Genomic DNA, 57671 nt, shown 5'->3' with positions numbered 1-57671 from the left:
TAATTAAATAATAGTTAAACTTCAAGAAGTACAAAGCATTAACAGGTTAAGTTATATTTTATACTATATGTTTTGCTTTCTTTGTGTTGAATATGACTACAAAATCAGGGATTGATAATTCAGTATTTTCAGAAATTTTAGACCGGTGTAATAAAGCTAATCTTCAAACAGAGCAAATAAATCCAGCAACTATTAGTGATGGAATTATAGTCAAGCTAAAAGCCGGAAGAGACACTAAGAATCTTACTATAAAAGATGTAGATATAGCAAAATTACTGCTATCTATTCCTTTTGAAAATATTCATAGTATTAGCAAATACCAAGCTTTTTATTCACCAGAAGATAGTTATATTGAAGCATCAATTCGATTTGGTGGTGGAAATCTATTAGGTTCTTTGGCAACAAAAACATTTTATAACAGATTAAGAAGTGCATTGAAAATACCAACAGTAAGCCATGATGAAGATTCGGAGGAATTCGACCCAAAACACGAAATATCAGATGAATCAAGGATTAAAATTAAGTTTAGTGAAGATCAGACAGAAAATATAAAATTATCTATTGGGTCTAGTACAAATATATTTTCAGTTTTAGAAGCTATTCGATTACCAGAATCTTCATTATTAAAACGTATTAAATTACCTGAAGTATTAACTTTTCGGATAGATGGAGTGGATGTTTCACGTCATGACTATGCTCAGAATATTTTAGAAAAAGTTGCAAATGCTGTATTTTTTCAATTAGATATGTTAACTGGTATTTCGATGTACTTATCTATTGAAAAAGATACTCAAAATAAATATAGCCGATATAGAAAAAACTATCTTGTTTTTCATACATATGAATATGATACAGATGCTATGTCTTTGTATTGGTACGCAAGTACAGCAAAAGAAATGCCACTTTTACAATACTTAGGCTATTATCAAGTAATTGAGTTCTATTTTCCTAAATTTTCTGCACAAAAAGCATCAGAATTAATAAAGAGAACATTTAAAGATCCATCATTTCATCAAAATACTGATGGTAAAGTACATGGACTAATTGAAGAACTTAAGCCTCTACTCAAAGATAAAGATTATGAGATAAATGAGCAAGAAGCTTTAAAAGCGGCAATTGAACACAGTTTAAGTAATCAAGAATTAATAAATTTTTTTAAGGAATATCCAGAAAGGACAGACTTTTTTAAGACTAAATACAAAGAAATTACATCAGAAAAAATTTCGGTAGAGAGTCAAAATGCAGATATAATCAATGAAACTGCTAATAGGATTTATAAAATACGATGTAAAATCGTTCATACAAAATCATCGCAAAAAAGCAGTAAACCAGATATAATTTTACCATTTTCAAAAGAAGCTCAAAAGCTAGGATATGATATTGAATTGGTTCAATTTATAGCTAGAAAAGTTTTAATAGCTTGTAGCAAACCTTTGACACTTTAGAATAAATTTTAATTATCCCAACACATACTAACCTAACCCCCCAACCCCCTTCCCTACAAGGGAAGGGGGAGAAATCTTACTCCCCTCTCCGCGTCGGAGAGGGGTTGGGGGAGAGGTCAATATTGCTTGCTAGGTTATAAGAGAGTTAGCGGATATCACCGCATAAACTAGCTTAACTCCATTACTTTTACACCTTTACATGATATAAAAAAATATAACCCACAAAACTACTAAAAATGATTGCTCTCAACACCCAAACTATATTAATCACCGGTGCAAGTAGCGGAATTGGTGCAGCTTGCGCTAAAGCCTTTGCGCGTGAAAATGCCAAACTGATTTTAGCAGCACGACGCTTGGAAAAGTTGGAAGAAAAAGCATGGGAACTAAATAAATTATATGGTGTAGAAACTCATTTACTCCAGTTAGATGTGTGCGATCGCTCATCCGTCGAATCTGCTATAAATAATTTACCCCCCGAATGGTCAGAAATTGATATTTTAATCAACAACGCTGGTTTAAGTCGCGGTTTAGATAAACTGCATGAAGGTGACTTTCAAGACTGGGAAGAAATGATTGATACTAATATCAAAGGTTTACTCTACCTTACCCGCTACGTCGTCCCCGGTATGGTTGCGCGTGGTCATGGTCATGTAATTAACATCGGTTCCATTGCGGGACATCAAACTTACCCCGGTGGTAATGTTTATTGTGGCACAAAAGCCGCAGTCAAAGCCATTACTGAAGGCTTAAAACAAGATTTGTTAGGTACTCCTGTGCGTGTGACTTCCGTTGACCCCGGTATGGTGGAAACAGAATTTAGTGAAGTGCGCTTTCATGGGGATACAGAACGAGCTAAAAAAGTTTATGAAGGTGTTACTCCCCTTACTGCTGATGATGTGGCTGATGTAATATTTTTCTGTGCCACCAGACCTAATCACGTTAATATTAACGAAATCATACTTATGCCAGTTGACCAAGCTAGTGCAACTTTAGTAAATAGAAAGTTGTAAATCACCTCACTATTCAGGAAAAAATTAGCATGAACAGTACCAAAAAATTAGCTGTTGTCACTGGTGCAAATCGCGGTTTAGGATTTGAAGCATCTCGGCAATTAGCTAAAATAGGATATCATGTAATTCTCACCAGTCGAGATGAAGCAAAAGGTCAAAAGGCAACGCAAATCTTACAAAATGAAGGATTAAATATCACATTTTATCCGTTAGATGTCACCAGTGATGAAAGTTGCCAACAATTAGCAGATTTCATTCAAGAAGAATTTGGACAACTGGATGTTTTAATCAATAATGCAGGTATCGCGATAGATTCAAGAGATGAAGGAAATAGCATTTTTGATACTCCGATAGAAACATTACAAAAAACAATGGAAACTAATGTTTATGGTGTGTTTCGAGTCAGTAAGGCTTTAGTTACATTGATGAAAAAACAAAAATATGGACGAATTGTTAATGTTTCTTCTGGGATGGGACAATTAACACACATGGACGGTGGTTATCCTGGATATCGTCTTTCCAAAACTGCGTTAAATGCTCTCACGCGGATGTTGGCAAATGAATTGCAAATCAATAATATTTTAGTTAATTCCGTTTGTCCTGGATGGGTAAAAACTGATATGGGAGGTTCAGAAGCTCCCCGTACCCTAGAAGAAGGAGTTGATACTATTATTTGGTTAGCGACTCTTCCCGATGGAAGTGCTACGGGTAACTTTTTTAGAGATCGTCAACCAATAGCTTGGTAATTTAGTAATGGGTAATTGGTAAAGAAATTAATCTAAAATATAGAGTGGAAAATTACCTGATATCAATTTACATTGAGGTTGTATAGAGTCAAATATCAATAATAATTGAACGCAGATAAACGCAGATTAACACAGATAAAGACGGATAAATCAATTGATTTGATAATTTTGTACAGCCTCAGATAAAATTGGTATAATAGGTACTAATTTCTTACCAATTACCAATTACCAATTACCAATTACTAATTGTGCTAAGTTCACCTTTACCGACTATCAACGCTCTCAAACAACCTACCAGTGATGCTTGGATAGAACAAGCAATCGCAAATTTAGATATTATTTTACTTGACCATTCCCACTGTGAACGCAAAGCCGCAGGTGTAGCCTTAAATTTTATGTTTCGTTACCCTTCTAATACTAAAATGGTAAGGGAGTTAACAGCGATCGCTCGTGAGGAACTAGAACATTTTGAACTCGTTAACCAATGGTTAGAACGTCGTAATATTCCCCTCGCAGCACTATCAGCACCTCCTTACGGTTCAAGTTTAAAAGCACAAGTCAGAAAAAAAGAACCAGAGCAATTTCTAGATAATTTACTCGTAACTGGTTTAATTGAAGCCCGTAGTCACGAACGTTTAGGACTATTAGCAGCAAACTGTCCAGAACCAGAATTAGCTAAATTTTATCGTGGTTTAATGTCATCAGAAGCGCGACATTTTGGCACATATTGGGTTTTAGCAGATACCTATTTTGACCGAGCAAAGGTTATGCAGCGACTCGATGAATTAGCAATTGTGGAAAGTGAAATATTAGCAACTTTACACCCAGAACCGAGAATTCATAGTTAGTTCCATTTACTAATGCTGAGTGTGCTAAATTGTAAACAAATATTCTAACTCCTGATTCCTGAATCCTTACCTTAATATAGATGAAATTTTTCATCAGATAGTTGATCATGATAAAAAAACAGAGGCATTATTATGATAGGACTTATTCTTACCTGGCTAGTTACTGCTGTTAGCTTTTTGATTATTTCTAAACTGCCCTTTTTAGGCATCGAAATAGATGATTTTGGTAAAGCGGCAATTTCTGCCATAGTTTTTGGAATTTTGAATGCTATTTTGCTGCCAATTCTTACTTTCTTTACCTTACCATTCATTATTCTCACTATCGGCTTATTCTTTTTCATTCTGAATGCCATCATCTTTGCTATAGCAGCTGCAATAGTACCAGGGTTTAGGTTACGTTATGGCTTTTGGAGTGCTGTGCTAGGTTCAATTACTCTATCAATTATCAACTCAATTCTTTTAAGAATTGTAGCTACAATTGCATGAATAAAAAATAGTAACTTTCGTGAGTTTAATGTAGTTCATTCACCTGAAATTAGCCCAACTTGATATTATTTTTCGGCGTTGCTGAATTAGGGTATGAAATTTAAAAATCAATCAGTGATTTCAAACTCTTACTTCTTACTCTCTGTGACTGGAGCGCCTCTGCGTGAAACAAAATCATACTCTTAATCAGCAACGCCTATTTTTCAAGCTGACCATGCTTCCCGAAAATCTGCGTACAGCGTCAAACCACCATCTACAAACAGAGTTTGTCCAGTAATATATGCAGCTTCATCAGAAGCTAAAAAAGCTATTGCTGCCCCTATTTCCTCAGAAGTACCAGCACGACCCATAGGAATATGACTTTCAACAACAGCCTTCTTTTCTAAGTCCTCAGTCCAAGCTTCATTAATAGGTGTAATCGTCGCTCCCGGTGCTACAGCATTAACACGAATACCTCTATGGGCATATTCCAAAGCTAGAGTTTTAGTCATGTTTTCCATGCCACCTTTGCTGATGGAATAGCTGACATACATTGGTCGCGGAATAATTTCGTGAACACTAGAAATATTGATAATCACCCCGGAACGATTCTGATTTAGCAGATGTTTGATTGTTTCCCGCGCACATAAATAAGCACCCCGCAAATTTACCCCAATCACACGGTCAAAGTCTTCCGTTTTGACTTCGTGGGATGGAGATTCAATTTGAATACCGGCATTATTAATCAAAATATCAAGACTGCCAAATTTTTCAATCACAGTATTAACCATCTGGGTAATATCTTCTTCCTGAGAAACATCACCCTGGACTAGCAGCGATTTAACACCGCAATTTTCGATATCTGCACAAGCTTTTTGCAAAGCCATTTCTTCTGTATCTTCCGCACCGGCAGGACTTTTGCGGTAATTAATGGCAATGTTACAACCTTCTTGTGCTAGACGAACAGCAATCGCTTGTCCGATACCTGAACTTGCGCCGGTGATGAGGGTATTTTTGCCTTTTAATCCATTCATGATTGATGACTGTGATAATCTATATTTTTATTTTTTCAACCTTAAAAATCCAAAGAATTAAATTCTAAAAATTTAGTTTTTATTCCAATTTTATGTGAGGTTGTGCCAAATAAATTATGTAGAGAAGTTAGATAAATTCTCTACATCCAGGAATAAAGCGCATCTTCATTTCATAAATAAATAGTATAAGTTTTAGAAATCAAACCGATTTCCTTCATCTAGGTTACATATTTTTAGGATTAATATCTTCCATCCAAAGGCATATTAAATATATATGTCTATAGACTTATTCCAATTTTATGTGAGGCTGCACAGAATCCTGAAATTCATTAGACATCTGGTGGTAATTAAATGTGCGTGGTTTGAAACCCTTGTAGAGACGTTCCGGCGGAACGTCTCTACCATATTTCCGGAGAGGTCTATTGATTGATCCATTTTTATCTGTGTTTATCTGCGGTCAATTATTATTGAATTTTTTCTATGCAGCTTCATATTAATTTGGTATTAGAAAATTAATTGCAAACAGTAACTATACAACTATCAGATCCCCGCTTTATTAAATAAAGCGGGGATCTTTTTTTATTGTTAAATAACCCAATCTTATGCAGGGACTACAAATTTTTCACTCCCAGCTAAACCAAAAGCCGCATGAATAACTTGCAAAGCTTTTACACCTTCATCTTGTGCAACAACACAGCTAATTTTAATTTCTGAAGTTGCAATCATTTGGATGTTAATTTTATTTGCGGCTAAAGCTGTAAACATTTTCGCTGCAATACCTGGTTGTCCCACCATGCCAGAACCAACTATACTCACTTTAGCGATCGCACTATCCAAAACTACCTCACCCCATCCTAACTCATCCGCCACTTGGGTTAATTTTTGTTGGGCGTTTTCTGCATCCATTCTCGCTACAGTAAAAGCAATATCTCGACGCGCTACACCATCAACCACCCGACAGCGTTGAGATTGAATAATCATGTCTACGCTGATGTTATATTCTGCCAACAATCCAAACAATTTTGCTGCCATCCCTGGTTTATCTGGAACTTGACGAATTGCCAAACGAGCTTGATTCATGTCTAAAGCGACACCACGCACTGCGGGAGATTCGGGAGCAGGAGATGGCAGCGCAGCAGGGGAAGCAGTAATTTCAAAAGCATTACATAGGGCAACTATAGCGCGATCGCAATCAGCAGCATCTACCAAACAACTCACCTTGACTTCACTAGTAGAAATCATTTGAATATTGACTTTAGCCTCTGCTAAAGTGCTAAACATTTTAGCAGCCACACCAGGACGGCCAATCATTCCCGCACCCGCAATACTCACTTTTGCTGTATTAGTTTCTACTAACACCTCAGCTTCATCTGAGTTGGGTTGATTTCTCAAAGCTGGAGCTATAGCGGACGCAACAGCTTCGGCTCGTTTTAATATTAGTGTATTTACCGTAAAAGCAATATCATTAGTATTACCTTCATGAATTGACTGAATAATCAAATCCACATCGACATTTTGCCGGGAAATCTCCCCAAACAACCGCGCTGCTACCCCTGGTTTATCTGGTACACGCAATAAAGATATCTTGGTCTGGTCTATGTCAAATTCTACCGCATCAACAGGACGAGCTAATTCTAAATTAACGAGCGATCTTTCTTGAGTTCTAGAAGTTGTTACCCAAGTACCAGGCTGATCCGTCCAACTTGAGCGTACCACCAAAGGAACACCATAATTTCTGGCAATTTCCACCGCACGGGGATGTAATACTTTCGCACCTAAACTGGCTAATTCCAGCATTTCATCACAGGTGATTTCTGTCATTAACTGGGCTTCAGGTACAAGGCGCGGATCTGTAGTTAAAATCCCTGGCACATCTGTATAAATTTCACAGAAATTTGCCCCCAAAGCTGCGGCTAAAGCCACTGCGGAAGTGTCAGAACCACCGCGTCCCAAAGTGGTAATTTCCATGCCTCTGGTGCTAGAAATACCTTGAAAACCAGCGACCACAACCACTTTACCTGCGTTAATCTGCCCCATCAAACGCTCAGTTTCAATATGCAAAATCCGAGCGCGGGTGTGTTCAGCTTCGGTAACAATTCCTACTTGAGCGCCAGTCATAGAAATGGCGGCTTGTCCGATTTCCTGCAATGCCATACTCAGTAAAGCAATGGTGACTTGCTCCCCTGTGGAAAGCAGCATATCCATTTCCCGACGGTTAGGACTTTTAGAGATTTCATTAGCTAGTTTAACCAGTCCATCGGTGGTTTTCCCCATCGCGGAAACTACTACTACAACGGAATTTCCGGCTTGTACAGTTTTGTAAACTCGCTGTGCAACCGATTGAATCCGTTCCACTGAACCAACAGATGTACCACCGTATTTCTGAACTATGAGCGCCATACCTTTAAATGTTTGAATATCCAGATTGTTTTGGCCGTAATCAATGCCTCCGTCGGGAAGCCTTGAAACTTTACCATTAATTTAGATTACTAAAATATAAGAATCAACGAACCACAAACCGGGATTTATATTTTCAACCTGGTAATTTTGCAAGTTTGGGGAAAGGATCGGGAAAAGAGCTTTAACAGCATTTTAACCTATTATATGATTGTTCTTAACCAATTTTTATCCTATAAATAGTTATTGTAAGTAGGGATAGGCATTATTTAAAATAAACGCTAATCCGCTCAAACATGGCGATATTATACACTACATTCCTAGCAGGCAGTCTGCTAATATGACCCTGCTGGGATTATTTATACCTCACTTTCTCCCCATAACTAGTCTATTTGCGTTATATTTGTATATAAGCTCATATTAAATTACTATTTAGACATTCAAATTTTGGCGATCGCCTTGTTCAAGTAAGTGCATTTTACGCGATCGCTAATCATGAAATTCCTTAACTCTGCGCTATTAACATCAACCAATAAATAAAATCACTATTCCTTAAGGCATAAATTTAAACATAGTTTAACTTATTCTTTAACTTGTATTAATTTTCAGTTAATCACTAAGTATCAACCTTATTTAAGGCAGTAATTCCGTCAGGAAAATATTCCTTAAACACGAGGTAGTATGACTTTTTCAACAACCATTTTGAAGCGTGTAGTTACTACTTCGGTCGTAACTGCGGCTGTAGCATTTAGCCCTGTTTTGACAGCAACCACAAAAGCTGAAACTATCAACGGTGCAGGAGCAACTTTTCCGGCTCCCCTTTATGAACGTTATGCGCGTGAAGTTAAGAAAAAATATCCCGACTTAAAAGTTAACTACCAAGCGATCGGTAGTGGTGGTGGTATTCGTCAAACTATCGCTGGAACTGTGGATTTTGGTGGTAGTGATGCAGCCATGAAAGATGATGAAATAGCTAAAGTTAAAAATGGAGTCATATTAGTACCTACCGCTGGTGGTGCTGTTTCTGTAGTTTACAATTTACCAGGCGTTAGCAAACTTAGATTGTCTCGCAAAACTCTACCAGCAATTTTTTCTGGACAAATCACAAACTGGAATGATGCACAAATTAAAGCGGATAATCCAGGTGTAAACTTACCAAATCAACCAATTAAATTTGTAGTTCGTGCTGATGGTAGTGGTACAACTTTCATTTTTACCAATCACTTGAGTGCTATCAGTGGTTATTTCAAAGGTAGAATTGGCGCTAATACTGCTCCTAATTGGAGTTTAAAAAACGTCCTCAAAGGTAAAGGTAATCCTGGTGTAGCTGCTTTAGTCGCTCGCACTCCTGGTTCTATCGGTTATGTTGAATATGACTACGCTACTAAAAACAAACTAAAATCAGCAGAATTACAAAATAAAAAGGGAGAATTTGTCGCTCCTTCTTTAGCATCTGCAAACGCAGCTTTATCAACTGTAACTTTTCCAGATAACTATCGTGTATTTGTCGGAGATCCAGGACAGGGTTATCCTATTGTTGGACTGACTTGGATGATGGTTTATAAACAGTATGCTAATCCATCCAAAGCTAACGCGGTGAAACAATGGATTAATTGGGTACTCAAAGATGGTCAACAATATAATGATGACCTCAATTACACCAAAATTCCTAGTGATGTTGTCAATCGTGTTTTACAGACAGTGAACAGCACTGTCAAATAATTTTTCACATTTTCTGAAATTTATTTGAGTAGGGTGGGGATGACCCACTCTATTTTAAAAAAATAGTCTGCTTGTTTTCATTAAATAAATATGAATAAATCATTTGAACCTAATGATAATAATCCATCACCTCACTTCAATGTCAGTGATGAAAATATCAATTTGACCGTTACTGGTGGACTCAACTTCCGATTTGACCAGGGATTTACAATTCTAGTTTATATGTTTGCTGCCATGACTGTGGCGATATTATTTCTCATGACTTGGGTAATTTTTAAGGAAGCTCAACCAGCAGTTTTCAAATTTGGATTAAAGTTTCTCTGGAGTCAAGATTGGGATACAGGTAATCAACTATTTGGGGCATTACCTTATATTTATGGTACTTTAGTAAGTAGTGCGATCGCTATTCTCTTAACTGTGCCGATAGGTATATCAGTAGCCTTGGTAACGAGTGAAGACTTTTTACCATTAGTAGTCAGAAATGCTATTGCTTTTGTAGTTGAATTAATTGCTGCTATCCCCAGTGTGATTATCGGTTTATGGGGAATCTTTGTGTTTATTCCCATTATAGAACCATTAGAGAAATGGTTAGGCAGCACTTTTAAATTTATCCCGTTATTTAATACCCAAGACCCAGCAGGAAATAATATTTTCACTGCGGGAATTATTCTCTCGATCATGATTTTGCCAACAATGGCTGCAATTTCTCGTGATGTATTGATGGTTGTTCCTAAAGAATTACGTAGCGCATCTATGGCTTTAGGTGGAACTCGTTGGGAAACAATTTTTCGCGTCTTATTACCAGCAGGATTTTCAGGAATGGTGAGTGCGGCCATGTTAGCGTTAGGCCGCGCCTTTGGTGAAACAATGGCAGTGACAATGGTGATTGGTAACTCTGCTCAAATTAGCCTATCTTTACTTGATCCAGCTTATACAATTCCTGCTGTTTTAGCCAATGAATTTGCTGAAGCTGAACCAGGATTGCATATTGGCTCATTAAGTTATTTAGGTTTAATTTTGTTCGTTTTAACTCTAGCTGTTAATATTGGCGCTGTGCTATTAGTTCAATGGGTTGGCAAGAAAAATTCATAACCGAAAATTTTGTTTTTTACTGATAATTAGCAATCTTAAATTCTCAATCCGAAATTGAAATGAGTAACTATATAAATCCAGAAATAGATGAATCTTTTTCAGAACAATTACTTGATCCTCTACCAACTCAGAGGCGTTTGTTTACCTATGCAATGAATGGTTTATCATTCATCTTGAGTTTGTTAGCATTCTTGCCATTAGGATCAATTTTGTGGGAAATACTATCACGAGGACTTTCTGGCTTTAAACCAGAAATGTTATACCGTCCGTTGATTGAAAATGGCTTTGCTAATGCCATCCTTGGTACTATTCTCATGGTAGGTATTGGTGCATTTCTGAGTATTCCTGTAGGGATAATGACGGGAATATTTTTGGCAGAATTTGGCAAAACTAACAAAATTACTAATTTTGTGCGTTTCCTCAACTCTATCCTCACAGGTGTGCCTTCAATTGTCGTTGGTATGTTTGCTTATGGAGTAGTTGTTTTAATTACTAAACAATTTAGCGCCTTTGCTGGTGGTTTTGCTTTATCTGTGATTATGTTGCCAGTAATTGTACTAACTACAGAGGAAGCATTAAAACTTATTCCTACTCACCAGCGTCTTGCTTCAGCCGCTTTGGGTGGAACTCGCTTCCAAACTACGTTTCGGATTGTTGTTACAGCCGCAACTCCAGGTATTACTACTGGTGTTTCTCTAGCGATCGCCCGCGCCGCAGGTGAAACAGCACCACTACTTTTTACGGCTTTATTTAGTCAAAACTGGTCAGATGGTTTAATGAGTCCCACAGCATCTTTGCCTGTATTAATTTTTAACCTATACAACAGTCCTGATCCAGAAATTAACAAATTAGTTTGGACTACTTCTATCATTCTGCTGAGTTTAGTATTGTTTTTTAGTCTGCTCTCTCGCTTACTAAGTCGCAAAACTAAGTTTCAGTAAAGTTTGATTCGACATCCAAGTATTGTAAAACTTCGCCCAATCCATAGACAAATATTGCCATTTATTGTCACCTCTTTCTTCCCTATTCCTTGCCTCAACGAATAAATATGGCTAACGCCACGCTACGCAAACACAAATCAAATCGGATTGCTATATGAGTAACCTAGTTCCAGCCATCAAAGTCAAAAACCTCAGTTTCTACTATGGAAATTTTAAAGCTATCGAAGGCATATCATTAGATATTTATAAGAATCAAGTCACTGCACTAATTGGTCCTAGTGGTTGCGGAAAATCCACCTTCATTAAAACCTTAAATCGCATTAGTGAATTAGAAGGGAAAGTAAAAGTTGATGGGATTATAGAATTTTTTGGGCAAAATATTTATGCCCCCCGCGTTAATATCAATCGTCTGCGTCGAGAAATTGGCATGGTATTTCAAAAGCCAAATCCTTTCCCCATGAGTATCTACGAAAATGTTGCTTATGGTGTGAGAATTTCTGGTAGATGTCCAAAATTTCAATTAGATGAAATTGTTGAATCTGCTCTCAAAGGTGCAGCACTTTGGGATGAAGTCAAAGATAAACTCAACACATCCGCTTTAGGGCTTTCGGGTGGACAGCAGCAGCGTCTGTGTATTGCTCGTGCTTTGGCAGTAAAACCAAAAGTTTTATTGATGGATGAACCTTGTTCAGCCTTAGATCCTATTGCTACTCTGAAAGTTGAAGAACTCATCCACCGCTTGCGCTCGGAGTTAACTATTGCTATTGTTACTCACAATATGCAGCAAGCAACCCGTGTTTCTGATTTTACAGCTTTCTTTAGCACTGATGAAAGTCGCATCGGGCAGATGGTAGAATTTGGGGCTACAGGTCAAATCTTTCGTAACCCATTAGATGAGCGCACCCGTGATTATGTTGCTGGACGCTTTGGTTAATAGCATTAATCCAAAATTGTCATGACTCATTCTACTGATATTGCCACCTTAGCCCGTTGGATGGCCGCTGATTTTAGCAATCAAGCCCAAGTGTTTGAGAATCCAGCTTTTTACGCCCATATTCGTGTATGTATGCGTCCTCTGCCTTACTCCTTTTTATCCGGAGTGAGTTTGTTTGTAGAACAAGCTTATGACTATATGCTCAATGACCCTTATCGGCTGAGAGTATTAAATTTGGTAATAGAGGGTGAGAATATCCTGATTGAAAACTATACTGTCAAAGACGAAAAAGACTTTTTTGGTGCATCTCGTGATTTAGTTCGTTTGCAGAAGTTAACGAGCGATCGCCTGGAAAAACTTTGCGGTTGTAACATGATTGTCGAGTGGACAGGTAACTGCTTTAGAGGCCACGTTGAACCAGGTAAAGGCTGTATCGTCGTTCGCAAAGGACAAAGAACCTACTTAGATAGTAAATTTGAAATTGATGGCGAGAAATTTATCAGCTGGGACAAAGGACGAGATCCAGACACGGATGAGCATCTTTGGGGTTCTGTTGCAGGTCCATTTCACTTTGTCCGCTGGGGTAACTTTGCCGATGAAGTGAAGTTATCTTAGAGAGGGAACAGGGAATAGGGAATAGGGGAGGTATCAAGTCAAAAGTCAAAAGTCAAAAGTCAAAATTAATAACTTCCGTTCCCAGTCCCCAGTCCCCAATCACCAATCACCAAAAAATTTTTTCCAGAGGGATGCAATTCAAGAAAAAAGGTGATAATATGAGTAATTGTGAGTGCGGCGACATAGCCAAGTGGTAAGGCAGAGGTCTGCAAAACCTCCATCCGGCGGTTCAAATCCGCCTGTCGCCTTAAGGTAAAACTCTTACCCTATAAGGTTCTCCAGGTTCAATTGGTATAAAGCAACAAACTCTCTTGACTAACTTTGTACCAATTTTGTACCAAATGTAAATGTTACTTGATGAAATAATCTGTAACTGGTGCGTTTGTATTGGTTAGAAAATATAGTCTACCAGTTTTCTACCAATGGTGAACTTGTACTAGTTAACAAATTTACATAGGGTTTGCTGAATAAAGGCAAAACCTAGATAAATCAAGAGTTTGAGGGTCAGAAAAGAGAAACAAAGTGCAAGAAAAAAGGGTAAAATAGGTAAAAACCCTTGCATCAAGGTGCATCAAAATGTATCGCAAACAAAAACAACAAGACACGCCACCGAAAGAGTTTGATAGCGAAGCGTGGCGTTAGCCAACAGTGATTCTAGGGGATTCAACCATAGCATCAGCTTCTTTGTATTTGGGTACATACTTATCAACAGTAGTGGATAGTTGCTGTTTTAAGATACTGGCTTCCTTACCTTTGAACAGCCGTGTTTTCCATTGATAATTGATTGCTAAAACCATAAGTTTTAATCGACTGTCAATGTAGTTTAATTGTGTTACTTTTTGAAGTGCGGAATGTGGGTTACATCCTGTTAATCCTTTAATCCTGTAAATCCTGATTCTGACAATTAAAGCTGACATCCCCAACTTCTCCAAGAAGTCGAGGATATTTTATTCCCTATTTTTTAATCCTGTGATATCTTCCCAGCGCCATTAAAGGAAAATACTGTTGATAGAGGTGATACTTGAGATAAAAATGACAAGGAAAACCTGTTCCTGTAAAATATGACTCATCCCAAGTACCATCTGCTTGTTGAGTTTCTAACAAGTAATTAACCCCTTTTTCAATACTATCAAAAGGCATTTTTCCTGTTGCTTCACCTGCTGCTATTAACCCAATTAAAGCCCAAGCTGTTTGAGATGCAGTGCTGTCTCCCTTACCTTTCAAACTAGGATCATTGTAACTAAAACAAGTTTCTCCCCAACCACCATCAGAGTTTTGAACTTTGACTAACCAAGCTGCACCTTGTTCTATATTAGGGCGATATTTTTGAGGATTTATTAATGCTAAAGCTGATAAAACGCCACTTGTACCATAAATGTAATTTACCCCCCAACGTCCAAACCAACAACCTTCATTTTCTTGTTCATTGATAAGATAATCAAGGGATTTTTCTAACTTATCTGGTTGAATTGATAAGTTACAAGCCCCCAACATTTCTATTACTCTAGCGGTGACATCGGCTGTATTTGGATCAATCATGGCTTTTAAATCGCCATAGGGTACAGAATTCAGCCACTCTTGATCATTATCAATATCAAAAGCTGCCCAACCTCCGGGTTTACACTGCATTGATGCTATCCAATTTAAAGCCCGATTCATAGCTTGTTTTTTCAGGGCTTCATTGGGTAATTTTGTTTGATGTAAAGCCATGACAACTACAGCAGAATCATCCACATCTGGATAAAAGCGGTTGTCAAATTCAAACGCCCAAGCTCCGGGTTTTCCTTGTTTATTTTTTACGTTCCAATCACCATAATTAAGTATTTGTTTATCTATTAACCATTCTCCAGCTTTGACAATTGCTGGATGATATGCTGGAAAACCTGAATCAATTAAGGCACGAATTGCCCATGCTGTATCCCACACAGGAGATACACAAGGTTGAACACAGTAATTATTTTCTGTTTCAATGGCGAAATTATCAACTGCTTTTAAACCTCTATATATAATTGGGTCGTTAGCGTCGTAATCTAGGCATTTTAAAGCTAACAGAGAATTTAACATGGCGGGAATAATTCCCCCCCAATCTCCAGTTGCTTCTTGACGTTCTAAAATCCATTTTTCTGCGGCTTTGATTCCTTCATTTCTAAAAGGTACAAAGTTGAAACTTTCTGCTAATTTAAATCCATCATCTAAGATGTTGAATATATCTGACCAATCACCATTTTTCGGTAATTCCCATTTGACATTATTCACACCTTCTGCATATAATTCATCTAAATTAATGGGGTTATCAATTTCAAAAACTGGTTTGCGATCAAAGACTATTAATAATGGCACTGTGCTAGAACGCGCCCAGCTAGAAAGTTCATAAATGTTGAAGGGGAAATTATCGGGTAGCAGCATTACCCAAGGTGGAAGAGATGGAAGTCCGCGCCAATTGTAGCAACCTATTAAGGCTAAATGTAATTTAGTGAAAATGCGGGTTTTGCTAATTCCACCTTTTTGAAGAATTAAAGATTTAGCTTTTATTAGTGCTGGATCTGTTGCGGGTACACCTAACAACCTCAAGGCCATGTAAGCTTCTACTGTTGTGCTGAGTTCTCCACCATCACCATAAAATAGTTCCCATCCTCCATGTTCTCGTTGTTGCGATCGCAGATATGTTTCAACTTTATGTAAAGGTCGAGTTTTATCTGTTCCCCAAATTTTATGTAGCAGTACAGCTTCAGCAGTAATGGTAACATTTGATTCTAATTCTGCCCACCAGTAACCATCTGGTTGTTGAATTGATAGCAGATGTTTTTGACTAGCTGCGATTGCTTCTGTAACTTGCTTGACTTTCACCCTGTCTTGTGTTTGCATTAAATCCTTACCTCAGCACCAAATAGTAGGTCAACATAGTTAAACATAAAACATTCAGGATATAGATCCCCGACTTCTTGAAGAAGTCGGGGATCTGGGTAGAGTTACTTAACATTCTTTCCCAAAATCAACAAACAATGTATTCTGTCTGAATTACTGAGAATTTGCAAGAGTTATGGTAGAAATTTTATCGGGTTTGATGCTTTTATCTTTAGCAATTTGGTTATTTTTACTCTTGTTTTGGGGACAGTTTTGGCGTGTAGATCAGCAGTTAGAAACCAGTAAAGACGTTGTATACAAAATCTCTAAAAAATTACCTACGGTGTGTGTGGTAGTTCCAGCGCGGAATGAAGCTGATGTCATCCCTATTAGTTTGCGATCGCTTCTTCTCCAAGACTATCCTGGTAATTTCAATGTGTTTTTAGTGGATGATCAAAGTACAGATGGTACAGCAAATTTTGCCCAAGGAGTAGCTTACGCAGTTGATAAACTCGAACAACTACATATTGTCTCTAGTGCAGATTTACCAGTTGGTTGGACTGGTAAACTTTGGGCAATGGAACAAGGTGTAAAAGCTGCTGTAGAGAAGTTTGATGAAACGTCTCTAAAATTACCAGATTATTTTTTACTAACTGATGCAGATATAGAACATGATATCAGCAATTTGCGCCGATTAGTTACCAAAGCAGAAACAGAGAATTTAGATTTAGTATCTATCATGGTCAAGCTGCGGTGTCAAAGTTTTTGGGAACAATTATTAATACCTGCTTTTGTCTTTTTCTTTCAAAAAATCTACCCGTTTCGCTGGGCAAATAACCCGAAAAAATCTACTGCTGCTGCTGCTGGTGGTTGTATTTTAATTCGCACAGAAACCCTACATAAAATTGGTGGGCTACAAGTTATCCGTCAAGCTTTAATTGATGATTGTTCTTTAGCCAAAGCCGTGAAATCCAATCAAGGAAAAATTTGGTTAGGATTGAGTGCTTTAACTTATAGTTTACGTCCTTATGATTCCCTAGAAACTATCTGGAATATGGTAGCCCGTAGCGCCTACACACAACTGAATTATTCTCCTTTGTTGTTAGCAGGAAGTGTGTTAGGAATGATTTTAGTTTATATGCTGCCACCATTAGGAATTATCTTAGGTTTAGTGATGGGAAATTTGCCAATTACTCTCATCGGTTTATTCACGTGGCTATTAATGACATTAGCATATTTCCCCATCATTCGCTTTTATAAATCGCCCTTTTGGATAGCATTTTGTTTACCCATAATTGCCGTTTTCTATACTTTGATGACTTTAGATTCTGCTAAGCGTCATTGGCAAGGAAGGGGAGGTGCTTGGAAAGGCAGAGTTTATCAAAATTAAAATTATTACAAGCTAGTTCTTCCTTATTAATTTCAGTATAACAAATCTCAAATCAAAAGTCAACACTAGAATTACTAGATACCCGACTTCTTTAATAATCATTCAAGATATGATGAATTAATGTTAGAAGTCGGGGATCTGCATCCCCTAAAGAATCAAATAACTATGCCAAATTGATGGAGTATTGTTACTAATTTTTTCGGGTAGTAGCAAACGCCAACTTTTACCTTCTCGTTGAATTTGCAAATAAATTTCAAAGGGTTTTTGTGGTTGAGTGATTTGTTTTTTTGGTAATTTAACAGTTAAATCATAAGTTCCCTGTACACGATAAGCGGGTAGATTTTCAATGGTTAAAGGTTGTTGTTGAGTAATTGATACTCGCGTAATGTCGAAGTTCTGAAAGTCTAAATCTAGCTTTTGCTTAAGTTCCTGTTGGGTTTGTTCTAGCTGAATAGCGATCGCTTGTTCTACTAATTCATAAGTCGGTAGCAATGCAATACTACTACAGGCTGTTAATAATACCAAAATCCCAGTGAAAATAAACCGCACCATCTCTTTAATTAACCTCCGTATGAAACACTAATAAATACAGAATTGTCCAATATTTTTGATCTAATTGAGTCCCTACGCACGTTTCACATCAAACATCTTTACGTAATTAGGTAATTTTTACCAAATAACTTGAATACAAGCATCTTGTACGCGGAATTCATAAAACTAAAATTAGAAGCTCATTTCATGTTGAACATCCAGAAGAAATAATTTTTATGTTATTGCTTTTGTGTGAGGTGTAAACAGATTGTAAAAATATTTTATGGTTTTGATGTTCCTGTTTCTGACTGAATTAAAATCGGTGTTCCCCCTTTTTCAGAACCGATAACTACAACTTTAGAATTATTAGATTGAGCAAGTTTTTCTGTAGCTTCAATGGCACGTAATTGCAGAATTTGGTTAGTGAGTCCACCAGAGATAATTTTTTGAGAGTCAGCTATACCTTTAGCTTCAATTTTCTTTCTTTCAGCTTCTTGACGCTCTTTTTCTAACACAAATTTCATTTGCTCATTTTCTTGTTCAGCTTTGAGCTTTTGCTGAATTGCTGTCTGTAGACTATCCGGCATTTTCACATTTCTCAAAAGTGCTTGGTCAACAATAAAGCCTAATTTTGGTATATCCTGGGTGAGTTGTTGGTCAATTTTTTGGACTATTTCTTGACGTTTTGTGGAGTAAACTGCACTAGCTGGATAGTTGGCTGTAATAGCGCGGACTGTAGAACGAAATCTGGAAATAATCAATTCTTTTTCATCAGTTCCAATTGTTTTATATACTATCGCTGCTTTCTGGGGGTCAAGTCTATATTGAAGACTGACATCAAGATTTAAACTCAAACCTTCTTGAGATGTTGTGTCTATGTTTTCCTTAATATCTTTCAGACGAGTAGAAAAATTCAACACTTTGGCAAAGGGGTTAACTAAGTGAACACCTGAATCTAGGGTATTGTCGGAAACGTTACCAAATAGGTTGATAACACCCACATTTCCTGGTGGGACTATCACCAACAATCTGGAAATAGAAGCTAATAAGGCAATACTACCAATTAATATGGTAATTCCGCGTACTGCAATTTGAGTCTTGGTGCTGGTGATTTTGCTGCTTTGGAGATATATGAGACTAGCTATGAGACTTGTGAGGAGGGAGAATATAAAGCCCATTATGATTTTCCTGTGTTGTTAAGATGTTGTATATACTTAACATACAAGTATAATCATGAATTTAAGGTTTGGTCATCATTAGGTAATTAATTTAAATTGGGGTTATTTTTGTATTGGTGAATGGAATTATTCTATAATTATCTCAAAGACGCTACCGAAAAATATCATAATTTATTTGAGGAGGTTGAAATAAAATGACAGCAACTCAACCAACAGCCGTTACTAACTCAAATCTTTATAATGAAGACTTTTATCTGTGGATAGAAACTACAGCAAAACTATTAAAAAATGGTAACTTTGCAGAAATTGACTTAACTAATTTGATTGAAGAAATCGAAAGCATGGGTAGAAGTGAAAAAAGAGCATTAAAAAGTAATTTATTAGTGTTATTAATGCACCTTCTCAAATATAAATATCAACTATATCAACCAGATAAATGCAGTAATAGTTGGTTATCTACTATATTTGAACATAGACGCAGATTGAAAGAAGAATTAACCGAAAGTCCAAGTTTAAAAAAATACTTCTGTGACGTATTTAAAGAATCTTATCAAGATGCGAGAAAACAAGCATCATTAGAAACAGGTTTATCACTTGATACTTTTCCTGTAGATTCTCCGTTTACGACAGAAGAAAGTTTAAATCAAGATTATTTACCAGAACAATCTTAATTTTTTGCCTTCCCCCTCTCTGCGCCTCTGCGTCTCTGCGTGAGACAAAAGAAAGGAAGGTAGAACCTTCCAGATAGCATTCCCAGTCAGAGACTGGGAACGAGATTTCACTACTTACCGTTACCACCATTACCATTAGTAACTAGAATGCGTTCAGCCAGCTTTTCTGGTACTTCTTGCAGATGGTCTTGTTCCCAATGGAAAGAACCAACACCAAGAGTAAGCGATCGCAATTCTACAATAAAATCCTGCATTTCTGCTTGAGGTAAATATGCAGAAACCTTATCCCAACCTTGCCAATCTTGTCTACCTTCATAACCTAAAATCTGCCCCCGTCTACCACTCAAAAGCTGCAAAACTTTAGAAGTAAACTCACTGGGAGTATTCACATCTACCTTTAAAATCGGTTCTAACAGGGTAGGTTGCGCTTGGGGTACACCCGTTTGCATTGCTAGACGTGCAGCTTGTTTAAAAGCTTGTTCCGAACTATCAACGGAATGATAAGAACCATTGGTTAATGTCACCGCAACATCAACCATGGGGAAACCTAACGGACCATGTGTGAGAAATTCCCGCACACCCATTTCTACCCCAGGAATGTATTGTCTGGGAACAACACCACCAACAATCTTTTCATTGAAATTAAAACCTTCCCCTCTTGGTAAAGGTTGAATATCCAAGAACACATCCCCAAATTGTCCATGTCCACCGCTTTGGTGTTTATAACGTCCATGAACTGAGTTGACAGGTTTGCGAATGGTTTCTTTATAAGGAACTTGAGGAAGATGAGTAGACATTGGTAAATTATATTTGCGTCGCAGTCTATCTAACGCAACTTGCAAATGTATTTCCCCTTGTCCCCACAAAATCACTTCATGAGTATCACCGTGTTGTTCCCAAGCTAAAGAAGAATCTTCTTCTAATAACTTAGTAATAGCAGCACTAAGTTTTACTTCATCATTGCGTTTTTCTGGTGTAATTGCTAAAGCAAAAACTGGTTCTAAGTTTTCCGCTTTTGGTAATTCTTGCAAATGGGAATTTGTAGAGATTGTATCCCCAGTTTTAATTCCTTCCAAGCGACTTAAAGCCACAATTTCTCCAGCTACAGCTTGATTAATTTGCTGTTGTTGTTGTCCCATCAAACGGTAAATACCCCCAGCACGAACGCCATTTAAAACAATACCATCTGTTAATGTTCCTTGCCATACTCTCACTAAAGAAAGTTTGCCACCTTGGGGAGTATAGAAGGTTTTAAGAACTTGCGCTAAAGGAGTATCACTGATTTTTCCTAAACGTCGTTCCATTGTTGTTTCTGGTGCTGGTGCTTCCCTTAACATTGCTTCTAATAAAGGTCTAACACCATAATCTTGTTCCGCAACACCAAAGAAAACAGGTACAACTAAATCTGCACCTAATTCTAATTTTAAATCTTTGAGAATTTCGTCTTGAGGCGGTTCGATATCTTCTAAAAGTTCTTCGAGTAAATGGTCGTCAAAATTTGCCAAAGCTTCTAACATTTCTGCTCTGGCTTGATGTTCTTCTGCTTTTAATTCTTCAGGAAATGGTATAGAATCAGCAGCAGCACCAGCATGATATTGATAAGCTTCCTCACTCACCATATCAATAAATCCTGTTAGTTCTTCCCCTTGCATGATGGGGTATTGGTGAAGCACTAAAGGACGACTGGAAACAGCTTTCAGGGCTTTTAATGTTTCTAAAACATGAATATTTGCCCTGTCCATTTTATTCACAAAAATGATGTGGGGAATTTCCCAATCATCGAGAAATTTAAATAATGGCGCTAGGGTGAGAACTCTATCACGGATCGGTTCGCAAACGACAATTGCTGCATCGATTCCCATTAAAGCATTGTATGTTTCTTGAGCAAATTCTACCGAACCGGGACAATCTATAAAGGTGAAGCGTGTATTTTCATATTCGGTACAAGCTGCGGATATTTCTACACTCATACGGCGATCGCGTGCTTCATTGGCGCTATCTCCGACTGTGTTACCATCTTTAACGTTACCTTTGCGAGAAATTGCCCCGCTGACAAATAACAAACTTTCTAGTAATGTGGTTTTTCCACTTAAATATGGTCCAACAATTGCCACATTCCGCGAACCGGATTTTACTTTTTCGTTCATAAACCCTCCTTTACGGTGATTCCCTCAACCGCATTCTGTATTTTTCAGGAGTAATTCATTATCTTGGTCAGGAGAATTATTCCTGCTGGCTTTAATTTTTTATTATCCATCCTTTAATCTCGGTTTAAAAAAAACGTAGTTTATCGTAAGATTTACTTTAAGTAATATTAAGCAACACGAACTTATATTCCAAATCTAAAATTTTTGTAAAGAAATAAGATTGTGACAACATTTTTCAACTAGAAAAAGTCACTCAAGATGTTATTATCTAGCAAATTTATGACATTATCCTTAAAAAAATATCCTCTAATTGGAATTGTGACTTTACTGCTACTAGGTGTAAATATTAGTCCAGTAATTTCCTCTTCTCCCCATCTTCCCATCTCCCCATATCCTCACCTTCCTTTACTGGCTCAAACTCCCCGTCAAATTGCTTTAGACTGGTTAAATAAAGGCTTACAGGCGATTCAAGGGGGAAAAATCCCAGATGCGATCGCTGCTTTTCGTCAAGCAACGCAATTAGATCCCGCATTAGCAGCAGCCCATTATAATTTAGGTTTAGCACTGCGACAAGCGGGGCAATTACAACCAGCAGCAGACGCATTTTATCAAGCGGCGCAAGCAGATCCACAATTTGCACCAGCTTTTGCAAATTTAGGTGCTGCGTTATTAGAAGGGAATAATTTACAGTTAGCAGTTGATTATTTGCAACGGGCGCTACAACTAGATCCAAAGCTGGGTTTTGCTCATTATAACATGGGATTAGTGCGAGAAATCCAAAAAGATTGGACTGGTGCGATCGCATCTTTTCAACAAGCTATAACATATAGTCAGAATTCCCCAGAACCAGCCTATCATTTAGGCATTTCTTATTTGCAACAAGGCAAAATTGAATTAGCACAACAAGCATTTAGCAAGGCAATAGCCATAAATCCCAGATATGCAGAAGCTCATTATAATTTGGGTTCAATTTGGTTTAATCAGGGCAAATTTAACGAAGCATTAGCAGCATTTAGAAAATCAGCCGATGCTAACTCTAACTATGCAGATGCTTATTATGGGGCAGGATTAGTTTTTATACAATTAAAGCAATATGCAGAAGCCGTGAAAGTATTTGAATATGCCAGAAATTTGTATCAAAAACAGGGTAATTCACAATGGGCGCTAAATGCTGAAAAATTGTTAATACAAGCACAAAAGTTAAATAACAATCTAAATAACAAACCACGCTGAGGCATAAGCATTAATATTACGTAACAATAAGAAAAAGGGGTTAAACGGCTAGTGTGGTCTAAATTGCCATTGGAATGTGGATAGTCATGCAAAAACGCTTCAAGAGTAGGTTTTTATTTTGCGATCGCTGGTTAGATCGCCATACAATAGTTCGTAACATGGAGGCATTCCAAGACCTAATTGTGATTGTCCTATGTTTAGCCTTATTTGCAGTTATGTTGATACAGTTGTGGGGTATATTTATTGCCATCACACAGTCACTAGGCTACAAAGAATTGACATCCAAAATGCTATTTGTGTTGATTCTAGTAGAGTTATTTCGACTACTAATGGTCTACTTACAAGAGCATAGTATTTCTGTTGGTGTAGCAGTCGAAGTTGCAATTGTTTCCGTACTGCGGGAAGTAGTGGTTCATGGTGCATTAGAAATTTCAGGAGTACAAACAGCCGCAATTTGTGGTTTATTGCTCATTTTGGGTGGACTATTATTAGTGTGTGCGAAAACACCCCACATGGACTGCATGAGTGCGAACACGAAATTTTGCCCAATTGTTGATAAAGGACGGAGAGAACGACAAAACGAGTCGGAATTTCAGTATTCAGATCAATGTAAGCAAAACCAGCCTATGTCATAGTAAATAAGCCAATGGGTAGAAATAAATATCATACCCAGATCCCCGACTTCTTTAAGAAGTTGGGGATCTATCTTCTGGACTTATGTCTGAGGGTAATATTTTTGTCAACTTGCAGGTAGATGAATCAAACTTCGAGAGTAGGTATAAATTAAATAAACAATAAACACTTAAAGGGTCAAAAAATAATGACTACTACCAAGACAAAAACTCAAGAGCCAATTAGTAATTTAGAATACGATTTTATTACCGTACTGCATAATAAAGCCGCAGCAGTGCAAGCTTATGAACGTTACATTCAAGATGCCCAAGAAGCAAATTCTCAACCTTGTGTAGAACTGTTTGAAAAGTTGCGTCAATCAGAAATTGATGAAGCACACGAAATTCGCCATCATCTGCAACAAGTCATGGCAAAAGGAAAGATGTAAAGTTTAAATTTGTGGGGTGCGTTATGCTGTGGGTAACGCACCATTGATATTTTTAAGCCTTATATCCTGTAACTTGATGTAACATTTTCTAAAAAAATACAATATAATTTTATGTAAACATCAAAATCCACAGATTATAATTATGACAACTAACATCATCATTGATGAACAACTGATAGATGATGCTATTAAAGCAACTGGACTGAAAACTAAACAAGAAGTTATAGAACTTGGACTTAAAACACTGATTAAACTAAAGCAACAAGAAAAAATAAAGGCTTATCGCGGTAATCTAAAATGGGAAGGCAACCTTGAAGATATGAGAACAAATTCATGATTCTTGTAGATTCAAGTGTATGGATAGACTATTTCAATGGTAGGGAAACCCCAGAAACTAATAAACTGGATACTCTTTTGGGAGTAGAACCTCTTGCCATTGGTGATCTCATTTTGACGGAGGTATTGCAAGGATTTCGCTCAGATAGAGACTATCAAACAGCAAAAGAATTATTGACTTCTCTAACAATTTTTGAGATGTTAGGCGTTGATCTTGCTCTCAAAAGTGTGGATAACTATAGATTTCTCCGAAAGCGTGGTATCACGATTCGTAAAACGGCTGATGTGAATATCGCCACTTTTTGTATTGAAAGCCAAAACCCACTTCTATTCAGCGATAAAGATTTTTTGCCATTTGTTCAACATCTTGGTTTGCTTACTGTTTCAACAGCCATATAAGGGTTAGCTTGAAAAAGTAGAGGTCTCGTTACAATTAATTAAGACACCCTGCAATACAGGTAATCACATCTTGGTTTCATGAAATAATTTAACATTGGGTATTACTATAAATTTAACCCCAGTGGGAAAGTCGGTACAGTTTAAATGTACCGATTTCCTACAGCACCTCGCACCCTCATGAGGTATAAGTAAATAGTGAGGGTCTGGGGAGTTGCTTTTGTATGATTTCTTATATTCATACATTATATCATAATTGAAATTTTAATATAATGGCAAATATACAGAAAAATTTCACAATTCAATTCAGTGGGTTGTCATACCGTCACTAGCTAATAGTAGATTAGTACCGTTTTAATTGATTAGGCTGTTTTTGAGCTTTTTCAAACTTTTTCATAGTATTTCCATCACATAGTTCAAACAAATCGTTTCTCCACTCTATATTATTAAAATTAATTAAGTCATCAATTTGAGAGCCAAATAAATATCTTTTCTTATCTTTAATAATGCCGAATTTTTTGGCAGTGGATTCAGGCTTAGAGTAAATACCAACTAATTGAGGCGCACCTCCACAATTTATATCCTTTGAATTAAAAAGAGTGTCACAGAAGCAGTGAAAAACATTACGGCTCGTTGATTTGTTTGGTCCTTGTATATACCGCTCATAGTTTTTATTAAACTCGACTGCACCAGAACCAAGTATAGCCAGTGTATCTGATTTTTCTGGAAAAATTAGTTTTTTACCTGACCATCCTTTATCTCTTTTCCATTCTATTAAGTGACAAAAAAAGTTAGTGCAATTATCAGATTCTCTGGATGCGTGTATAATTTGTAAGCTATCTTGAGTGATTCCGTTGATATGATGGGGATATTTATGAAATATTTGGATTAATTTCTCTTTAATTGCCTCGAACTTCTGTTTACATTTATAATTTTCTTTGAAAAGTAATCCATTGTCTGCCATCTCTACAATTTGCCCCAGAACAATTGAAGGGAACATAACATCACCGCAATATCCCAAAATGTCTGGATATTTATTGAAAGCAAAAACCTTTCTCCCATGATCAAAATTCGCTAAATTTGCCCAACTTATTCTGCTATCGGCTGCAATATAAATTGATGCAACTTTACGACTATCTATACCAATCCAGGATACGAGTAGAGTCATTATAAACACGTATTTTTTTACTTTAGTAAGCCTAAATGAAATGTAAAGCTTAATACTTCAGAGGCTTTTTTGTTCATGATCACTTATTCATGCACTAAAATTCTAGTTAGAATACAGCGCATACTTACAAGTTGGTGAAAGAATTGACAATTCCTCACCCGTCAATACTTAAGTAACCAAAATCTTTCTCAGTTTATTCAAAAATGCCTTGAGATGTAATACCAAAAACAATACCCCTCTCCGCCATCGGAAAGGGGTAAATCACAGATTAAAACTCAGCACTACCTAATAAGCATCTTGCAACTCATAGAAATCAGGCGAGATGTAATCCTTACGCAAAGGCCAACCTACCCAATCTTCCGGCATCAAAATCCGCTTCAGATTAGGATGACCCTCATAGATAATACCGAGCATATCGTAAGACTCACGCTCTTGCCAGTCCGCAGTCTTCCAAATCCAGTAAACTGAAGGCACAGTGGGATTTTCTCTAGGTAAGAACACCTTCACCCGCACTTCTTCCGGCTTATCAGCATTATCACTCACCTTTACCAAGTGATAAACACTTACCAATTCCTGTCCTGGACCCAAGTCGATACCTCCCTGAAACTGGAGATAATTAAACCCGTAGGCGTATAAAGCTGTAGCAGTAGGAAGCAAGAAATCTGCGTCTACCTTAATAATCTCTACCCCGTTAACGTCTGGCGCTAAAGATTCATGATCAAAGCCATTTTCAGTTAACCACTGGGAAACCTGACCCGCTGGAACTATGGACTCTTCCGCAGCAGGAACTAATTTAGATTCTTCATCAGCCACGCTTTTCTTCCTCCTTTGTTTTGGATGTCAGCAATGCCGGCGGTACAGGCATACCAATTGCTTCTGTTAATTCCTTCGGAGGATTGAAGCGAGTCTCTGATTGTAAATACTTACCAGTTAAAATTTCCGGAACTGGCTTCATATTGTGAGTTGTACTGTAGTAGCGATGGGTTTGCTTGATTTGACCCCGTTCTTGCATCGAATCATTAGCAATTTTCTTCCGCAACTTAATAATTGCATCAATAATCGCTTCTGGACGGGGAGGACAACCAGGTAAATAAACATCCACCGGAATCAGCTTATCAACTCCGCGCACAGCACTAGGAGAGTCAACGCTGAACATCCCGCCTGTAATTGTACAAGCACCCATAGCAATTACATACTTGGGTTCGGGCATTTGTTCATAAAGGCGCACCAATTGAGGAGCCATCTTCATGGTAATTGTCCCAGCAGTGATAATTAGATCAGCTTGACGGGGACTAGAACGAGGAATTAGTCCAAAACGGTCAAAGTCAAAACGAGAACCAATTAAAGCCGCAAATTCAATAAAGCAGCAAGCTGTACCAAACAGCAAAGGCCACAAACTAGAAAGCCGCGCCCAGTTGTAAAGGTCGTCAACGGTAGTCAAGATGACATTTTCTGACAGTTCTTGAGTAACTGTAGGACGTTCAATGGGGTTAATAATTCGCTCTTTGTCCTGGGTGGTTATATTAGAATTCAAGACCATTCCAATGCTCCTTTACGCCATGCGTAAACTAAAGCGATTACAAGAATCGCAATAAAAATCAAGGCTTCAATAAACGCCAACAATCCCAAACGGTGGAAAGCTACCGCCCAAGGGTACAGAAAAACAGTCTCTACGTCAAAAACGACAAAGACTAAAGCGAACATATAGTAGCGAATGTTGAATTGAATCCAGGCTCCGCCAATGGGTTCCATGCCGGATTCATAAGTTGTGCGCCGTTCGGGGCTGTAGCTACTAGGTCTAAGAAGCTTGGACGCTGAGAGCGCCAGGGCTGGTACTAGGCTACAGAGGAGGAAGAAGCCTAGAAGGTATTCGTAACCGTTGAGGACAAACACAATGGATATCTACCGCTGATAGTGGAAATAAAGCTGTGAGTTTCTTTTACATTATATCTTTTAGAGTTTTCTGAAATCTGGGAAACAGACGCGCTGAGTGTATTTGATTAGTTTTTGGGAGTGATAGAAAAGTCTAACAATTATGTCATAATTTTTAACGTATCTTTAAGATTTCCTCTTGAGGAGGACTTGCGCCATGAGCGAACAAGCTGAAGAAGCTCTTGACACTCAGGAGTTAGACCGCTATGAGTGTCGCTCCTGCGGTTATGTTTATGAACCTGAGAAGGGAGACGGCAAGTATGATATCCCTGCTGGAACGGCTTTTGCAGAACTACCTGTAAATTGGCGTTGTCCAGTTTGTACCGCTAAGAAGGTAGCTTTTGCTAACATCGGTCCTGCGGGTACGGCATCTGGTTTCAAAGAAAACTTAGCTTACGGGTTGGGTGTAAATAAACTCACACCAACCCAAAAAAACATTTTGATTTTCGGTGCTTTGGCACTTGGCTTTTTGTTTTTTATCAGTCTCTACGGCTTACAATAACATCCCCTTTGGGAGTTGGGGTGATGGAGAGGAAAGATTTCTACCTGTTCCCTGTTAAGAGTTCCCTGTTCCCTTAATTCAAATTTAGAAATAACTAAGAAATACTGATGCGTTCAATTGTAAAAAGGTGGCAAGGAATATTTGCCGCGTTCATAGTAGTCCTAGCCTGTATAGGTTGTAGCAAGGTTCCTTCCGTTAGCTATAATCCCTGGCAAGTTATTAATGTGCCAACAGACGCGAAACTGTTCGATATTGCTTTTACTGATAACCCCAAGCATGGTTATTTAGTTGGTAGTAATGCTACCCTGCTAGAAACCAATGATGGTGGAAATACTTGGCAACCCCTACAATTGGCAGTTGAAGATCCAAAATCTCGATTTGACTCAGTAAGCTTTGCAGGTAAAGAAGGTTGGATAGTCGGAGAACCTTCTTTGTTGCTACATACTACTGATGAAGGTAAATCTTGGTCTAGCTTGCCTTTGAATCAAAAATTGCCTGGTAGCCCCATTGTGATCACAGCATTGGGTGAAAATACAGCAGAAATGGCTACTGATGTGGGAGCTATCTATAAAACCACAGATGGTGGTAAAAACTGGAAAGCACAAGTAGAAAACGCTGTGGGTGTAGTGCGTAACTTAGAGCGATCGCCCGATGGCAAGTATATTGCTGTTTCCGCTAAAGGTAGCTTTTACTCAGTTTGGGAACCAGGACAAACTGCTTGGGAACCCCATAACCGTAATAGTTCCCGACGTTTAGAAAATATGGGTTTTGCTGATAATGGCCAGTTGTGGTTGTTAGCAAGAGGTGGTCAAGTTCAATTTAATGATCCGGCTAAACCAGATGAGTGGTTAGAGGTAGAATATCCAGAGTTGTCTACTAGTTGGGGTTTACTAGATTTGGCCTATCGTACACCAGATGAAATCTGGATTGGTGGTGGTAGCGGTAACTTGCTACGCAGTACCGACGGTGGTCAAACTTGGGAAAAAGACCGTGAAGTGGAAGAAGTGGCCGCTAATTTGTACAAGATAGTATTTTTCAATCCTGAACAGGGTTTTATCATTGGCGATCGCGGCGTTTTGCTCAAATATAACCCCGAAGCAGAAACAGCTTCTTCATCTGAAGCCACTTAGTTAAGTAAGTGCGTTAAGAGATGATAACCTTTTGTGAGAAGAACGTTGCAACTTGTAACTCTTTCTAAACTTTGTAGGATAATAAACTCAATAGTAGTTTTTGCGAAGGTAGTTATCTAAATGTCAGGTACCACTGGAGAGCGTCCATTTTCGGACATTGTTACCAGTATTCGTTACTGGGTCATTCACAGCATCACCATCCCAGCTTTATTTGTGGCTGGTTGGCTATTTGTCAGCACTGGACTAGCTTATGATGCGTTTGGCACACCCCGTCCTAATGAATATTTCACTCAGGTACGGCAAGAAGTGCCAATCGTCAGCAACCGTTATGAAGCTAAAAAGCAAGTAGAAACATTTATCCAAAAGTAGTTTGAAATCATGGCCAGCGGCAATAACATCAATCAACCAGTTACCTATCCAATTTTTACCGTCAGATGGCTTGCAGTTCACACTTTAGGTGTGCCAACCGTCTTCTTTTTAGGCGCGATCGCCGCAATGCAGTTTATTCAACGCTAGGAGTAAGTAATGGAAAAATCACCGAATCCTAATCAACAACCGGTTGAATTAAACCGTACTTCTCTTTACCTGGGACTGCTATTAATTTTCGTTCTAGGGATTCTATTCTCCAGTTACTTCTTTAACTAACTGGAACTTCATCGCTAAATTCTGTTGATTTATTTGTAAGGGAGGAGAAAACTGTGTCTGGAAGTGGGAGAATTCCCCTGTGGGTTGTCGCTACAATCGCAGGTTTAGGTGTAATTACTGTTGTAGGTATTTTCTTTTATGGAGCCTACGCCGGAGTTGGTTCTTCATTGTAATGATAACCTGATCCGAATTTTTGTTTAACAAGCAACATTAAAAAACCGCCTGTCTCTTTGGGATAGGCGGTTAATGTTAATTTGGGGAAAAAGTCTAGAATTTATCTCCAGCACCCAGCACTCCTGCTGTCTCAATTTCTAGGGTGCAACTATAACTTGATTACGTCCAGCAGCTTTAGCACGATATAGGGCAGCATCAGCAGTTTGAATTAATGCCGTACTACTAGCACCATGTTGGGGAAAACCAGCAACTCCTAAAGATACCGTGATGCTACCTAATGTTTGTCTATTATGAGAAAGGGACAGTTGGGCGATCGCCTGTCTCATTTCTTCTGCTCTCATCGCAGTTTCTTCAATAGAAGATTCGGGCAGAATGACGTTCATTTCTTCTCCACCGTAACGACAAGCAATATCTGAACCCCGAATATGTTCTTTCAAAACACCACCTACAGCTTTTAATACATAATCTCCTGCGTCATGACCATAGGTATCATTAAAACGTTTGAAATGATCCACATCTAACATGATCACACCTATAGGCTGTTGTTTACGTTGAGCGCGGGCGATTTCTTGAGTTAAAAATTCTTCTAAATAACGACGATTAAATAAACCCGTTAAAGGATCTCTAATGCTTTGATGGTGTAGGGTTTCTCGTAGATTAAGATTAGCTAAAGCCAATCCTACCTGTTCAGCTAAAGCACGGGCAATTTGTTCTTTTGTTTCTGATAAGGCTTTGGGGTTATTAGTCATAATATGGAACATCCCTAAAGTCTCACCTTGGGCAATCATAGGAATACAAATAGTGTTAGTAAGTTTTACATCTTTGGGAATATGTTGACAACGTAAACCAAATTTTTTAGCATTACAAATATGAATTTTTCCCCGTCTTAAAGACCAGCATTCATTGGGGTAAAAATCCACAATAGATGATAGAGACCCACCCCAAGAAGATAACATTTCCACCCGGTTACGAGAGGAATTAGTAATAAATAAACCCCCACTACAATCAGGAAATAGAGGTTGGACTAAATTACTCAGAATTTCACAGGCTTCTTGAACAGTTAAACAAGCTTGCAGAAAGTCGCTAATTTCACTTAAAATTAGCATTTCTTCATGACGTTGAGCTAAATCTGTAATCCGTTCTTCTAATTGTTTATTAAGAATTTGTAAAGCCTGTTCTGATTTTTTATTATTTGTCACATTACGGAAAGTAACAGCAAAACCATCTCCTAATTTGACAGCGATGTTTTCAAACCAGCAGTCAATTCCATCATGATTATAATAAAACTCTCTTTGGATAGGTTCACCAGTTTCTACAACTTTAATATAGAGATCAAATAGTCCTTCTTCCTTATTTCCTGGCAGTTCTGTTAATAGTCGTTTCCCAATTAAATCTTCCCTACCTATAACTTGATAAGCAGTAGGATTACATAATAACCATTCAAAATCAATAATCTTACCTTGTTCATTTCGCACCGACTGAAAAGCCATAATGCCATCTAAGGAACTATTTAAAACCCCACTTAACTGCAATTCCGAATTTTTTAAGGCATTTTGAACATTTACCAATTGAGTAATATTAGTAATTAAACCTGTAGCACCCAAAAAATTATGATTATGATCTAAAATGGGTGTAGTAGAAACTAGAGTCCATAAAGAAGTTCCATCTTGATGCTGAAATTTGAAAGGATGCTGTTCACCAATTCCCTGTAGTCGTCTGTGCATATAAATTTGTGCTTGGGGACGATCTTCAGAATTAATAAAATCCATTAAATGAGTGCCAATCATTTCACTACAACTATAACCCAGCATATCCGCCATTCGCTGATTGACAAAGGTAGTTTTACCTTCTGCATCTAAGATCCAAACCCCTTCCAAAGTTGTTTCAATAATATTACGATAACGGTGTTCACTATCTAATAGAGCTATTTCAAATTCTTTGCGATCGCTAATATCTTTCATGAAACAGTAATGACCAATAAATTGCCCTTGGTCATCGTAATCACTGATCATAATTAATTGTTTATAAAAAATATTCCCATCTTTACGAACTCCTCTAGCTTCTTGATTAACCTTGCCAGTTTTCAACATAGTTTGATATGCAGATTCCAACGCAGGTAAATCTTCTGCATGAACTGTGATTTGCCATTCTTTACCAATTAATTCATTAGGTTCATAACCACAAGTTTCTGCATAAGCACGGTTAATAGTTACATATCTACCTGTAACATCTAAACGAGCAATTCCTTCTACAGCATTTTCCAAAACTAGATTAATGTGCCGCAAATTATTTTCAGCTTGCTTGCGATCTGTAATATTAATATGACAACCAATCATCCTGACCGCATTACCATCTTCATCCCATTCAATCACTTGATCCGAACAAATTACCCACACAATTGAGCCATCTTTATGAAGATATCTAACTTCGTTATAGAAGGGAATTTCTCCATGACTTTGAATATGCTGATCAAACCTATACAATACATTGGGTAGATCCTGGTGAAAAATTAGTTTTTGCCAAGTTTCTGAAGAATTAGATAGTTCATGATCTGCATAACCAAACATTTTTTTTAACCCAGGACTGAGATATTCAGTATTATTCTTGATATCCCAATCCCAATAACCTGCTAAAACGATATCTAAAATATTTTCTAAGAGTTTAATTTCTTGTTTAACTTGTTGATTTCTTTGCTCAACCAGTTCTATTTTTTGATGTTCAATTTCTAACTGTTTAATGGCACTAATATCCCGCACCATAAAGGAAAATTGAGGTCGTCCACTGTCAGCAATGCCAATATATTTAACTATAGTAGATAAGTAATAGATTTGTTGATCTGTATGATGTTCATATTCAAATTGCACAGGTGTTTGTGTTTCCTGACTTTGACAATAGTGATCTAACCACATTTGAATTGTTTCTGGTTTAACACCAATTTCCCTTGCCCATTTATTATCTAGCTGTTCTCTAGAAATTCCAAAAAATTCCAAGGTTGTGGAATTATGTAAAGTATGGAGAATATCATTTTCTGAAGTTTCCACTACTCCTAACAGCAAAGGAGAATAGTCATAAAATATTTGGAGAATTTTAGCTTGTTCTTGCAGAGTAACTTCTATTTGACGTTGGACTGTTACATCTCGTAAAATTGCGCGGGTAGCAACTGGTTTACCCTCTGCAAATCTGACATTAATACTACCTTCTAGAAGTATTTTTTGGTGGTTTTTATTAATAAAAGAAATCGCTAATCGCTCTAAATTATTTGTTTTACCTAATTGTAATTCTTGAAATATTCGTTGACAATTGGGTAAACAATCAGGATGAATTAAATCAAAAATTGTGAGGTTATTCAGTTCATCACGACTATAACCTAATGTCTCTAACCAAGCACGATTAACATAAATAAATTTCCCATCTTCTAAGGAAACACTTTGAATTAAATCACTAGCATTATCAAAGAAGTCTTCTAGTTGTTCATTACTTTGACGTAGTTCTAATTCTACTTGATTTCTTTCTGATTCCAGGAGTTTGCGATCACGAATATCCCTAGCAATTTTTGATGCGCCAATAATTACACCATTTTCATCACAAATAGGCGAAATAGTTAAGGCTACATCAATTAAACTACCGTCTTTATGTTGTCTTTGGGTTTCATAGGTATTTACTTTTTCCCCTTGTTGAATACGCTGTAAAATGGATGCAGCTTCTGTTTGACGTTCTAAGGGAATTAGGGTTTTGATATGTTTACCAATGATCTCGGAGGTATTATAACCAAATAACCTTTCTGCTGCTTGATTCCAAGTAGTAATAATACCATCGAGGGTTTTACTAATAATTGCTGCTTCAGAAGATTCTACAATTGCTGCTAATCTAAATCTTTCATCCCGACTTTTTTGTAAGGCAATTTCCGCCTGTTTGCGTTCTGTAATATCAGTACCAGAAGGAATTAAATGGGTGATTTCTCCTTGTTCATTTCGTAGAGGATGAAGGGAAAAATCAATGATAATTTGTTTTCCTTCTTTTGCTTGTACGGGAATATCAAATCTAACTGTAATTCCTTGTTGAGCTTGTTCGATTGCTGCTCGAATTTTTGCTTTAGCTTCTGGGGAATATTCCCACCAATAGGTATCTGCAAAGTGTTTACCTAATACATCTTCACGGGTAATTCCAGCAATATCTAAAGGTGCTTGGTTTGTTTCTATTAAAATTCCCGAAAAGGTTAATACTCCCACAAAGGTAAAAATACTGTCTAAAACTTGCCGTAAAAATTTTTCACTTTCACTAACTATTGTTTCCAGTTTTGATCGTTCTCTGACTTCTGTGAGAAAATCTAAATTAGTTTGTTCTAATTGCTCTGTGCGTGTTGCCATTACGACTTCTAATTTGGCTTTTTCCTGTTGTAATTCTGCTAATAAACAGGCTTGGTGAATAGCAATACCAACATGAACGGCTATTTGTTGTAAACCTTCTATTTCTTGGGTTTGCCACTCACGGGGAGCGATACAACTATGGCAAATTAATAAACCCCAAAGTTGGGAAGTACAAAGTATGGGTACAACTAAGTTTGCTTTAACCTGAAAACCTGCTAAAAATTCTGCATGACAGGGTGTAAGGTTAGCTGTATTAACATCAGCAATAGTTTTGACTTGATTTTCTTGATAGGGTTGTAACCAACAGGTTTCAAAACAAGTATCATGAACTAATTTACCTAAAATAGACCATTGAGGATCTAAAACGGTTTCTACTACTACTTCACCACTCCAATCTGAATCAAATTTGTACAAAAGCACGCGATCGCACTGGAGTAGTTTTTGTACTTCATCGGTAGTTGTTTGTAAAATTGTTTGTAATTCTAATGACTGCCGGATCTGGAGAGAAATTTCTGCCACTAAATAATTCCAATTCCAATGAATTGAGCTAACATCAATATTTAGGTTATGATCATTGAGGTTCATAATAGTTTCTAGCTCCTTTTGCGACTACTCCCTTCCCAATGCAAGATTACCTATCTTCCTTCTTGCTTCTTGTTCTTCGTGCCTTCGTGGTTTATTCAATCGGTATTCTCAAGGTGGGAAGCGAGTAAAGCCTAATTGAGTCTAGAAATAGAAAAACTTAGCACTACCAGTAAAAATTATCAAAAATTACAACCACCTGATTTTGGCGTGAAGTGATTCTTCCCAGCCTTTAAATGTATAGGCTTCTTCATTATATTCTGTAATTAGTTGAGTAGATTACCTAAATTACTGATAGTAAAGTGTGGCGAATGACTCCTACATCACACGCAAGCTCAAGCCATACTCTTACTCTCTTAATTCTCCAACGGTAAAACATCGTGAAAATGGTTGTAATCAAAATAGCGATGTCCATCAGGGGTGTGGTGGATAATATCAACAAATCTACTATTCCACAAAATATCTTTAGCAATATAACTATGACGGGCATGGACTACCTGTGACACTGTTTCATCAATGCCACTTAGAGATACAATCAGTGAAGAATGTGTCTTGATTAGTAATTCTGGTGTCATCCCGTACAAAGGGCTGGATTCATCAATAGTGTGCATAACTGACCAAGATAAAGAGAAGTTAGGTGTCTGATAACGTATAAGTGGTAAATCATAGATCCGACGCATAGACTCACCTTCTGCCGTTACTTCGTCACGCATTAAATACACCCGCATTTGTGCTTCTAAAATCATGTTCCGACGTTGGTTAGCGGTGCGAAACATCAGTGTTGGCATTCCCTCATGTTCTGTGATAACGGCTACATTGCTAAACATTACACGGGCAGTTGGTCGGGCAAAACGAGCAAAGCCTAATCCCGTCATTAATGCAATTCCCATTAAACCAATTATTGCTTCAATGGTGACTATGACGTTAGCATAAGTTGTTTTCGGATACATCGCACCATACCCAATAGATGCCAAAGTTTGCACGCTGAAAAAAAAGGCATCTAAAAAAGAGCCTGGTTGAGCATTAGCGATACAATCTCCACCGAGCAAGTAAGCTAAGGCAAATATAGTATTAATAGCTACATAAAAAATACAAATAAGGATCAAGAATCCTATCCAGGGAATTGTGAGCAATAAATGGTAAGGATCACGCCAGTATGAATGCCATGCACCCATGCCCATAACTTCAAATTGCCCATTATTGATCTTGATATGAACTCGTGGAATGATCCGCTTTCTTTGCTTGTTTAAAAGTCTCTTTAATCTAAATTTCATAGGTAGTAAATAAAAGCATGGCAAATGTTACTATTACTAAAGTTGAATGCAGCCATAAAGCCAAAACCTATTAGCTAATTATTAAACATGAATCGTAATTTTTGGATTACTGCTTTAATTGCCTTTGTTAACTCCCTCAGTTTTACAATTTTAATTCCCATTATCTATCTTTATGGTAAACAATTTGGTCTGACCGATTTTCAAACCAGTTTATTATTTTCTATTTACTCTATAGCTCAGTTTTTCGCAACCCCCGTCATAGGTAAATTATCTGATAGATTTGGGCGTAAGCCTTTACTAATTATCAGTTTAGCTGGTACTGTGATTGCTAACTTCATAGCGGGAACGGCAACAACAGCTTGGGTGCTATTTTTTGCCAGATTCTTAGATGGGATCACGGGTGGTAACGCCTCTGTTGCTCAAGCAGTTATTTCTGATATCACCATTTCCCAAAAACGCGCCCAAGCTTTTGGCATTTATGGTGCAGCAATGGGGTTAGGCTTTGTTTTAGGACCAGCTACAAGTTTGTTAGCACAGCAGATTTCTTTGGGGGCTGCTTTTTTAGCTTCTGGTGGAGTAGCGTTTGTGGCTTTGTTAATGACAATATTATTTTTACCAGAAACTCTCCAACAGCAGGCACAAAAACCTAAAAATATCTTTGATTTAGGTTTAGGAAATTTAATTAAAGGTTTAGCAATGCCAGGAATTGGCATTTTACTATTAATTAATTTTTTTACTGGGACAACATTTACAATGTTTACCTATGCTTTTCAACCTTACTTTATCAAGGTTCTGGGGCAAAATAGTCAATCTTTAACTCTTCTCTTTTTAACTTTTGGTACGCTGGCAGTAATTATGCAAACTTGGGGAATTTCTATCCTCAAAGGAAAATTTGATATAGTCAAGATATTATTTTTAGGTTTGTTTTTTCGGAGTTTGTCATTTTTTTTAATGCCGATTTGGGCTAACATTAATTATTTTGTCATAGTTAGTATATTATTTTCCTTATTCAATTCTCTTGTGCAACCGATGATTAGCACGTTAATTTCTCTCAATGCTAAAGCTGAAGATCAGGGAACTGTTTTAGGATTAAATGCTTCTTATCTAAGTATTTCTAATGGTATTGGTCCTGTAATTGCCGGAATGATTGTACAGCAATCTCAGCCGATAACTTATGGCTATCCTTTATATTTAGCAGGAGTTTTAACATTTTTAGTTTTAGGTTTTGCCATATATAATCGTCAAAGATATACACCACGTAATTCATAATTACAGGTAACAGGGAAAAAAGAATGTTTATCTTTACTCCTGCCTTTTGCCCATTTTTGATTCTGATGTAGCTAGGAACGTCTTTGGCGGTTTTGTTCCCATCTCCACAGAAATACCATCAGAGCAACTATTCCTAATTGCAGTGCAAAGTTAGGTAAGGTGCTGTCAATGTTCCTACCAGCCAGTAGTTGAAAGAAAAATACAAATGCGCCGATAAAACCAGAAGCACCAACACCAATATAGATAAATTGTCTTAAACCCCGATAGGGGGCGGCTATTTCAGCTTTCAAACGATTTTTTAAATTTGGATCTACCATTTTTGTAAATATATGCTATACTTTTAAATCGTGTATGCCGATGTGGCTCAGTGGTAGAGCAACTGATTCGTAATCAGTAGGTCGTGGGTTCAAATCCCATCATCGGCTTTTGTTGTACATTCGCACATTATATGTCGCTGTCGTTTGCCAGATTATTTGACCGCGTTGACAAATTATTGTCCGCCTTGCCAAATTAATTGTCCTTTACGCCTGAATGGTAATTTGGCTCATACCTTTTAAACATATTTGTCTAATAATACCATATTTGTATTATAGCCGCTTTCTGTAAAATAGTATTTTATGCAAGAAAATTTTTTCACAAGTAAGGAAGCGGCTCAATTGACAGGTTGTACCCTTCGCCAGATTCAGTATTGGCGAGAGAAGGGGATTGTTGTACCTGTAATTGGTGATACGGGTACGGGACGCAGTATTTATTATTCCAGGTCTAATTTGGTGGAGTTGGCAGCGATGGTATATTGGCTGTCTACGGGTATCAGTTTTGATATTGCCTGTGAAACACTGAAAAGGCTGAAGGAACAAGAGCCGGAGTTGTTTGTTTCAGGTAAAGGTAAGCGGTTTATGTTGTTGTTGTCGGCACAGGAGGATTCGCTTTCGTTGGTAGAGTTTGATAAGAAAATTGCGATCGCATCTCTGGATGAAGGTAAAGCTGTGATTCCTGTGTGGTTAGATATTATTTATCAACAATTAGTTAACAAATTGCGTTAACCTAATAGTTCCCTCCAAGAATAAATCCATTGATAGGAGACAGCAGTTGGGAAACTAGGGATAAATTGAGTAAGGTTGTCAAAATTGAAAAGTTAAGAGAGGCTGATTATAATCTTAGTCCTTCTCAGTTTGTGGATATTAGCGAGAAGTTTGTACATCGGGAAATTGGTGATATTTTAGCAGATTTAGCAGCAGCAAGACAAGCAAGAGAATGGGCTGATAAGGATTTAGATGAGGTTTTGATTAGGTTGAATTTAGGTAAATAGAAATCTGGTGAAAAAAATGTAGAGACGTTAATTGTAAATAGACCAGTATTGTAGGGGTAAAGCAAAAGCTCATAAGTGTCAACTTAACGTAAAAATCATAGCCCGCCTGGAACTTAAGTTCCAGGCGGGCGTGTCAGCCAAACAAATAAGGTATTTATAGCTTAAATTGACACCAATGAGCATTGCTAAACCCCTACGGAAGATATGGTTTTTAAACAATATATATTTAACCTTGATTCTCAATGCGTAACTCCTAGTTTAGTGATTGAATCATGTAAATAAGATTTTGGGAAGTTTGTCCAGTGGTGTAAAATAATTTTAGGAGTTATGAGGTTTTTTAGTTATGACTCAAGCTGTGGAAAAACAAAAATCTATTTTAGATAGAGTCCAGAATTTAACACCGGAACAACAGGAGGAAGTATTAAATTTTATTGATTTTTTGCAATTTAAAGGACAAAAACAGGATGTAGAGCCAAAACAACGCCGTAAATGGGGAGATATTAAAGGTAAAGCACTCTATCCTTTAGTTGGTGAAGATGCTCAAATTTGGGTGTCAAGAAATAGAAGAGAGGAGACGGAAAATAGAGAATTACATTTAAGAAGTAACTATGAAGATTGAAGATTATTTAATTCAGGATAAAAAGTTATTTCTGGATACTGCACCAGTAATTTATTATGTTGAGAATAATCCTCAATATCAATCGTTAGTGGATTATGTATTTGAGAATCTTGATTCAGGTTTGCTGAGTGCTGTTACTTCTCCTATCACTTTATCTGAGTGTTTAGTTTATCCTTATCGTTTAGGATTAACTGAACTACAAGAGGATTTTATTGATTTGATTGTTTCTGGTGTAAATGTTGAGTTTATTCAAATTGATGAATTAATTGCTAAACAAGCCTCTCAATTACGGGCTAAATATAATTTGGCTTTATTAGACTCTTTACAAATTTCTGTGGCTATTGTTGCTAAGTGTGATGTATTTTTAACGAATGATATTCAATTGAAACGAGTAACAGAATTACCAATTTTAGTTTTGAGTGATTTTTTAGCAGGTGGTAAAAATGGATAAAATAGAATTACCTCCTGGTTGGAAGGTGGTAAAATTGGGGGAACTTTGCTATAAAAAACCTCAATGAGGTAAAGGTACAGGGGAAACGCATCTTATCAATAAGGACAATTTAATCTCAATAATGAGCAAAATATTCGCATTAATGCCTACTTATTGACAATGCTCTAGTCCATCACTATGACTCTAAAAAAATCAATCAAACGATAAATTGGGATTTCTTCGTTTGTGCATCAAAACGGTATTTTGTCAATAAAATTTAGATGCGTTTCCCCTGATGAGATACCTTACCAATAGACGTTCTAATTCTCGTAAAGTTAGACAGGCTTCTTTCTCAGCTTCCTCTGGACGTTCCTGAACATTTGAACCTGTGTATCCTGTTACCTTCCATACTCGATAAAGCATTTAAAGGGGAATTGTGAACCAAATCAGTAGTACCGTCAGGTCGGTGTAGGTAGTTTACATGGAATCCAAATAACGGCGTAATTTACTACTAAAAATATCAATTACCGTCACCACTACCAACAGCACTAACATCATGGTTGTGGCTTTGGTATACTCAAAACCATCTATATAACTTTTCAACTGAAAACCAATCCCACCTGCACCAACTACACCAAGCACAGAAGCAGCACGGATATTGTACTCAAACATCCACAAAGTATAACCTAATCCCAAGGGCAATACTTGCGGTAAAATTCCATATTGGGCTATTTGCATTCTCGATGCACCAATCACCTGTAAAGACTCTAAAGAACGTGAATCTACGGCTTCAATGGCTTGTTGATAAAATTTCGCAAGGTAGCCAATGGTATAGATTGATAAAGCCAATGTTCCAGCGGGTGCGCCTAAACCTGTAGCAGCTACGAAAATTAAGCCCAGAATGATAGAGGGAACAGAACGCACGGCGTTTTGAAGTAAATTCGCTAACCAGCGTAACCAGAGGGGAGCAACATTATTAGCACTAGCGATCGCAATTGGTAGAGAAAGTATAGCACCAATAGAAGTTCCCCAAAGGGACATTTGTACAGTTTCAATTAATGCCTTAATTGCTATATCGACAACTTTCCAATCTGGAGGAAATAACCTCACAATAAAATCTGTGATGTAAGGCCAGCTATTTTTTAACAGTTCAAAATCAACGCTTAAGCCTTGCAAAGCCCAAGTATAAATCCCTACCATAACCAATAGAATGACGATATTAATTAGCCAGGGGTAACGATGTAGGAATTGGGAATTAAAAGATTTTTTCATCACGGATTTTGTATATTTTTTTGTATATTATTACAAAGTTAAAGATGGTTTTATCAGCTTTTTAATTAATTCTAATAACTTACTTTTAGTCTTTAAATATTCATGTGCTGACGGCTGATAGCGCAGCGTGCCGTTAGGCATAAGCTGATGACTGAATGCTTACCTACAAACTCAAAACTTGGGAAAATTGTTCTTGCAGATTATCACATTTTCCGTCATAAACGACACGTCCGGCATCTAAAACTATAGCTCTTTGGGCGTATTCTGCGGCTATGCCTAAATCGTGTAAAACTGTGATAATAGTTAAGCCTTGCTGGGTGTTGAGTTCAGATAAAATTTGCATTACTTGTTGGGATGCAACTACATCTAAACCAGTGATTGGTTCATCGGCTAAAAGTATTTGTGGTGATTGAATTAAAGCACGAGCGATCGCAACTCGTTGTTGTTGTCCACCGCTCAGTTGACTGGTTTTTTGATATATTTTGTCTCTTAAACCCAGTTGTCCTAATAATTCTTGGGCCAGAATGCAATCGCGTTTAGGAAATCCCAACCAAGTTTGTGCAGTTGTTCTCATACCCAAACGACCACACAAAACATTTTCAATAGCTGATAATTGACGAATTAATCCACCACCTTGAAATAACATTCCAATTTCACGGCGAATTTTCGGCAATGTTTGGGGAGTCATTTCCAGACCATGAATGTGAATTTCTCCCTTTACCAATGGCACTAATCCTACCAGCGATCGCAACAATGTAGACTTACCCGCACCATTGAGTCCCAACAAAACCACAAACTCACCTTGATCAATATCAAGATTAATATCGTTGAGGATGGGACGATTCAGAGATGTAGCATAAGCTGTCTCTAGGTTATGACATTCAATCAGTTTCACGCTGGTATTAGGTAATTGGTATTGCTAATTGGTAATTGGACGTAGGGAGTAATTACAGTAGGGGTTGAGCATTCTCCTTTACCCCTTCTTGATTATGGTTCCATGCCGACGTTTTTCAATGCTTCCCGGACAGGTTTGAGGTGACGAGCGTGATCAACTCTGACCAATTCTGTAGAGTTATATAAACTTTTGAAAAGAGCGTTATTTTCAGGCTTGTTTAACTTCAGTAGAGCGTTAATAATTTTTTCCCGCATTACTACTGGAACATCATCATCAATGGCGATACCATGAGCAGGAACACCAGAGATTTTATACAGCACCCGCAACTTGCTTTTGTCTTCAGCGGAGATATATGGAGGGAAAAGAGCATATTCTGATACTACAGCCACATCTGCTTGACCGCGCACTACTGCTTCTAAAGCTTTACCGTAACTACCACCATAGGCAATTTGACCAAAGAAACCATCCATGCGGTCTTTATTAGGTACAAAACCCTGCTTCACCAACTCACCCACGGGGAAAATAAATCCAGAACCCGATGTAGGGGAAGTAAAGGCCATTTTTTTACCCCGCAGTTGTTCTAAAGTTGCTTTTGGGGTATTTTTGCTTTTCAGTTGGCTATTTGCGGGGACAACAAATATGGAGTTATAAGTAAATCTCCCCGAATAATTGGCGCGAACTTCAGCTAAGTACAAACGAGCATTTGCTAATTGTTCAGCCTTCAAAGCGGGACGACTACTCAAAAAAGCCACATCAGCGCGATTTGCTCTCAATGCTTCCACTGCTGCTGTATCATCGCCGATTTGCGCTTTCACAGGGATTCCCAATTCTTTGGACAAAAAGCTACCTACAGCGTTGGCTTTAGTTTGCAAATCTGTAGAATCAGAACGACTAGGAAAAACTATTGTTAAAGTTTTTAGATTTTGGGCAAGTAAGCGTGGTGCTGGTTGATTCAGATTGGGGTTAGCCACTGTTGCTTGCATTCCCCCCAAGGTGCTGACAACTAACCCACTTAGGGCTGCGAATGCCCCACCAGCAACCAATAACCCCTTTTTGCTCACACCCACTTTATTGCTATTCATTAGTAACAATTCTCAGTATTTTTGCTAATATGTTTCAACTAGTTCCATAAATGAATTTAGAGCTTTTGGCAATAAAAGTCAATAAGCAACTCTAAAAACTCGTGGATAAACAGCAACTTAAGTAAGTTCATAAAACTTGTCATGTTAAAATGCTGATAGTTAGCAATCGCTTTGCCGATTCAGTATTTAGTTTAAATAACAAAAATATAGTCATATATAGTCAAATCTACTCATTTGTGTTACAACGGAGAAATGAAACTATGATGTGCTTACTTTCTATAATTAAGATTTAGGTAATTGAATTATCCGTCTTTATCTGCGGTCAATTATTCTTGATATCTTATTCTATGTAACTTCATTTAAAATTAATCCCCCTCCATCTGACAATGGAGGGGGTGAAAAGGTTAAGCAGTGAAATACTTAGCTACAGGGTGATAAGTAATAATCGCCGTTGTAGACTGTTCAGGATATAATTGCTCACTTTCATCCATATACATCTTCATCCTATCAGTTCCCAACAACTCCAACTGCTTAAACTGATCTTGAATATTCGGACAAGCAGGATAGCCGAAACTATACCGAGAACCTTGATAACGCTGTGCCAACATATCCCGAATATTATCCGGTTCAGCATCACCAAAACCTAGCTCCCGGCGGATTCTAGCGTGAGTCCATTCTGCTAAAGCCTCCGCAACCTGTACCGCCATACCATGAAAATACAGATAATCAGTGTATTGGTTATTAGCAAATAACTTTTGCGCGAACTCCGTTGCAACTTCCCCGACAGTCACCGCTTGCATGGGGAAAACATCAATTATTCCCGAATCCTTCGGTGCAAAGAAATCTGCAATACACAATCTTCTTCCAGAACGTTGACGGGGAAACTCAAAACTAGCAATCTGTTGTGATTGATTTTCCACATCATATATATGTAGAGAATTTCCCTCAGACTGACAAGGGAAATACCCATAAATCACTTGAGGATGCAATAAATTCTCCTCAATAATTCGCTGCTTCCAATCTTCCAAAACTGGGTAAACCTTCTCAGCTAAAAACGCTTGATATTCCTCTTTAGATTGTTCCTTTGGTTTGCGGAATTGCCATTGTCCAACAATCAAAGCTTGCAAATCCAAATACCAGAATAATTCCTCCAAAGAAATCTCATCAGGTTGTAAAAACTGTGTTCCCCAGAAAGGTGGTTGGGGACGTTCAATATTTACCTCTACCGCTTCTGAACGACGGGTATCTATTTCTTTTGGTTCAGCAGCAACTTTCTCTTTAACAGTATTATCTACTGTTTTGTGATGACCATTTGTTGATTCTTCAGATTCTCCTAATTCATCCAAAAATCCCTGCAAATCATCCCAATTACCCGCAGATTTTGCAGGCATTAACTTATCCATGAAATGCAAATCAGAAAAAGCATCCTTGCCATAAACAACCTTACCTTTGTAAGTTCCTTGGCAATCTTGATTTACAAACTTAGGAGTTAAAGCCGCACCACCTAAAATTACAGGAACAGTAATTCCCTTTTCGTTAAAAGTCTGCAAATTCTCCTTCATAAAAGCAGTAGATTTTACTAACAATCCACTCATAGCAATACAATCAGGTTTATACTGTTCGTAAGCTTGAATGATGTTTTCTACTGATTGCTTAATTCCCAGGTTAATCACCTTGTAACCATTATTTGACAAGATGATATCTACCAGGTTTTTACCAATGTCATGCACATCCCCTTTTACTGTGGCAATGACAAAAGTTCCCTTAGCATTATTACCAGATTCCGATTTTTCCATGAACGGTTCTAGATAAGCAACCGCAGCTTTCATAGTTTCCGCAGATTGTAAAACGAAAGGAAGTTGCATTTGTCCAGAACCGAACAATTCACCCACAACTTTCATCCCATCTAACAGAAAAGTATTGATGATTTCTAAAGGTGGGTATTGTTCTAAAGCCTTCGTCAATTGTGTTTCTAAACCAATACGTTCACCGTCAATAATATGGCGCTTCAAACGTTCCTCAATTGGTAAACTTTCATCAACGCCTGTGTTACGCTTGGTTTTGACTCCTGCAAAAATTGTTGTTAGTTCTCCCAAAGGATCATAAACGCAAACATTACCATCAAATTTGCGTTCATCGTAAATTAATTGCCGACAAACTTCTTGATGTTGAGGTTCAATTTTCGCAAGTGGTAAAATTTTACTCGCGCTGACAATAGCCGCATCCATTCCTGCATTCATCGCTTCATGCAAAAACATCGAGTTTAGAACCATCCGTGATGCTGGGTTTAAACCAAAGGATATATTAGATACACCCAAAATTACATGACATCCCGGCAATTCTTGACGAATGCGGCGAATTGATTCAATAGTGGCTTTGCCATTTTCCCTATCTTCTTCAATCCCTGTAGAAATAGGTAGAGCTAGAGTATCAAAAAATATCTCTGTGGGAGCAATACCATACTCTACCGCTTGACGGTAAGCACGTTGGGCAATTTGAAACTTTTTCTCTGCTGTCCGCGCCATGCCATCTTCGTCAATTGTACCAATAACGACACCAGCACCGTACTTTTTCGCTAACTCCAACACCTTCAAAAATCGCGGTTCGCCGTCTTCGTAGTTGGTGGAATTGAGTAAACACTTACCTCCAGCAACTTTTAACCCCGCTTCCATTTTTTCCCATTCGGTGGAATCGAGCATTAATGGTAAGGTTACATTATTAACAATGCGAGAAACTAACTCGTGCATATCACGCACGCCATCACGTCCCACATAGTCAACGTTAACGTCTAGGATGTGTGCGCCTTCTTTAACTTGGCTACGCGCCATTGACACCAAACCATCCCAGTCTTCGGCGTTCAGTAAGTCACGGCATTTTTTAGAACCACTGGCGTTAAGACGTTCACCAACTATCAAGAAAGAATTATCTTGATCATAAGGCTGAGTAGTATAAATTGATGCGGCTGCTGGTTCTAAACTGGGTTGTCTAACTTTCGGTTTTAACTCCTTGGCAATTTCCGCTAATTGTTGAATGTGTTCTGGCCGTGTCCCACAGCAACCCCCAATCACTTGGACACCCAAATCTTCGATAAAGTGCATTAAAGACATCCGTAATTCAACAGGTGTCAATCTGTAATGTGCTTGACCGCCAACGTTTTCCGGTAAACCCGCATTGGGAATACAAGAAACTACGAAAGGAGAATGTTCGGATAAATACTTGATGTGTGGTTTCATCAAGTCTGGGCCAGTAGCGCAGTTCAAACCGAGAATATCAATGGGATATGGTTCTAAAATGGTAACGACGGCTGCAATTTCCGTACCTACTAACATTGTCCCCATGCTTTCCATGGTGACGGAAACCATTAACGGTCTTCTTTCGCCTTTTTTGGCAAAAACTTCCTCAATGCCGTTTAATGCGGCTTTAATTTGCAGCACATCTTGGCAAGTTTCCACGAGAAATAAATCGACACCACCATCAAACAAGGCTTCTGCTTGTTCGGCGAAAGAGGCTTTCATGGTGTCAAAGTCAATATGTCCCAAGGTGGGAAGTTTGGTTGTCGGACCAATAGAACCAGCAACAAACCGAGGTTTTTCTGGTGTAGAAAATTCCGCAGCGACACTTTTAGCAAGTTCGGCGGCTTTCTTGGTGAGGTAGTAAGCTTGGTCTGCTAAGTCGTATTCTGCTAGAACTATCGACATAGCGCCAAAAGTATCTGTTTCAATGACATCAGCACCAGCTGCGAGAAAGTCACGATGAACTTTAGCGACAGCTTCCGGTTTACTATGGACTAAGTATTCGTTACAACCTTCATACTGTACGCCGCCAAAGTCCTCAGCAGTCAGGTTTTGGGTTTGGAGGTTAGTTCCCATCGCACCGTCAAAGACGATAACAGGACGTTTTGGACTATGCAAGTGTTCTAGAAAGGAATGTGCCATATTTGTTCAAGAAAATTGCGTGTAGTCTGATGATATGCGACTTAATTTATTATTCTCCAAGATTTTGATAGTTTAGACAGGTTTTCCAGAAAACAATATGTTAAGCAGTAAAGCAGAAGGTTTTATCCGCATCCAAACAGAGGTAGTCAAGAGTAAATTATTGCTCATCATCAGTGATGTGCTGTTGGAGAAACAGCGCATCGTCTTGGAAAAAGGGGAGCAAGAAGTGGCTGCTATTATCCCTGCTGATGAATTTGAACGCCTAGAGTGGTTGAGGTATGATATCAAATATGGGCAATTTCAGCTAGATGAAGAATATGATGATGAGAATGAGTGTGGTATCCCATGTATTAATATCCAGGAATTAGAATGGAATTTTGAGCAAATACTTGCTCAGGTAATGTGCAGTGATGAAATTTTTGGTTTAACTTTCCCGACAGCTTCCTTTGAAGATGACAATGAGAATTTTATACCAGGGGCAATTTTGATGAATATCAATAATTTTTGGATACCAGATTATTGGCTGAATAAGTAAAAGTTAAATTTAGTTTATTAAACATCTATCTATATTTAAAGATATGAGATTTAGAGAATGGGCGACTAGAGTAATGTTAATTTTTCTCATGATTGCGGCTCTGATTGTAGCCCTTTTTATTAGTAGTGCAAGAAAATCACCAGGTAATATCAACACATCAAACCCAGATGGTACAGTTTGGAGTCAATATCCACAGCCTTTATTGCAGTCAGAGCCGAATGCAGAGGAACAGCCGCCAAATTCACCTAAATTATCTAAATTCCTGACAATACCTAAGTTCCCTAAGTCTACTATACGAACAAATCAAATTATTACTAGATACTCTACTACTGCTGCTTTTGCTCAGTATAAACCTAGTTTAGCATCGGCAACTATCAACCCTACTAACTATGGTGAAAGATATAGCAAAGATGTTAATGGGATAGTTTTAAATAATAAACCGATTATAGTCCTTCATGAAACTACTAATTCTGCTTCTAGTGCAGTTAATTTTTTCAAAACTAATAATGCTGATGAGAATGTACAAGCAAGCTATCATACTTTAATTACACTCGATGGCACGGTGATTTATTTAGTACCACCAGATAAAAGGGCTTTTGGTGCTGCTAACTCGGTGTTTAATGGTGCTAATGGTGTGGAAACTGTGCAGACTAATCCTAATTTACCGCCATCTGTTAATAATTTTGCCTATCATGTTTCTTTAGAAACTCCTCCCGATGCTTGGGGTAAAAGTGATATCAAGGAACATAGTGGTTACACAGAAGATCAATATAATTCTTTAGCTTGGTTAATTGCTCAAAGTCAAGTTCCTGATGAGAGAATCACTACTCATCGTGCTGTAGATGTGGCTGCTGGAAAAGTTGATCCGTTAAGTTTTGAGTTTGATAGGTTTTTTAATAAATTGCATAGTTTTCGGAAGTTGAAAACTTTTAGAAATGCGAAAAATTAAAGAATAAACAATTCATTTAAATTGTTTTAGGCAAAACTTCCGATGAAGTGCAGATAATGTGATTCAATCTATAGCGATCCTATTTGAGTTGAGAACTTATCGGTGAGGGAAGGGAACAGGGAACAGGGAACAGGGAACGGGGAACAGGGTAAATAGGCAATATTTTGTAATAATGTTCAAAATTATAGCTTATTTCTTATGTATATTCAGCTTTACGAGTTTTTTTTGACTTGATTTTGCATATTAGGTACTGAAGAACCAAAACTTTTTGGGTTTTTAGGTAAGAATTCCAGGGTTTTCAGCCTAATTTCTTATAAACAAATAGCTCTAGCTGTAAAACTAGAGCTTTATCAATGTGTAGAAATTCAGGAAATCCTACTTACTAAAACTATAAATCTGTTGTGTCTCCAAGCGATCGCTCAAGGATGAAGGTAGTACATCAGCATTAAAAACTTGTCTATCCAACTGCACTTGTAAATTACTCAACGGATCACTACCAGCAGAAACTAGAAATTCCAACTTATGTACATAAGGCAAATCTAGTAAATTATCCAAAATTTGGCAAATTGCTTGTAGGTAAGGATGACCTTTCTGTTGATACCAATCAGCATCAGCAATATTTGGCTGATCAAATCCCAAATGAACAGTTAATGATGGCTGATCAAATAAAGCAATTCCTAAAGGTCGTGCTTCTTCCTGTAACAGTAAATGATTATTTTTTGCTAAATGGCGCAATTTTTCTAAACGTTCATAACGCGTTGTCACCAATTCCGGTTCATCTTCCCAGTGCAATGCTACTGTCACCAGATAAGTTTGTAACAGCATATGTCCCAACTTCTTAGCTTTCGTAGCGAGATAATAAGAGTTGTAATCATTAGCCTCGATCAACAAAGGTAGACGATCTACAACTTCCAAACCATAGCCTTTGACACCAGCAATTTTGCGGGGATTATTGGTAATCAGGCGAATTTTTTTAACACCCAAATCCATGAGAATTTGCGCCCCCATCCCATAGTCTCGCAAATCAGCAGGAAAGCCCAAACGTTCATTAGCTTCTACTGTATCAAGTCCCATATCCTGCAACGAGTAGGCTTTGAGCTTGTTAATCAAACCTATGCCCCGTCCTTCTTGGCGCAGGTAAACAACGACACCTTGACCAGCATTTTCAATCATTTTCAATGCAGCTTTCAACTGCATCCGACAATCACAGCGCAAAGACCCCAAAGCATCACCCGTTAAACATTCCGAGTGCATCCGCACCATCACAGGTTCATCTTGGAAATTTGCGGGATCGCCCTTAACAATAGCTACGTGTTCAGTATTATCTAAAGTGTGGCGGTAACCGTAAATATCAAATTGGCCAAATTGACTGGGTAGCTTGGTAACGATTTCTCGATACACTAAGCGATCATTTTGGAGACGATAACTGATCAGATCGGCAATGCTAATAATTTTTAGTTTATGGGTTTCGGCATATTTGACCAGCTGCTGCAATCGTGCCATTGAACCATCAGGATTTTGAATTTCACAAATTACCCCAGCGGGGTATAATCCTGCTAGTCGCGCTAAATCAACTGCCGCTTCTGTGTGTCCTGCCCGCTTGAGTACACCTCCAGCTTTAGCTCGAATCGGGAAAATATGACCAGGACGGCGTAAATCTTCAGGTTTTGTGGCTGGGTTGAGTGTCACCTGAATAGTACGAGCGCGGTCTTCTGCGGAGATACCTGTGCTTACACCCAAGTGCGGTCCAGCGTCAATACTGACAGTAAAAGCGGTTTGGTTAGTATCTGTAATGTTACTCACCATTAATGGTAAGTCCAGTTCATCCAGGCGATCGCCCGTCATAGCTAGACAAATCAGCCCTCTGGCTTCCACCGCCATAAAATTGATCATATCAGGGGTGGCAAATTGGGCTGCACAAATTAAATCCCCTTCATTTTCTCGATTTTCGTCGTCTACCACCACGATGACACGACCCGCTTTGAGGTCTGCCAAAGCGGCATCAATAGAGTCAAATTCAAAGGCTTGGCTATTATTAGGCTGTGACACAGAAAATTTCCAGCTACCAACGTAAATTTTTTTAACAATTTCTTATTGTAAATTGTAGCCCGTTCAGCAGTCAGCTTTTTAAAACTCTTGTCTGACAAAGATTCCAAAATTTCACATTGTGCTAATTACCCTGGCAAAATTGACGGCAGATAAACACACATAAATACTGATAAGGTTATAGATTTCATTATTTTGTGCTGTGCAGCCTTACATATAACAATCCTATTCGATTTGCAAACACCTAAAGGCTCAGATCCCCAACTTCTGAAAGAAGTCCGGGATATTTTGGTTCGTAACCCACTGATGATCGCTATAGAATTGGTAGGATATCATTGCTTTTATGAGTAAGCGAACATTTTTACCAAATTTTTGGAGTTGATAATTTTCTGTCACATAAAAAACATAATCTTTACTGAGGTTGGTTTTCCACACACTATGAGTGTGATTTTCTGGTAAAGATATTTCCCCGATATAAATTGATATGTACGCTAAAAGAGAATCTTTGCTATACAATGCAGCGAAAGTTCAATAATAATTAAGTTGTCATCAGTTGGCTAATAGCTTGATTGATGATAGCTAAGAACAAATTAACAAAAGCGGATAAGGATTTCATGTCATGGGTAATTTAAGACGCGTACCAGTTGGCATTGTTGGCGCGTCAGGTTATGGCGGAGTACAACTAGTCAGACTCCTGATGGATCATCCAGAAGTTGAACTGGTTTATTTAGGTGGTGAAAGCAGCGCCGGAAAAACATTTGCTGATCTCTATCCCCATCTGGGTAATATAGTTAACCTCAAAATTGAAGCGGTAGATCCAGAAATCATTGCTAATCGATGTGAAGTAGTATTTCTTTCTCTTCCCAACGGTTTAGCTTGTGACATTGCGCCTCAACTGATAAAAAAAGGCTGTAAGATACTGGATTTGAGCGCAGATTATAGATTCAGTGACTTGAAAACTTATACAACTTGGTATGGGACGAAAAGAAGCGATGACACCATTGCGGAAACAGCGGTTTATGGCTTACCAGAATTGTACCGCGATCGCATTGCCGAATCAAATTTGATTGGTTGTCCTGGTTGTTATCCCACAGCCAGCTTACTTGCACTTTCCCCACTTCTCAAACAAGGCTTAATTGTCCCAGAAACCGCCATCATTGACGCTAAATCTGGCACATCTGGCGGTGGTAGACAAGGAAAAATCAACCTGTTGTTAGCCGAAGCAGATAACTCTCTGGGTGCTTATAACGTCGCCCGTCACCGCCACACCCCAGAAATCGAGCAAATTTGCAGCGATTTGGCAGGACACGAAGTTACGGTTCAATTTACGCCCCATCTGATCCCAATGGTACGGGGGATTTTAGCAACCGTTTACGCCAACCTCAGAGATCCTGGTTTAGTGCGTGATGATTTAATTACAATTTACACAGCATTTTACCGTAATTCCCCTTGGGTAAAAATCTGTAATAGTGGCACTTACCCCCAAACCAAATGGGCGTGCGGTAGTAATGTTTGCTATATCGGGATAGAAGTTGACCCTCGCACACGCCGCGTCATCGTCATGTCAGCCATTGACAACCTGATTAAAGGTCAAGCAGGACAAGCGATTCAATGTATGAACATCATGATGGACTGGGATGAAACCTTGGGATTGCCCAAAGTCGGATTTTATCCATAAGAAGGGAACAGGGAACAGGGAACAGGGAACAGAAGGCAAAAGGCAAGAGGCAAAAGTTAATATTCTTCCCCTGCTTTCTTCCCAGTCCCCAGTCCCCAATCACCTACTTTGGTCCTAAACCGACAGTACCAGCATAAACAGCGCGATCGCCCAATTCATGCTCAATGCGGAGTAAGCGATTGTATTTTGCTACCCGTTCACTACGACACAGAGAACCGGTTTTAATTTGACCTGCGCGAGTAGCCACAGCCAAATCAGCAATGGTTGTATCTTCAGTTTCACCAGAACGATGGCTAATTACTGAACGGAAACCGTTGCGAGTTGCTAAATCAATGGTTTCCAAAGTTTCAGTTAGTGAACCGATTTGATTCAACTTAATCAAAATCGAGTTAGCGGCTTTTTGTTCAATGCCTTTTTGTAAGCGGGTGGCGTTAGTTACAAATAAATCATCGCCTACCAACTGCACCTTAGAACCGACTTTCTGAGTTAGTAATTGCCAACTTTGCCAATCTTCCTCATGTAAACCATCTTCAATGGAAACAATGGGATATTGGTCAACCAATTGACCTAAATAATCAATAAATTCAACTGGGCTATGGGGTTTACCATCATAGACATATTGCCCATTTTTGTAAAATTCACTGGCTGCTACATCTAAAGCCAAAGCCACCTGTTCACCAGGCTTGTAACCAGCTTGTTTAATAGCAGCTACCAGCAATTCTAACGCCACTTGGTTAGATTCTAGGTTAGGTGCAAAACCACCTTCATCACCCACACCTGTTAGCAAACCTTTATCATCTAACACTTTGCTGAGAGTCGCAAATACTTCTGCACCCCAGCGCAAAGCTTCTTTGAAAGAAGGCGCACCGATGGGTACAATCATAAACTCTTGAAAATCAACGTTATTAGCTGCGTGCGCTCCACCGTTGATCACATTCATCAAGGGTACAGGGAGTAAATTCGCCAAAGGTCCGCCCAAGTAGCGATACAAAGGAATATCCAAAGCTGATGCACCTGCTTTAGCCGCTGCTAAGGAAATACCTAAAATTGCATTTGCGCCTAAATTAGATTTGTTAGGTGAACCATCTGTAGCAATCATTGTCCGGTCTAACAATTCTTGGTTGAGGACATCCAACCCTAACAATTTGGGTGCTAATATCTCATTAGCATTTTTTACCGCCGTGAGTACCCCTTTACCACCATAACGGCTTTTATCGCCATCCCGCAGTTCGTGGGCTTCAAATGTACCTGTAGAAGCACCGCTGGGAACTTGCGCTAGTCCAACCGCACCACCAGCTAAATGTACTTCGGCTTCTAGTGTGGGTCTTCCCCGTGAGTCTAGGATTTCGCGGGCTACAATTGCTTCAATGGCGGTATCTAGATATTTCGTCATTCCGGCTTTCTCCTTTGTTTCTATCGTGTTTTAGGGATAAGACTTTACAGTTTAGTCCTAACCCAATCGTTAGCATAGGCGTTTCCGAGGCAAAATCGCCTGACATTAAAGAAGATTTCCAATCGCGAAGGGTGGGACTAGGGGTTAGTGGGTAAGAAACAAAACACAGATCAAGGAGAGATGCCTATCCGCATGATAATTAATTTGTGAATCAGGATTTACAGGATTTAAGGATTTATAGGATTGTTTTTAACGATTTTATTGATTTTATCGGAATCAGGATTTGCAAGATTCAAGGATTTACAGGATTGTTTATTGGTAATTTGTAAAGACGGTTTTACCGCGCAATTTAACAACCTAAATGCACAGTTGAAAATCCTGAAAAAATTTAAATCCTGAAAATCCTTAAATCCTGGATATCCTGATTCAGGTAAAAAATGAAGAGCCTAAGAATATCTTATATCTGCCTCAATCTAAATTAACGCATCTTACTAAGGAAATGAACACCTAACACTCTCCATCAGTAAATAAATAAGTTTTAATTATTAAAAAATTTATAATTAATTACAAATTTATAAGTTACAGATTTCTTCCTTTATATTTTCTTAATAATTAATTGAGAATTATTTTTATTTATTAACGATATTGCAATACTTTCAGCGTTCTGCTATGATTTAGGAGAATTTGTAAATTCCCTTATTGTGTCTATTTTTAAGAAGTAGTTTAAAACAGCAGCTTGAAAGCCTTTATTTATAAGTATTTCATAAATCGCAGAACTGAGAATATTGCAAAAAGCAATCAAATTATCAAGAATTCCTGAGACAACTTTGACAAAATTTGATGCTGTTATTTGAAGGTTAGAAGTTAGTGACTTGACAAATAAGATAAATTATAGTAATAAAGCTGCATTAGCAGCATGAACAGATAGGAAGTAAGGATATTTGTTATTTGGTATTTTCAGTGCATGAGAAATGCGTTAGCTTACCGTATCCCTTACAGGAGCCAAAGGATATGTATTGCGCTTGTGAAGTTAACTTGTCTAAAGAGCGATCGCTACAGGTAAATATTCAATTAGTTATGATTAGCTAGAAACACAGTAAATTCAATTTCTATTTGGCTAAAGAGAAAAATCTTGTTCGTATAGATTTTTAATTGATGTTTTACTCATAGTTGCTCCTCGGTGTTTATATTCATTTTATCGAATATTTAGGCTAAAATCATACCTACCAAATTTTCCCCATATTCAAAACAAACCCCGGTAAAACAGGTTCACAATTCACAGTATCCGGATTTTCTAAACATTCCTCTATTTGTCCAGGACGATAAATATAAACTTGCCGATTTTTACGATAAATTAATAAACCTAACTGTATTCCTGGTTATTGCATATATTCATTCATCTTATCTTTTAAAGGTTGCAATTTATCAGAAGCTGACCTTAATTCAATGACAAAATCAGGACAAATAGGAGCGAACTTTTTTTGTTTTTCCGGTGTGAGTTGATTCCATCTTTCTAACTTCATCCAAGCAGCATCAGGAGAACGTACTGCACCAGTAGAAAGTTGAAAACCTGCACTGGAAGAAAAACCAATTCCCGTATCATCTTTTTCTGCCCAAACTCCTAGCTGTCCAATAATGTGAAATTCTCGATTTCCTGTTTCCGAATCGACAGGAGGCATAATTGATATTTCTCCAAATTGATTTCTCTCAATGCGTAAATCACGATTTAATTGACAAAACTCAAAAAAATGTTCATCTGTCATTGATGATGGCATTTGCAACATTAAGGGAGATGAAAGCATAATTATTGACTCTATCTAAATTGAAATCAATTATATCAGAAACGGTTGTTAAGCTAACTGAAGAAGTATCAATAAGATTCACGACTTATTAGCTAAGTTGAGTATCTGATGATGATGAGATATAAAATAGAATAATTAAACAAAAGGTGAATATGCGATTACTACACACCATGTTGCGGGTAGGGAACCTAGAAAAATCCTTGCAATTTTACTGCGATGTCCTGGGAATGAAATTACTCCGACGTAAAGATTACCCAGGGGGAGAATTTACCCTCGCTTTTGTTGGTTATGGAGAGGAAAGCGACCACACGGTGCTAGAATTAACCCATAACTGGGGCGTAGAAAAGTATGATTTGGGTACAGCCTATGGTCATATCGCACTAGGAGTAGATGACATTTACTCCACCTGTGAGGAAATTAGAAACCGTGGTGGTAAAGTAGTCAGGGAACCAGGTCCGATGAAACACGGTTCAACAGTAATCGCTTTTGTCGAAGATCCCGATGGCTATAAAGTTGAATTGATTCAATTAGCTACTCACGGTACAACAGAAGCACAACAATCCCCAGCACAACTGGTAAGTCAGTAATTCTAGTCTGAAGTATCTTATCTTGGAGTAGGGTGGGCTTTGCCCCACCAAAACTATAATCCCATTGGGCGATATTGGTGGGTGCTGCTAAATCTACCAAATTCCAGAAAATTAGGTGTTATTCTTTCCCAATCACCAATTTATAACCTAAAATCGTCAATCTTATAAAATCTAAAATCTAAAATCTTAAAGATGCAGCCTACAGATCCGAATAAATTTACTGATACAGCCTGGGAAGCAGTTATTAAATCTCAGGATATAGTCCGTGCTTATCAACAACAACAATTAGAAGTTGAACATTTAATTTTGGCGCTTTTAGAAGAATCAAGTAGCGTAGCTACAGGGGTTCTCGTTCGCGCTGAAATTGACCCTATCCGTTTGCAAGAACAGCTACAAGCTTATACCCAACGCCAGCCCAAGGTAACTAAAAGTGATCAGTTGTATCTAGGACGTAATTTAGATTTGCTGCTGGATAGAGCCGAGGAAATTCGCGGTAGAATCAAAGATGGGGAAATTTCCGAAGGGCATATTCTTTTAGCTTTTGCGGAAGATGAACGCATTGGTAGACGGATATTTAAAGGTTTAAATGTTGATATTGCTAAGTTAGAAACCGCTGTCAAAACTGTTCGCGTTACCCAAAAAGTGACTCAAAAAGTCGGAGAAGCAGAGTCTTCAGATGCACCTTATGAAGCTTTAAAACGTTTTGGGATAGATTTGACAGAACGGGCAAAAGCGGGAAAATTAGATCCTGTAATTGGCCGAGATGATGAAATTCGCCGAGTAATTCAAGTTCTATCTCGTCGTAGCAAAAATAACCCTGTTTTGATTGGTGAGCCGGGAGTGGGTAAAACTGCGATCGCAGAAGCTTTAGCTCAAAGAATGGTTAACGGTGACGTTCCCGAATCTTTGAAGAATCGTCAGTTGATATCTTTAGACATCGGTAGTTTAATTGCTGGTGCAAAATACCGTGGTGAATTTGAAGACCGTTTAAAAAATGTCCTCCGCGAAGTTACGGAATCAAACGGGCAAATAGTTCTATTCATTGATGAACTGCATACCGT

The 57671-nt window shown here is 38.0% G+C and carries 53 protein-coding genes, 2 tRNA genes and 1 pseudogene (1 of these 56 only partly in view); 35 read left to right on the top strand and 21 right to left on the bottom strand.

Annotation, left to right across the window (positions count from 1 at the left end; all coding sequences use genetic code 11):
- The first annotated feature begins 92 nt into the window (after positions 1–92).
- From H6G06_RS15480 to H6G06_RS15460, 5 genes are all read left to right on the top strand, one after another.
- Positions 93–1445 carry a hypothetical protein gene (locus tag H6G06_RS15480; protein ID WP_190561629.1) on the top strand — a complete coding sequence of 451 codons (1353 nt, stop codon included), beginning with the start codon at positions 93–95 and terminating at the stop codon, positions 1443–1445.
- A gap of 236 nt (positions 1446–1681) precedes the next feature.
- Positions 1682–2455, top strand: coding sequence for an SDR family oxidoreductase (locus H6G06_RS15475; RefSeq protein ID WP_190561627.1), 774 nt, complete (start codon positions 1682–1684; stop codon positions 2453–2455).
- Positions 2456–2484: 29 nt separating this feature from the next.
- Positions 2485–3201: an SDR family oxidoreductase gene (locus H6G06_RS15470; protein ID WP_190561625.1), complete on the top strand. Its 717-nt coding sequence runs from the start codon at positions 2485–2487 to the stop codon at positions 3199–3201.
- A 248-nt stretch (positions 3202–3449) separates the two neighbouring features.
- A complete protein-coding gene (locus tag H6G06_RS15465; RefSeq protein WP_190561623.1) occupies positions 3450–4049 on the top strand; it encodes a tRNA isopentenyl-2-thiomethyl-A-37 hydroxylase MiaE in 600 nt (199 codons plus the stop codon).
- A 132-nt stretch (positions 4050–4181) separates the two neighbouring features.
- Entirely contained in the window at positions 4182–4535 is a 354-nt protein-coding gene (locus H6G06_RS15460; RefSeq protein ID WP_190561621.1) for a phage holin family protein, read from the top strand.
- 203 nt (positions 4536–4738) lie between these two features.
- Here the strand turns inward: H6G06_RS15460 and H6G06_RS15455 are convergent, their stop codons facing one another.
- Positions 4739–5548 (bottom strand): SDR family oxidoreductase, encoded by an 810-nt coding sequence (locus tag H6G06_RS15455; protein WP_190561619.1) that lies wholly within the window; start codon positions 5546–5548, stop codon positions 4739–4741.
- Positions 5549–6148: 600 nt separating this feature from the next.
- On the bottom strand, positions 6149–7948 hold the full coding sequence (locus H6G06_RS15450) for an aspartate kinase (protein WP_190561617.1): 1800 nt from the start codon (positions 7946–7948) through the stop codon (positions 6149–6151).
- Between the two features lie 678 nt (positions 7949–8626).
- Between H6G06_RS15450 and pstS the strand changes: the two genes are divergently transcribed.
- The 6 genes from pstS to H6G06_RS15420 all read left to right on the top strand — a co-directional run bounded on the left by pstS (position 8627) and on the right by H6G06_RS15420 (position 13497).
- Complete coding sequence (gene pstS / locus H6G06_RS15445; RefSeq protein WP_190561615.1) at positions 8627–9667, top strand: phosphate ABC transporter substrate-binding protein PstS; 1041 nt, start codon at positions 8627–8629, stop codon at positions 9665–9667.
- Positions 9668–9757: 90 nt separating this feature from the next.
- Positions 9758–10759, top strand: coding sequence for a phosphate ABC transporter permease subunit PstC (gene pstC / locus H6G06_RS15440; RefSeq protein ID WP_190561613.1), 1002 nt, complete (start codon positions 9758–9760; stop codon positions 10757–10759).
- A gap of 59 nt (positions 10760–10818) precedes the next feature.
- Positions 10819–11700, top strand: coding sequence for a phosphate ABC transporter permease PstA (gene pstA, locus H6G06_RS15435; RefSeq protein WP_190561611.1), 882 nt, complete (start codon positions 10819–10821; stop codon positions 11698–11700).
- Between the two features lie 154 nt (positions 11701–11854).
- On the top strand, positions 11855–12634 hold the full coding sequence (pstB, locus tag H6G06_RS15430) for a phosphate ABC transporter ATP-binding protein PstB (protein ID WP_190561609.1): 780 nt from the start codon (positions 11855–11857) through the stop codon (positions 12632–12634).
- A gap of 21 nt (positions 12635–12655) precedes the next feature.
- Complete coding sequence (locus H6G06_RS15425; RefSeq protein WP_190561607.1) at positions 12656–13249, top strand: chromophore lyase CpcT/CpeT; 594 nt, start codon at positions 12656–12658, stop codon at positions 13247–13249.
- 176 nt (positions 13250–13425) lie between these two features.
- Positions 13426–13497, top strand: a tRNA-Cys gene (locus H6G06_RS15420).
- A 390-nt stretch (positions 13498–13887) separates the two neighbouring features.
- Here the strand turns inward: H6G06_RS15420 and H6G06_RS15415 are convergent.
- Together H6G06_RS15415 and shc are read right to left on the bottom strand one after the other, a co-directional pair.
- Positions 13888–14046, bottom strand: coding sequence for a hypothetical protein (locus H6G06_RS15415; protein ID WP_190561605.1), 159 nt, complete (start codon positions 14044–14046; stop codon positions 13888–13890).
- A gap of 157 nt (positions 14047–14203) precedes the next feature.
- Complete coding sequence (gene shc / locus H6G06_RS15410) at positions 14204–16114, bottom strand: squalene--hopene cyclase (protein WP_190561603.1); 1911 nt, start codon at positions 16112–16114, stop codon at positions 14204–14206.
- Positions 16115–16289: 175 nt separating this feature from the next.
- Between shc and H6G06_RS15405 the strand changes: the two genes are divergently transcribed.
- On the top strand, positions 16290–17483 hold the full coding sequence (locus H6G06_RS15405) for a glycosyltransferase (RefSeq protein ID WP_190561601.1): 1194 nt from the start codon (positions 16290–16292) through the stop codon (positions 17481–17483).
- 147 nt (positions 17484–17630) lie between these two features.
- Here H6G06_RS15405 and H6G06_RS15400 read toward each other — a convergent pair whose 3' ends face one another.
- Both H6G06_RS15400 and H6G06_RS15395 read right to left on the bottom strand, forming a co-directional pair.
- Positions 17631–18035, bottom strand: a complete 405-nt coding sequence (locus H6G06_RS15400; protein WP_190561599.1) for a hypothetical protein — start codon at positions 18033–18035, stop codon at positions 17631–17633.
- Between the two features lie 260 nt (positions 18036–18295).
- Positions 18296–19192 carry a prohibitin family protein gene (locus H6G06_RS15395; RefSeq protein WP_190561597.1) on the bottom strand — a complete coding sequence of 299 codons (897 nt, stop codon included), beginning with the start codon at positions 19190–19192 and terminating at the stop codon, positions 18296–18298.
- Between the two features lie 194 nt (positions 19193–19386).
- Between H6G06_RS15395 and H6G06_RS15390 the strand changes: the two genes are divergently transcribed.
- On the top strand, positions 19387–19863 hold the full coding sequence (locus tag H6G06_RS15390) for a DUF29 domain-containing protein (protein WP_190561595.1): 477 nt from the start codon (positions 19387–19389) through the stop codon (positions 19861–19863).
- 110 nt (positions 19864–19973) lie between these two features.
- On the opposite strand, the gene H6G06_RS15385 is transcribed toward H6G06_RS15390, so the two are convergent.
- Positions 19974–22010, bottom strand: coding sequence for an elongation factor G (locus tag H6G06_RS15385; RefSeq protein WP_190561593.1), 2037 nt, complete (start codon positions 22008–22010; stop codon positions 19974–19976).
- A 279-nt stretch (positions 22011–22289) separates the two neighbouring features.
- Here H6G06_RS15385 and H6G06_RS15380 point away from each other — a divergent pair, with 279 nt between their 5' ends.
- The 5 genes from H6G06_RS15380 (at position 22290) to vapC (ending at position 25038) form a co-directional block, all read left to right on the top strand.
- Entirely contained in the window at positions 22290–23243 is a 954-nt protein-coding gene (locus tag H6G06_RS15380) for a tetratricopeptide repeat protein (RefSeq protein ID WP_190561591.1), read from the top strand.
- A gap of 86 nt (positions 23244–23329) precedes the next feature.
- The gene (locus tag H6G06_RS15375) at positions 23330–23878 is read left to right on the top strand and encodes a phosphate-starvation-inducible PsiE family protein (RefSeq protein WP_190561589.1); all 549 of its coding nucleotides are present in this window, start codon (positions 23330–23332) and stop codon (positions 23876–23878) included.
- A 185-nt stretch (positions 23879–24063) separates the two neighbouring features.
- On the top strand, positions 24064–24303 hold the full coding sequence (locus H6G06_RS15370) for a hypothetical protein (protein WP_190561587.1): 240 nt from the start codon (positions 24064–24066) through the stop codon (positions 24301–24303).
- A gap of 142 nt (positions 24304–24445) precedes the next feature.
- Positions 24446–24640, top strand: coding sequence for a type II toxin-antitoxin system VapB family antitoxin (locus H6G06_RS15365; protein WP_190561585.1), 195 nt, complete (start codon positions 24446–24448; stop codon positions 24638–24640).
- On the top strand, positions 24637–25038 hold the full coding sequence (gene vapC, locus H6G06_RS15360; RefSeq protein WP_190561583.1) for a type II toxin-antitoxin system VapC family toxin: 402 nt from the start codon (positions 24637–24639) through the stop codon (positions 25036–25038). The genes H6G06_RS15365 and vapC overlap by 4 nt, the downstream gene beginning before the upstream one ends.
- Positions 25039–25378: 340 nt before the next feature.
- On the opposite strand, the gene H6G06_RS15355 is transcribed toward vapC, so the two are convergent.
- From H6G06_RS15355 to ndhC, 4 genes are all read right to left on the bottom strand, one after another.
- A complete protein-coding gene (locus H6G06_RS15355) occupies positions 25379–26203 on the bottom strand; it encodes a hypothetical protein (RefSeq protein ID WP_190561581.1) in 825 nt (274 codons plus the stop codon).
- 285 nt (positions 26204–26488) lie between these two features.
- The gene (locus H6G06_RS15350) at positions 26489–27016 is read right to left on the bottom strand and encodes an NAD(P)H-quinone oxidoreductase subunit J (RefSeq protein ID WP_190561579.1); all 528 of its coding nucleotides are present in this window, start codon (positions 27014–27016) and stop codon (positions 26489–26491) included.
- Entirely contained in the window at positions 27009–27743 is a 735-nt protein-coding gene (ndhK, locus tag H6G06_RS15345) for a photosynthetic/respiratory NAD(P)H-quinone oxidoreductase subunit K (protein WP_190561578.1), read from the bottom strand. Before ndhK ends, H6G06_RS15350 begins: the two co-directional genes overlap by 8 nt.
- Positions 27734–28096, bottom strand: coding sequence for a photosynthetic/respiratory NAD(P)H-quinone oxidoreductase subunit C (gene ndhC, locus H6G06_RS15340; RefSeq protein WP_190561577.1), 363 nt, complete (start codon positions 28094–28096; stop codon positions 27734–27736). Before ndhC ends, ndhK begins: the two co-directional genes overlap by 10 nt.
- 196 nt (positions 28097–28292) lie before the next feature.
- Here ndhC and H6G06_RS15335 point away from each other — a divergent pair, with 196 nt between their 5' ends.
- The 6 genes from H6G06_RS15335 to H6G06_RS15310 all read left to right on the top strand — a co-directional run bounded on the left by H6G06_RS15335 (position 28293) and on the right by H6G06_RS15310 (position 30585).
- On the top strand, positions 28293–28637 hold the full coding sequence (locus H6G06_RS15335) for a rubredoxin (RefSeq protein ID WP_190561576.1): 345 nt from the start codon (positions 28293–28295) through the stop codon (positions 28635–28637).
- A gap of 107 nt (positions 28638–28744) precedes the next feature.
- Complete coding sequence (locus H6G06_RS15330; RefSeq protein ID WP_190561575.1) at positions 28745–29767, top strand: photosynthesis system II assembly factor Ycf48; 1023 nt, start codon at positions 28745–28747, stop codon at positions 29765–29767.
- Positions 29768–29887: 120 nt separating this feature from the next.
- On the top strand, positions 29888–30136 hold the full coding sequence (psbE, locus tag H6G06_RS15325) for a cytochrome b559 subunit alpha (protein WP_190561574.1): 249 nt from the start codon (positions 29888–29890) through the stop codon (positions 30134–30136).
- A 9-nt stretch (positions 30137–30145) separates the two neighbouring features.
- Entirely contained in the window at positions 30146–30283 is a 138-nt protein-coding gene (gene psbF, locus H6G06_RS15320) for a cytochrome b559 subunit beta (RefSeq protein ID WP_013190556.1), read from the top strand.
- A 9-nt stretch (positions 30284–30292) separates the two neighbouring features.
- Positions 30293–30412, top strand: coding sequence for a photosystem II reaction center protein PsbL (locus H6G06_RS15315; RefSeq protein WP_190561573.1), 120 nt, complete (start codon positions 30293–30295; stop codon positions 30410–30412).
- A 53-nt stretch (positions 30413–30465) separates the two neighbouring features.
- Positions 30466–30585: a photosystem II reaction center protein J gene (locus tag H6G06_RS15310; RefSeq protein WP_190561572.1), complete on the top strand. Its 120-nt coding sequence runs from the start codon at positions 30466–30468 to the stop codon at positions 30583–30585.
- A 138-nt stretch (positions 30586–30723) separates the two neighbouring features.
- On the opposite strand, the gene H6G06_RS15305 is transcribed toward H6G06_RS15310, so the two are convergent.
- Entirely contained in the window at positions 30724–35538 is a 4815-nt protein-coding gene (locus H6G06_RS15305; protein WP_190561571.1) for a PAS domain S-box protein, read from the bottom strand.
- Between the two features lie 353 nt (positions 35539–35891).
- Positions 35892–36809, bottom strand: coding sequence for an ion channel (locus H6G06_RS15300; protein ID WP_190561570.1), 918 nt, complete (start codon positions 36807–36809; stop codon positions 35892–35894).
- 87 nt (positions 36810–36896) lie between these two features.
- Here H6G06_RS15300 and H6G06_RS15295 point away from each other — a divergent pair, with 87 nt between their 5' ends.
- Positions 36897–38078 (top strand): MFS transporter, encoded by a 1182-nt coding sequence (locus H6G06_RS15295; RefSeq protein ID WP_190561569.1) that lies wholly within the window; start codon positions 36897–36899, stop codon positions 38076–38078.
- A gap of 71 nt (positions 38079–38149) precedes the next feature.
- On the opposite strand, the gene H6G06_RS15290 is transcribed toward H6G06_RS15295, so the two are convergent.
- On the bottom strand, positions 38150–38395 hold the full coding sequence (locus tag H6G06_RS15290) for a DUF3493 domain-containing protein (RefSeq protein ID WP_190561568.1): 246 nt from the start codon (positions 38393–38395) through the stop codon (positions 38150–38152).
- A 36-nt stretch (positions 38396–38431) separates the two neighbouring features.
- Between H6G06_RS15290 and H6G06_RS15285 the strand changes: the two genes are divergently transcribed.
- The 5 genes from H6G06_RS15285 (at position 38432) to H6G06_RS15265 (ending at position 40457) form a co-directional block, all read left to right on the top strand.
- Positions 38432–38503: transfer RNA gene (locus H6G06_RS15285), tRNA-Thr, on the top strand.
- Between the two features lie 192 nt (positions 38504–38695).
- Complete coding sequence (locus tag H6G06_RS15280) at positions 38696–39121, top strand: MerR family transcriptional regulator (RefSeq protein WP_190561567.1); 426 nt, start codon at positions 38696–38698, stop codon at positions 39119–39121.
- Positions 39122–39150: 29 nt separating this feature from the next.
- On the top strand, positions 39151–39387 hold the full coding sequence (locus H6G06_RS15275) for an SAM-dependent DNA methyltransferase (protein ID WP_190561566.1): 237 nt from the start codon (positions 39151–39153) through the stop codon (positions 39385–39387).
- A 343-nt stretch (positions 39388–39730) separates the two neighbouring features.
- Positions 39731–40006, top strand: coding sequence for a DUF2281 domain-containing protein (locus H6G06_RS15270; RefSeq protein WP_190561565.1), 276 nt, complete (start codon positions 39731–39733; stop codon positions 40004–40006).
- Positions 39996–40457 (top strand): type II toxin-antitoxin system VapC family toxin, encoded by a 462-nt coding sequence (locus tag H6G06_RS15265; protein ID WP_190561564.1) that lies wholly within the window; start codon positions 39996–39998, stop codon positions 40455–40457. The genes H6G06_RS15270 and H6G06_RS15265 overlap by 11 nt, the downstream gene beginning before the upstream one ends.
- Before the next feature lie 456 nt (positions 40458–40913).
- Here the strand turns inward: H6G06_RS15265 and phnE are convergent, their stop codons facing one another.
- From phnE to metH, 4 genes are all read right to left on the bottom strand, one after another.
- Positions 40914–41708: a phosphonate ABC transporter, permease protein PhnE gene (gene phnE / locus H6G06_RS15260; protein ID WP_190561563.1), complete on the bottom strand. Its 795-nt coding sequence runs from the start codon at positions 41706–41708 to the stop codon at positions 40914–40916.
- A gap of 163 nt (positions 41709–41871) precedes the next feature.
- Positions 41872–42603, bottom strand: coding sequence for an ATP-binding cassette domain-containing protein (locus H6G06_RS15255; protein ID WP_190561562.1), 732 nt, complete (start codon positions 42601–42603; stop codon positions 41872–41874).
- 92 nt (positions 42604–42695) lie between these two features.
- Positions 42696–43670, bottom strand: coding sequence for a phosphate/phosphite/phosphonate ABC transporter substrate-binding protein (locus tag H6G06_RS15250; protein ID WP_190561691.1), 975 nt, complete (start codon positions 43668–43670; stop codon positions 42696–42698).
- A 419-nt stretch (positions 43671–44089) separates the two neighbouring features.
- Complete coding sequence (gene metH / locus H6G06_RS15245) at positions 44090–47620, bottom strand: methionine synthase (RefSeq protein WP_190561560.1); 3531 nt, start codon at positions 47618–47620, stop codon at positions 44090–44092.
- Positions 47621–47717: 97 nt separating this feature from the next.
- Here metH and H6G06_RS15240 point away from each other — a divergent pair, with 97 nt between their 5' ends.
- Together H6G06_RS15240 and H6G06_RS15235 are read left to right on the top strand one after the other, a co-directional pair.
- Positions 47718–48155, top strand: coding sequence for a type II toxin-antitoxin system Phd/YefM family antitoxin (locus H6G06_RS15240; protein WP_190561558.1), 438 nt, complete (start codon positions 47718–47720; stop codon positions 48153–48155).
- A gap of 43 nt (positions 48156–48198) precedes the next feature.
- Entirely contained in the window at positions 48199–49104 is a 906-nt protein-coding gene (locus H6G06_RS15235) for a peptidoglycan recognition protein family protein (RefSeq protein ID WP_190561556.1), read from the top strand.
- Positions 49105–49479: 375 nt separating this feature from the next.
- On the opposite strand, the gene ribBA is transcribed toward H6G06_RS15235, so the two are convergent.
- A complete protein-coding gene (gene ribBA, locus H6G06_RS15230) occupies positions 49480–51153 on the bottom strand; it encodes a bifunctional 3,4-dihydroxy-2-butanone-4-phosphate synthase/GTP cyclohydrolase II (protein WP_190561554.1) in 1674 nt (557 codons plus the stop codon).
- A gap of 616 nt (positions 51154–51769) precedes the next feature.
- Between ribBA and argC the strand changes: the two genes are divergently transcribed.
- Positions 51770–52828, top strand: coding sequence for an N-acetyl-gamma-glutamyl-phosphate reductase (gene argC / locus H6G06_RS15225; protein ID WP_190561552.1), 1059 nt, complete (start codon positions 51770–51772; stop codon positions 52826–52828).
- A 103-nt stretch (positions 52829–52931) separates the two neighbouring features.
- Here the strand turns inward: argC and eno are convergent, their stop codons facing one another.
- Together eno and H6G06_RS15215 are read right to left on the bottom strand one after the other, a co-directional pair.
- Complete coding sequence (eno, locus tag H6G06_RS15220) at positions 52932–54221, bottom strand: phosphopyruvate hydratase (protein WP_190561550.1); 1290 nt, start codon at positions 54219–54221, stop codon at positions 52932–52934.
- 1223 nt (positions 54222–55444) lie between these two features.
- A pseudogene (locus H6G06_RS15215) lies at positions 55445–56023 on the bottom strand (Uma2 family endonuclease).
- Positions 56024–56175: 152 nt separating this feature from the next.
- Here H6G06_RS15215 and gloA point away from each other — a divergent pair.
- Both gloA and clpB read left to right on the top strand, forming a co-directional pair.
- A complete protein-coding gene (gene gloA, locus H6G06_RS15210; RefSeq protein WP_190561549.1) occupies positions 56176–56610 on the top strand; it encodes a lactoylglutathione lyase in 435 nt (144 codons plus the stop codon).
- Positions 56611–56802: 192 nt separating this feature from the next.
- Positions 56803–57671 carry the 5' end (the start) of an ATP-dependent chaperone ClpB gene (gene clpB, locus H6G06_RS15205; protein ID WP_190561547.1) on the top strand. It continues 1816 nt past the right edge of the window, so only the first 869 of its 2685 coding nucleotides appear in the window; it begins with the start codon at positions 56803–56805; its stop codon lies off the right edge, out of view.

The organism is Anabaena sphaerica FACHB-251, assembly GCF_014696825.1.
GTDB lineage: Bacteria > Cyanobacteriota > Cyanobacteriia > Cyanobacteriales > Nostocaceae > RDYJ01.
Note: the sequence above shows the minus strand (reverse complement) of the source record. Positions and strands in the feature narration are given on the sequence as shown.

Excerpts from the sequence above, each read along its gene's own strand:
- H6G06_RS15480 (WP_190561629.1), top strand. The coding sequence starts at position 93 with ATGACTACAAAATCAGGGATTGATAATTCAGTATTTTCAGAAATTTTA.
- H6G06_RS15475 (WP_190561627.1), top strand. The coding sequence starts at position 1,682 with ATGATTGCTCTCAACACCCAAACTATATTAATCACCGGTGCAAGTAGC.
- H6G06_RS15470 (WP_190561625.1), top strand. The coding sequence starts at position 2,485 with ATGAACAGTACCAAAAAATTAGCTGTTGTCACTGGTGCAAATCGCGGT.
- H6G06_RS15460 (WP_190561621.1), top strand. The coding sequence starts at position 4,182 with ATGATAGGACTTATTCTTACCTGGCTAGTTACTGCTGTTAGCTTTTTG.
- H6G06_RS15455 (WP_190561619.1), bottom strand. The coding sequence starts at position 5,548 with ATGAATGGATTAAAAGGCAAAAATACCCTCATCACCGGCGCAAGTTCA.
- H6G06_RS15450 (WP_190561617.1), bottom strand. The coding sequence starts at position 7,948 with ATGGCGCTCATAGTTCAGAAATACGGTGGTACATCTGTTGGTTCAGTG.
- pstS (WP_190561615.1), top strand. The coding sequence starts at position 8,627 with ATGACTTTTTCAACAACCATTTTGAAGCGTGTAGTTACTACTTCGGTC.
- pstC (WP_190561613.1), top strand. The coding sequence starts at position 9,758 with ATGAATAAATCATTTGAACCTAATGATAATAATCCATCACCTCACTTC.
- pstA (WP_190561611.1), top strand. The coding sequence starts at position 10,819 with ATGAGTAACTATATAAATCCAGAAATAGATGAATCTTTTTCAGAACAA.
- pstB (WP_190561609.1), top strand. The coding sequence starts at position 11,855 with ATGAGTAACCTAGTTCCAGCCATCAAAGTCAAAAACCTCAGTTTCTAC.
- H6G06_RS15425 (WP_190561607.1), top strand. The coding sequence starts at position 12,656 with ATGACTCATTCTACTGATATTGCCACCTTAGCCCGTTGGATGGCCGCT.
- H6G06_RS15415 (WP_190561605.1), bottom strand. The coding sequence starts at position 14,046 with ATGGTTTTAGCAATCAATTATCAATGGAAAACACGGCTGTTCAAAGGT.
- shc (WP_190561603.1), bottom strand. The coding sequence starts at position 16,114 with ATGCAAACACAAGACAGGGTGAAAGTCAAGCAAGTTACAGAAGCAATC.
- H6G06_RS15405 (WP_190561601.1), top strand. The coding sequence starts at position 16,290 with ATGGTAGAAATTTTATCGGGTTTGATGCTTTTATCTTTAGCAATTTGG.
- H6G06_RS15400 (WP_190561599.1), bottom strand. The coding sequence starts at position 18,035 with ATGGTGCGGTTTATTTTCACTGGGATTTTGGTATTATTAACAGCCTGT.
- H6G06_RS15395 (WP_190561597.1), bottom strand. The coding sequence starts at position 19,192 with ATGGGCTTTATATTCTCCCTCCTCACAAGTCTCATAGCTAGTCTCATA.
- H6G06_RS15390 (WP_190561595.1), top strand. The coding sequence starts at position 19,387 with ATGACAGCAACTCAACCAACAGCCGTTACTAACTCAAATCTTTATAAT.
- H6G06_RS15385 (WP_190561593.1), bottom strand. The coding sequence starts at position 22,010 with ATGAACGAAAAAGTAAAATCCGGTTCGCGGAATGTGGCAATTGTTGGA.
- H6G06_RS15380 (WP_190561591.1), top strand. The coding sequence starts at position 22,290 with ATGACATTATCCTTAAAAAAATATCCTCTAATTGGAATTGTGACTTTA.
- H6G06_RS15375 (WP_190561589.1), top strand. The coding sequence starts at position 23,330 with ATGCAAAAACGCTTCAAGAGTAGGTTTTTATTTTGCGATCGCTGGTTA.
- H6G06_RS15370 (WP_190561587.1), top strand. The coding sequence starts at position 24,064 with ATGACTACTACCAAGACAAAAACTCAAGAGCCAATTAGTAATTTAGAA.
- H6G06_RS15365 (WP_190561585.1), top strand. The coding sequence starts at position 24,446 with ATGACAACTAACATCATCATTGATGAACAACTGATAGATGATGCTATT.
- vapC (WP_190561583.1), top strand. The coding sequence starts at position 24,637 with ATGATTCTTGTAGATTCAAGTGTATGGATAGACTATTTCAATGGTAGG.
- H6G06_RS15355 (WP_190561581.1), bottom strand. The coding sequence starts at position 26,203 with ATGACTCTACTCGTATCCTGGATTGGTATAGATAGTCGTAAAGTTGCA.
- ndhK (WP_190561578.1), bottom strand. The coding sequence starts at position 27,743 with ATGGTCTTGAATTCTAATATAACCACCCAGGACAAAGAGCGAATTATT.
- H6G06_RS15335 (WP_190561576.1), top strand. The coding sequence starts at position 28,293 with ATGAGCGAACAAGCTGAAGAAGCTCTTGACACTCAGGAGTTAGACCGC.
- H6G06_RS15330 (WP_190561575.1), top strand. The coding sequence starts at position 28,745 with ATGCGTTCAATTGTAAAAAGGTGGCAAGGAATATTTGCCGCGTTCATA.
- psbE (WP_190561574.1), top strand. The coding sequence starts at position 29,888 with ATGTCAGGTACCACTGGAGAGCGTCCATTTTCGGACATTGTTACCAGT.
- psbF (WP_013190556.1), top strand. The coding sequence starts at position 30,146 with ATGGCCAGCGGCAATAACATCAATCAACCAGTTACCTATCCAATTTTT.
- H6G06_RS15315 (WP_190561573.1), top strand. The coding sequence starts at position 30,293 with ATGGAAAAATCACCGAATCCTAATCAACAACCGGTTGAATTAAACCGT.
- H6G06_RS15305 (WP_190561571.1), bottom strand. The coding sequence starts at position 35,538 with ATGAACCTCAATGATCATAACCTAAATATTGATGTTAGCTCAATTCAT.
- H6G06_RS15300 (WP_190561570.1), bottom strand. The coding sequence starts at position 36,809 with ATGAAATTTAGATTAAAGAGACTTTTAAACAAGCAAAGAAAGCGGATC.
- H6G06_RS15295 (WP_190561569.1), top strand. The coding sequence starts at position 36,897 with ATGAATCGTAATTTTTGGATTACTGCTTTAATTGCCTTTGTTAACTCC.
- H6G06_RS15290 (WP_190561568.1), bottom strand. The coding sequence starts at position 38,395 with ATGGTAGATCCAAATTTAAAAAATCGTTTGAAAGCTGAAATAGCCGCC.
- H6G06_RS15280 (WP_190561567.1), top strand. The coding sequence starts at position 38,696 with ATGCAAGAAAATTTTTTCACAAGTAAGGAAGCGGCTCAATTGACAGGT.
- H6G06_RS15270 (WP_190561565.1), top strand. The coding sequence starts at position 39,731 with ATGACTCAAGCTGTGGAAAAACAAAAATCTATTTTAGATAGAGTCCAG.
- H6G06_RS15265 (WP_190561564.1), top strand. The coding sequence starts at position 39,996 with ATGAAGATTGAAGATTATTTAATTCAGGATAAAAAGTTATTTCTGGAT.
- phnE (WP_190561563.1), bottom strand. The coding sequence starts at position 41,708 with ATGAAAAAATCTTTTAATTCCCAATTCCTACATCGTTACCCCTGGCTA.
- metH (WP_190561560.1), bottom strand. The coding sequence starts at position 47,620 with ATGGCACATTCCTTTCTAGAACACTTGCATAGTCCAAAACGTCCTGTT.
- H6G06_RS15240 (WP_190561558.1), top strand. The coding sequence starts at position 47,718 with ATGTTAAGCAGTAAAGCAGAAGGTTTTATCCGCATCCAAACAGAGGTA.
- H6G06_RS15235 (WP_190561556.1), top strand. The coding sequence starts at position 48,199 with ATGAGATTTAGAGAATGGGCGACTAGAGTAATGTTAATTTTTCTCATG.
- argC (WP_190561552.1), top strand. The coding sequence starts at position 51,770 with ATGGGTAATTTAAGACGCGTACCAGTTGGCATTGTTGGCGCGTCAGGT.
- eno (WP_190561550.1), bottom strand. The coding sequence starts at position 54,221 with ATGACGAAATATCTAGATACCGCCATTGAAGCAATTGTAGCCCGCGAA.
- gloA (WP_190561549.1), top strand. The coding sequence starts at position 56,176 with ATGCGATTACTACACACCATGTTGCGGGTAGGGAACCTAGAAAAATCC.